Origin of the sequence: Streptomyces sp. NPDC046870, from assembly GCF_040704595.1 — a bacterium.
Classification (GTDB): domain Bacteria; phylum Actinomycetota; class Actinomycetes; order Streptomycetales; family Streptomycetaceae; genus Streptomyces; species Streptomyces argyrophylli.
This window is the reverse complement of the sequence record NZ_JBEYXM010000009.1, coordinates 225,194-282,864: the sequence shown is the minus strand read 5'-3', so window position 1 is coordinate 282,864 and position 57,671 is coordinate 225,194. Positions and strand designations below refer to the sequence as shown.

The 57,671-nt window shown below is 73.1% G+C and carries 45 protein-coding genes and 4 pseudogenes (2 of these 49 running past the window's edge); 15 read left to right on the top strand and 34 right to left on the bottom strand.

Features of this window, described 5'->3' with window-relative positions; translation table 11 throughout:
• Together AB0946_RS21955 and AB0946_RS21950 are read left to right on the top strand one after the other, a co-directional pair.
• Positions 1-441: the 3' portion of a universal stress protein gene (locus AB0946_RS21955; protein WP_366762310.1), read on the top strand. 39 nt of this gene lie to the left of the window's left edge; the window shows 441 of its 480 coding nt (coding positions 40-480); the start codon falls outside the window, past its left edge; the stop codon is at positions 439-441.
• Between the two features lie 193 nt (positions 442-634).
• Positions 635-2,056: an amino acid permease gene (locus tag AB0946_RS21950; protein ID WP_366762309.1), complete on the top strand. Its 1,422-nt coding sequence runs from the start codon at positions 635-637 to the stop codon at positions 2,054-2,056.
• Here the strand turns inward: AB0946_RS21950 and AB0946_RS21945 are convergent, their stop codons facing one another.
• A complete protein-coding gene (locus AB0946_RS21945) occupies positions 2,057-3,205 on the bottom strand; it encodes a CapA family protein (protein ID WP_366762308.1) in 1,149 nt (382 codons plus the stop codon). It abuts the gene before it with no gap.
• A gap of 239 nt (positions 3,206-3,444) precedes the next feature.
• Between AB0946_RS21945 and AB0946_RS21940 the strand changes: the two genes are divergently transcribed.
• From AB0946_RS21940 to AB0946_RS21930, 3 genes are all read left to right on the top strand, one after another.
• Complete coding sequence (locus tag AB0946_RS21940; RefSeq protein ID WP_366762307.1) at positions 3,445-3,993, top strand: sigma-70 family RNA polymerase sigma factor; 549 nt, start codon at positions 3,445-3,447, stop codon at positions 3,991-3,993.
• 150 nt (positions 3,994-4,143) lie between these two features.
• Positions 4,144-4,659, top strand: a complete 516-nt coding sequence (locus AB0946_RS21935; protein WP_366762306.1) for a hypothetical protein — start codon at positions 4,144-4,146, stop codon at positions 4,657-4,659.
• Between the two features lie 150 nt (positions 4,660-4,809).
• Complete coding sequence (locus tag AB0946_RS21930; RefSeq protein WP_366762305.1) at positions 4,810-5,463, top strand: zf-HC2 domain-containing protein; 654 nt, start codon at positions 4,810-4,812, stop codon at positions 5,461-5,463.
• 76 nt (positions 5,464-5,539) lie between these two features.
• Here AB0946_RS21930 and AB0946_RS21925 read toward each other — a convergent pair whose 3' ends face one another.
• The 3 genes from AB0946_RS21925 to AB0946_RS21915 form a co-directional block, all read right to left on the bottom strand.
• Positions 5,540-6,403 carry a DNA-formamidopyrimidine glycosylase family protein gene (locus AB0946_RS21925; RefSeq protein ID WP_366762304.1) on the bottom strand — a complete coding sequence of 288 codons (864 nt, stop codon included), beginning with the start codon at positions 6,401-6,403 and terminating at the stop codon, positions 5,540-5,542.
• A gap of 40 nt (positions 6,404-6,443) precedes the next feature.
• Positions 6,444-8,528, bottom strand: coding sequence for a SpoIIE family protein phosphatase (locus tag AB0946_RS21920; protein ID WP_366762303.1), 2,085 nt, complete (start codon positions 8,526-8,528; stop codon positions 6,444-6,446).
• Positions 8,529-8,636: 108 nt separating this feature from the next.
• Complete coding sequence (locus AB0946_RS21915) at positions 8,637-9,992, bottom strand: DUF6777 domain-containing protein (RefSeq protein WP_366762302.1); 1,356 nt, start codon at positions 9,990-9,992, stop codon at positions 8,637-8,639.
• Between the two features lie 127 nt (positions 9,993-10,119).
• Here AB0946_RS21915 and AB0946_RS21910 point away from each other — a divergent pair, with 127 nt between their 5' ends.
• On the top strand, positions 10,120-11,541 hold the full coding sequence (locus tag AB0946_RS21910; protein WP_366762301.1) for a lipase maturation factor family protein: 1,422 nt from the start codon (positions 10,120-10,122) through the stop codon (positions 11,539-11,541).
• On the opposite strand, the gene AB0946_RS21905 is transcribed toward AB0946_RS21910, so the two are convergent.
• From AB0946_RS21905 to AB0946_RS21870, 8 genes are read right to left on the bottom strand one after another with little or no spacing between them, the layout of a single operon-like run.
• Positions 11,529-12,368, bottom strand: coding sequence for an amidohydrolase family protein (locus AB0946_RS21905; protein WP_366762300.1), 840 nt, complete (start codon positions 12,366-12,368; stop codon positions 11,529-11,531). The genes AB0946_RS21910 and AB0946_RS21905 overlap by 13 nt on opposite strands.
• Positions 12,365-12,679: an L-rhamnose mutarotase gene (locus AB0946_RS21900; RefSeq protein WP_366762299.1), complete on the bottom strand. Its 315-nt coding sequence runs from the start codon at positions 12,677-12,679 to the stop codon at positions 12,365-12,367. The genes AB0946_RS21905 and AB0946_RS21900 overlap by 4 nt, the downstream gene beginning before the upstream one ends.
• Positions 12,676-13,644, bottom strand: a complete 969-nt coding sequence (locus AB0946_RS21895) for an aldo/keto reductase (protein ID WP_366762298.1) — start codon at positions 13,642-13,644, stop codon at positions 12,676-12,678. Before AB0946_RS21895 ends, AB0946_RS21900 begins: the two co-directional genes overlap by 4 nt.
• A complete protein-coding gene (locus tag AB0946_RS21890; protein WP_366762296.1) occupies positions 13,641-14,414 on the bottom strand; it encodes an SDR family oxidoreductase in 774 nt (257 codons plus the stop codon). Before AB0946_RS21890 ends, AB0946_RS21895 begins: the two co-directional genes overlap by 4 nt.
• Positions 14,411-15,751, bottom strand: a complete 1,341-nt coding sequence (locus tag AB0946_RS21885) for an L-fuconate dehydratase (RefSeq protein ID WP_366762295.1) — start codon at positions 15,749-15,751, stop codon at positions 14,411-14,413. The genes AB0946_RS21890 and AB0946_RS21885 overlap by 4 nt, the downstream gene beginning before the upstream one ends.
• 35 nt (positions 15,752-15,786) lie before the next feature.
• On the bottom strand, positions 15,787-16,812 hold the full coding sequence (locus AB0946_RS21880; protein WP_366762294.1) for an ABC transporter permease: 1,026 nt from the start codon (positions 16,810-16,812) through the stop codon (positions 15,787-15,789).
• A complete protein-coding gene (locus tag AB0946_RS21875) occupies positions 16,805-18,343 on the bottom strand; it encodes a sugar ABC transporter ATP-binding protein (RefSeq protein WP_366762293.1) in 1,539 nt (512 codons plus the stop codon). The genes AB0946_RS21880 and AB0946_RS21875 overlap by 8 nt, the downstream gene beginning before the upstream one ends.
• Positions 18,340-19,404 carry a sugar ABC transporter substrate-binding protein gene (locus AB0946_RS21870; RefSeq protein WP_366762292.1) on the bottom strand — a complete coding sequence of 355 codons (1,065 nt, stop codon included), beginning with the start codon at positions 19,402-19,404 and terminating at the stop codon, positions 18,340-18,342. The genes AB0946_RS21875 and AB0946_RS21870 overlap by 4 nt, the downstream gene beginning before the upstream one ends.
• A 163-nt stretch (positions 19,405-19,567) precedes the next feature.
• Between AB0946_RS21870 and AB0946_RS21865 the strand changes: the two genes are divergently transcribed.
• Positions 19,568-20,269, top strand: a complete 702-nt coding sequence (locus tag AB0946_RS21865) for a FadR/GntR family transcriptional regulator (protein WP_366762291.1) — start codon at positions 19,568-19,570, stop codon at positions 20,267-20,269.
• 91 nt (positions 20,270-20,360) lie between these two features.
• Here AB0946_RS21865 and AB0946_RS21860 read toward each other — a convergent pair whose 3' ends face one another.
• The gene (locus AB0946_RS21860) at positions 20,361-22,397 is read right to left on the bottom strand and encodes an endo-beta-N-acetylglucosaminidase (protein ID WP_366762290.1); all 2,037 of its coding nucleotides are present in this window, start codon (positions 22,395-22,397) and stop codon (positions 20,361-20,363) included.
• A 177-nt stretch (positions 22,398-22,574) separates the two neighbouring features.
• On the opposite strand from AB0946_RS21860, the gene AB0946_RS21855 reads away from it, so the two are divergent.
• Positions 22,575-23,948 carry an amidase gene (locus AB0946_RS21855; RefSeq protein ID WP_366762289.1) on the top strand — a complete coding sequence of 458 codons (1,374 nt, stop codon included), beginning with the start codon at positions 22,575-22,577 and terminating at the stop codon, positions 23,946-23,948.
• A 188-nt stretch (positions 23,949-24,136) separates the two neighbouring features.
• Here AB0946_RS21855 and AB0946_RS21850 read toward each other — a convergent pair whose 3' ends face one another.
• Positions 24,137-24,310, bottom strand: a complete 174-nt coding sequence (locus AB0946_RS21850) for a hypothetical protein (RefSeq protein WP_366762288.1) — start codon at positions 24,308-24,310, stop codon at positions 24,137-24,139.
• Positions 24,311-24,762: 452 nt separating this feature from the next.
• Between AB0946_RS21850 and AB0946_RS21845 the strand changes: the two genes are divergently transcribed.
• Positions 24,763-25,158 carry a hypothetical protein gene (locus AB0946_RS21845; RefSeq protein ID WP_366762287.1) on the top strand — a complete coding sequence of 132 codons (396 nt, stop codon included), beginning with the start codon at positions 24,763-24,765 and terminating at the stop codon, positions 25,156-25,158.
• Positions 25,159-25,240: 82 nt separating this feature from the next.
• Here AB0946_RS21845 and AB0946_RS21840 read toward each other — a convergent pair whose 3' ends face one another.
• The 6 genes from AB0946_RS21840 to AB0946_RS21815 form a co-directional block, all read right to left on the bottom strand.
• Entirely contained in the window at positions 25,241-26,758 is a 1,518-nt protein-coding gene (locus AB0946_RS21840; RefSeq protein ID WP_366762286.1) for an SDR family NAD(P)-dependent oxidoreductase, read from the bottom strand.
• Positions 26,759-26,981: 223 nt separating this feature from the next.
• Positions 26,982-28,313, bottom strand: coding sequence for a wax ester/triacylglycerol synthase family O-acyltransferase (locus AB0946_RS21835; RefSeq protein WP_366762285.1), 1,332 nt, complete (start codon positions 28,311-28,313; stop codon positions 26,982-26,984).
• Between the two features lie 147 nt (positions 28,314-28,460).
• Positions 28,461-30,782, bottom strand: a complete 2,322-nt coding sequence (locus AB0946_RS21830; RefSeq protein WP_366762284.1) for a GH92 family glycosyl hydrolase — start codon at positions 30,780-30,782, stop codon at positions 28,461-28,463.
• 126 nt (positions 30,783-30,908) lie between these two features.
• Positions 30,909-32,129 (bottom strand): glucose-1-phosphate adenylyltransferase, encoded by a 1,221-nt coding sequence (gene glgC, locus AB0946_RS21825; protein WP_366762283.1) that lies wholly within the window; start codon positions 32,127-32,129, stop codon positions 30,909-30,911.
• Positions 32,130-32,179: 50 nt separating this feature from the next.
• The gene (glgA, locus tag AB0946_RS21820; RefSeq protein ID WP_366762282.1) at positions 32,180-33,331 is read right to left on the bottom strand and encodes a glycogen synthase; all 1,152 of its coding nucleotides are present in this window, start codon (positions 33,329-33,331) and stop codon (positions 32,180-32,182) included.
• Between the two features lie 40 nt (positions 33,332-33,371).
• Positions 33,372-34,136: a (2Fe-2S)-binding protein gene (locus AB0946_RS21815; RefSeq protein ID WP_366762332.1), complete on the bottom strand. Its 765-nt coding sequence runs from the start codon at positions 34,134-34,136 to the stop codon at positions 33,372-33,374.
• Positions 34,137-34,364: 228 nt separating this feature from the next.
• On the opposite strand from AB0946_RS21815, the pseudogene AB0946_RS21810 reads away from it, so the two are divergent.
• Positions 34,365-35,189: pseudogene (locus tag AB0946_RS21810) on the top strand (DMT family transporter); the annotation flags it as partial.
• A 1,195-nt stretch (positions 35,190-36,384) separates the two neighbouring features.
• Here the strand turns inward: AB0946_RS21810 and AB0946_RS21805 are convergent.
• Entirely contained in the window at positions 36,385-37,539 is a 1,155-nt protein-coding gene (locus AB0946_RS21805) for a transglycosylase family protein (protein WP_366762281.1), read from the bottom strand.
• A 272-nt stretch (positions 37,540-37,811) separates the two neighbouring features.
• Here AB0946_RS21805 and gndA point away from each other — a divergent pair, with 272 nt between their 5' ends.
• Positions 37,812-39,251, top strand: a complete 1,440-nt coding sequence (gene gndA / locus AB0946_RS21800; RefSeq protein ID WP_366762280.1) for an NADP-dependent phosphogluconate dehydrogenase — start codon at positions 37,812-37,814, stop codon at positions 39,249-39,251.
• Between the two features lie 518 nt (positions 39,252-39,769).
• Here the strand turns inward: gndA and AB0946_RS21795 are convergent.
• The 6 genes and pseudogenes from AB0946_RS21795 to AB0946_RS21770 all read right to left on the bottom strand — a co-directional run bounded on the left by AB0946_RS21795 (position 39,770) and on the right by AB0946_RS21770 (position 44,988).
• Positions 39,770-40,114: a GNAT family N-acetyltransferase gene (locus AB0946_RS21795; RefSeq protein ID WP_366762278.1), complete on the bottom strand. Its 345-nt coding sequence runs from the start codon at positions 40,112-40,114 to the stop codon at positions 39,770-39,772.
• 29 nt (positions 40,115-40,143) lie between these two features.
• Complete coding sequence (panD, locus tag AB0946_RS21790) at positions 40,144-40,563, bottom strand: aspartate 1-decarboxylase (RefSeq protein ID WP_366762277.1); 420 nt, start codon at positions 40,561-40,563, stop codon at positions 40,144-40,146.
• Positions 40,564-40,877: 314 nt separating this feature from the next.
• Positions 40,878-41,675, bottom strand: a pseudogene (locus AB0946_RS21785) (IS982 family transposase); the annotation flags it as partial.
• Between the two features lie 148 nt (positions 41,676-41,823).
• The gene (locus tag AB0946_RS21780) at positions 41,824-42,693 is read right to left on the bottom strand and encodes an NAD(P)H-dependent oxidoreductase (protein ID WP_366762276.1); all 870 of its coding nucleotides are present in this window, start codon (positions 42,691-42,693) and stop codon (positions 41,824-41,826) included.
• Positions 42,694-42,706: 13 nt separating this feature from the next.
• Positions 42,707-43,552 (bottom strand): aldo/keto reductase, encoded by an 846-nt coding sequence (locus AB0946_RS21775; protein ID WP_366762275.1) that lies wholly within the window; start codon positions 43,550-43,552, stop codon positions 42,707-42,709.
• A gap of 95 nt (positions 43,553-43,647) precedes the next feature.
• A complete protein-coding gene (locus tag AB0946_RS21770) occupies positions 43,648-44,988 on the bottom strand; it encodes an MFS transporter (protein WP_366762331.1) in 1,341 nt (446 codons plus the stop codon).
• A 113-nt stretch (positions 44,989-45,101) separates the two neighbouring features.
• On the opposite strand from AB0946_RS21770, the gene AB0946_RS21765 reads away from it, so the two are divergent.
• Entirely contained in the window at positions 45,102-45,992 is an 891-nt protein-coding gene (locus AB0946_RS21765) for a LysR family transcriptional regulator (protein WP_366762274.1), read from the top strand.
• Between the two features lie 60 nt (positions 45,993-46,052).
• Here AB0946_RS21765 and AB0946_RS21760 read toward each other — a convergent pair whose 3' ends face one another.
• The 5 genes and pseudogenes from AB0946_RS21760 to uvrA all read right to left on the bottom strand — a co-directional run bounded on the left by AB0946_RS21760 (position 46,053) and on the right by uvrA (position 51,652).
• Positions 46,053-46,424, bottom strand: coding sequence for a DUF2267 domain-containing protein (locus AB0946_RS21760; RefSeq protein WP_366762273.1), 372 nt, complete (start codon positions 46,422-46,424; stop codon positions 46,053-46,055).
• Positions 46,425-46,622: 198 nt separating this feature from the next.
• Positions 46,623-48,404 (bottom strand): helix-turn-helix domain-containing protein, encoded by a 1,782-nt coding sequence (locus AB0946_RS21755; protein ID WP_366762272.1) that lies wholly within the window; start codon positions 48,402-48,404, stop codon positions 46,623-46,625.
• 218 nt (positions 48,405-48,622) lie between these two features.
• Positions 48,623-48,787, bottom strand: a complete 165-nt coding sequence (locus AB0946_RS21750) for a hypothetical protein (RefSeq protein ID WP_176986079.1) — start codon at positions 48,785-48,787, stop codon at positions 48,623-48,625.
• A 128-nt stretch (positions 48,788-48,915) separates the two neighbouring features.
• Positions 48,916-49,008: pseudogene (locus AB0946_RS21745) on the bottom strand (NAD-dependent dehydratase); the annotation flags it as partial.
• Between the two features lie 175 nt (positions 49,009-49,183).
• A complete protein-coding gene (uvrA, locus tag AB0946_RS21740; protein ID WP_366762271.1) occupies positions 49,184-51,652 on the bottom strand; it encodes an excinuclease ABC subunit UvrA in 2,469 nt (822 codons plus the stop codon).
• Between the two features lie 210 nt (positions 51,653-51,862).
• Here uvrA and AB0946_RS21735 point away from each other — a divergent pair, with 210 nt between their 5' ends.
• Positions 51,863-52,984, top strand: a complete 1,122-nt coding sequence (locus tag AB0946_RS21735) for a hypothetical protein (RefSeq protein WP_366762270.1) — start codon at positions 51,863-51,865, stop codon at positions 52,982-52,984.
• Between the two features lie 400 nt (positions 52,985-53,384).
• Positions 53,385-53,621, top strand: a pseudogene (locus tag AB0946_RS21730) (FUSC family protein); the annotation flags it as partial.
• A gap of 2 nt (positions 53,622-53,623) precedes the next feature.
• Here the strand turns inward: AB0946_RS21730 and AB0946_RS21725 are convergent.
• Together AB0946_RS21725 and AB0946_RS21720 are read right to left on the bottom strand one after the other, a co-directional pair.
• Positions 53,624-54,214, bottom strand: coding sequence for a malonic semialdehyde reductase (locus AB0946_RS21725; protein WP_366762269.1), 591 nt, complete (start codon positions 54,212-54,214; stop codon positions 53,624-53,626).
• Positions 54,215-54,554: 340 nt separating this feature from the next.
• Entirely contained in the window at positions 54,555-57,404 is a 2,850-nt protein-coding gene (locus AB0946_RS21720; RefSeq protein WP_366762268.1) for an AAA family ATPase, read from the bottom strand.
• Positions 57,405-57,561: 157 nt separating this feature from the next.
• Between AB0946_RS21720 and AB0946_RS21715 the strand changes: the two genes are divergently transcribed.
• On the top strand, positions 57,562-57,671 hold the start of the coding sequence (locus tag AB0946_RS21715) for a 4-hydroxyphenylacetate 3-hydroxylase N-terminal domain-containing protein (protein ID WP_366762267.1). The gene runs 1,426 nt beyond the window's last position; the window shows 110 of its 1,536 coding nt (coding positions 1-110); it begins with the start codon at positions 57,562-57,564; its stop codon lies beyond the right edge, outside the window.

The following is a 57,671-nucleotide window of genomic DNA, read 5'->3' as shown; positions in this document are numbered from 1 at the left end:
CGGTTCGAACGGGGCACGGACGGACCGAAGGTCATCCTGGTCGGTGTGGACGGCTCCGACTCCTCGATGCGTGCCGCCGCGTACGCGGCGGGCCTGGCCCGGCGCCAGCGCGCGCTGCTGGCGGTGGTGTACGTGCAGCCGGTGCTCGCGGCCGGGGCGGCGCTCGGGGTGCCGGTGGCGGAGACCACCGACGAGATCGCCGAGGACCTGGTCGCGCAGATCCGGGACGCGGCCGAGCGGCTCAAGGGGACGTTCGAGGTCCGCTGGGAGTTCCACACCTTCCGCGGCGACCCCTACAACGGGCTGGTGAAGGCGGCGGACGAGCTGAAGGCGGACGCGGTGGTGGTGGGCGCCTCGGAACAGGCCGGCCACCGGATCATCGGCTCGGTGGCGGTCCGCCTGGTGAAGACGGGCCGCTGGCCGGTCACCGTCGTGCCGTAGGACGGCGCGGCAGGAGGTGCGGTCCGGCCCCGGCGACCGGCCGGCACCCGTGCCGTGGCCGGCCGCCCTTTCCCGGCGCGCGGACCCGGCCGCGGGCGCCGCCCGGGCCGTGCGTGGCGTCTTCCGTGGCGCTCTTGGCTGAGCCATCATGATCCGCCGTCAGCCGTTTGCCGTCGGCGAAGAGGTGAGGCCCATGGACAGGCTCCGCGCGGGTGAGGGGATTCTGCGCCGCAAACCCATCGAGCACATCGAGGAGACGGAGGTCGGCGAGGGCACCCGGCTGGACAAGTCGCTGGGGCTCTGGCAGCTGACCGCGATCGGTGTGGGCGGCATCATCGGCGCGGGCATCTTCACGCTGGCCGGGACGGTGGCGAACGGCACGGCCGGGCCCGCGGTGCTGGTGTCCTTCCTGATCGCGGGTGTCGCGAGCGCGTGCGCGGCGCTGTCGTACGCCGAGTTCGCGGGGCTGATCCCGAAGGCGGGGTCGGCCTACACCTACGGGTACGCGGTGCTCGGCGAGTTCGCGGGCTGGTTCATCGGCTGGGACCTGCTGCTGGAGTACACCGCGATCGTGGCCGTGGTGGCCATCGGCATCTCCGGCTACTTCAGCTTCCTGGTCGAGCAGATGGGCGCCGGCCTGCCGCGATGGATGCTGGGCGCGCCCGGCACCGGGGCCGGGCACCGGGTCGACCTGTTCGCGGCCCTGCTCTGCCTGCTGATCGCCTGGCTGCTGAACCAGGGCATCCGCAGCGCGGCCCGCTTCGAGACGCTGGTGGTCGCGCTGAAGGTACTGGTGGTGCTGCTGGTGATCGGAGTGGGCTTCTTCCACATCGACACGCGCAACTACCACCCGTTCTTCCCGTTCGGCATCAGCGGGGCGTTCACCGGGGCCGCGACGGTGTTCTTCGCCGTGTTCGGCTACGACGCGATGTCGACGGCGGCGGAGGAGTCGAAGGACGCGCAGCGGCACATGCCGAAGGCGATCATCTACTCGCTGGTGATCTCCATGGTGCTGTACGTGGCGGCCTGTCTGGTGCTGACCGGCATGCAGAACTACAAGGACATCGACAAGGAGAGCGGCTTCTCCACGGCGTTCAAGTCGGTGGGTCTGGGCGCCCTGGCCGACGTGATCGCCGTCGGGGCGATCATCGGCATCCTCACGGTCATGTTCACGTTCATGCTGGGCGTGACCCGGGTGTGGTTCTCGATGTCCCGGGACGGACTGCTGCCCCGGTGGTTCGCGAAGACGCACCCGACGCGGCACGTGCCGACCCGGGTGACCTGGATCGTGGGGCTGGCCTCGGCCGCCATCGCCGGGTTCGTGCCGATCGGCGAGGCGGCCGAGCTGACCAACATCGGCATCCTGCTGGCGTTCGTGGTGGTGTGCACGGCGGTGATCGTGCTGCGTTACCGGCAGCCGGAGCTGCCGCGGACCTTCCGGACGCCGGGGATGCCCGTCGTGCCGGCGCTGGGGGTCGTCTTCTCGATCTGGCTGATCACGTTCCTGCAGTGGCAGACCTGGGTGCGGTTCGCTGTGTGGTTCGTGATCGGCTGCGGTGTCTACTTCGGCTACTCCTACCACCGCTCGGTGCTGGCGCAGCGGCCGGCCCGGTAGTCACTCGGCCATGACCAGGCCGTCCTGCCCGGCGCCCCGGCTGAGCACCACGTCCCTGATCCGGTCGCGCACCCCCTCCAGTTCCGCGCCCTCGGCGATGGCCTTGTTGAGGTCGACGACCCGGCCGGCGTCGAGGTCGTACAGCTGCGGGACGAACTCCGCCTTGGTGACCCGCCAGGCCTCTCCCGGCCGGGCGGGCGGGGCGAAGGTGAAGCGGCCGAGGGTGGACTCGTTGCCGCGCGGGTCCTGGGCGCCCTCGCCGTTGTACATCTCGCCGGCGATCTGGTCGCCCATCCCGTAGATCACCCAGGTCCCGTTGACCTTCTCGTACGCCTGCGGGACGTGGGCGTGGGTGCCGAGGATCAGGTCGATGTCCGGGCGGCCGGCCGTGGCCGAGGAGGTGAGCCGCTGGGCGAGGGTGAGCTGCTGCCGGTCTGGCTCGTCCTGCCATTCGGTGCCCCAGTGCACGGAGAGCACGACGACGTCGGCGCCGGCCCGGCGGGCCGCGCGTGCGTCGGCGATCATCCGGTCGGCGTCGATCAAGTCGACGGCCCAGGGCTGTCCTGGCGGCAGCGCGTTGCCGTTGGTGCCGAAGGTGTAGGACAGGTGGGCGACCCTGGCCGAGCCGGCCCGCAGGAGCGTGACCGAGCGGGCCTCGGCCTCGTTGCGGGCGGTCCCGGCGTGCCGGAGGCCGGCCCGGTCCATGGCGTCGAGGGTGCGCCGGATGCCGGCGGCGCCGTCGTCCAGGGCGTGGTTGGAGGCGGTGGAGCAGCCGTCGTAGCCGGTGGCGGCGAGGGCCTGGGCGATCTGCGGCGGGGACTTGAAGTCGGGGTAGCCGGTGTAGTCGCCGTCGGCGCCGTAGACGGTCTCCATGTGACACAGCGCCAGATCGGCGCGGGAGACGACCGGTGCGACGCCGGCGAGCATCGGGCGGAAGTCGTGGCCGCTGCCGCCGGCGTCGAAGGAGGCGCGCTCGATGACGGAGGTGTGCGGCAGCACGTCTCCGGAGGCGACGAGGGTGAAGCCGTCCGCGGCGGCGGGCGCGGAGTGTCCCTGTGCGCCGGACTCCCGGTTCTGGTTCTGGCAGGCGGCTCCGGCCGCGAGGACGGCGGTCAGGGCCAGGGCCACCTGCTGTCTGCGTCCGATCATCAACTCACCCCAGATTTGTCGTATATACAGACGAAGCCGTCACGGGCATATGGGTATGAATCTGACGAGTCGGATAAACAGCCCGACAGCCGTCCTTAGCCCGTCCGGGGTCCGGACGTACCGCCCACCCGGGGCCCGCCGTACCGCTCGTCCGACCGTTCGCCGACGCGTTCGACCGTCCGTCGCACGACCGGGTCCGCCCCCTGTCCGCCGGCCGCGCCCTGCGCTGCCATACGGCCATGACGGCCGGAACCTCACTCACCCCCGGGACGACGACCGCCGAGCACGAGCTGGCCGCGCTCCAGCGCGAGCACGGCGGACCCCTGTTCGCCCTGCTGTACCGGCTCTGCGACGGAGACCGGCAGCGCGCCGAGGACCTCGTCCAGGAGACGCTGGTGCGCGCCTGGCAGCATCCGGAGGCGCTGCACGCCGACGGGTACGACTCCGTGCGGCCCTGGCTGCTGACCGTGGCCCGGCGGCTGGCGATCGACGCCCGGCGGGCCCGGCGGGCGCGACCGCCCGAGAGCGGCGACGAGGTCCCCGAGAACGCACGCGTCACCGCCGACCACGCCGAACGGGCCGCCGCGATGCTCGACGTCCGGGAGGCTGTGAAGACACTCACGCCGGAACACCGTGACGTACTGCTACTCGTGTATTTCCGCGGGGCCAGTGTGGCGGAAGCGGCGCAGACCCTGGGTATTCCGCCCGGTACCGTGAAATCCCGCGCGTATTACGCGTTGCGCGCCCTGCGCCGGGGCCTTCCGGGTTATGCGACCGACCTGCGGTGAAACCGGAAGCCGGGTCAAACCTCGGTAAAGCGCCTTGCTGCGGCCCCCGTTCGGGCATGGGCTGTCCTCATCCGCGTTCCTGCGTGCACCGGGGCCGCGGTCCCGACGCGGCCCGGGCGACGCGCACGCACCGGAGGAAGGCAGGAAGGGATGCTGCACAGAGGGCACGAGAGCACGGACGGCGCCGACGGCGGTGAACTGGCCGTTCCGATGGCCTGGTTGTACGCCGAGTACATCGCCGACGAGCTGCTGCGCACCGGCGATCTGATGCCGCCGACGTCGTTCGAGTTCCGGGCCGGCCGGGACGCGCTGGCGCTGACCGTCTTCCTGTCCGACACCGACGGGGAACTGTCCGGCATCCGGGTGATCTCCCAGCTGGAGCACTGGCTGTCGCTGACCGCCTACGACCAGCCGTGGCAGGACTGGGTGCGCGAGCGCCTGGCCGAACTGACCGAGCGGGCGGCCGGCTCCGGCACGCCCAGCCCCGACCTGGCGCTGGCGGCGGAGGCCTGGCGCTGGCTGGAGGAGACCGAACTGCTCGCGCCGGACCTGGACGCGGTGCCCGGCGGCGGGGCGGTCTCCGGGGAGGACGACGGACCGAAGGTGTGGACCCCGGCCTGGCGGCTCGGACTGCCCCTCGGACACCTCGCGATCCACCTCTTCTGAACCTTCCGGAATTCACACCAATCCGCGGGCCGGACCGCTCCGAATCTCTTGCCGCGATTCTGGGCGTGGCTTGAGTGATTCGGCGGCCGGCTGCGTACGGGTGGGAGCAAGGAGTAACCCTTCCCCCACCCTTCGGCACGAGGATTCGGCATGAGGTCCCTGGAAAGGCATCGCGACGCCGGCGCGTACGCGCTCGGCGTGCTGGACGAGGCGGAGGCCTTCCGCTTCGAGGACCACCTCATGGAGTGCCCTCGGTGCGCGGCGCACGTGACCGAGTTCGGAGCCACGACCCGGCAGTTGATGCTGTACCGCCGGGCCACGCCGCGCTTCGTGCACCCCATGGCACAGCCCGGTCCCCGGCTGCTGGACCGGCTGCTCGGCGAGCTGGCTCGCGTGCGGCGCACGCGGCGCCGCCGGATGCTGTACGGCCTGGCCGCGTCCGTGGTGCTGGCCGTGGCCGGTCCCGGGATCCTGGCGTTCGCCGGGCACACCGACCCGGCCGCGCAGGTCGCCGCGGCGACCGATCCGGACACCGGGGTGTGGGCACGGGTCACCTCGGCGGAGGAGGACTTCGGCAGCGATCTGCGGCTGGAGGTCATGGACGGCTCCGGGGCACACGCCTGCCGGCTGGTCGCGGTCGGCCGCGACGGAACGGAACAGGTCGTCGCCGGCTGGACCAACGCGGGTGACGGCACCCGGCCCACCACCGCGATGGGCGCCACCGCGCTGCGCCCGGACCAGATCGCCCGGTTCGAGGTCCGCACGACGGACGGGAAACGGCTGGTCACGGTACGGGCACGGTGACCGTACCGGGACGTGGCCGTGCTCCGGGGCGCCGCCCGCACCGCGCCCGCACATCGGCCGGCGCCGGGTCCCGGGCTCATTTCAGCAGGCGCGACAGCCGGCGGTCGGCCAGGGGCTTGCCGCCCGTCTGGCAGGTGGGGCAGTACTGGAGCGAGGAGTCGCTGAAGGAGACCTCGCGGATGGTGTCGCCGCACACCGGACAGGGCTCGCCGGTGCGGCCGTGGACGCGCAGGCCGCTCTTCTTCTCCGCCTTCAGCCGCCCGGCGGCCACGCCCCGGGAACGCTCGACCGCCTCGGTGAGCGTGTCGCGCAGCGCCTCGTACAGCCGGCGGGTCTCCTCCGGCGTGAGGGAGGCGGCCAGCTTGAACGGGGACATCTTCGCGGCGTGCAGGATCTCGTCGCTGTAGGCGTTGCCGACACCCGCGATCAGCGACTGGTCGCGCAGGGCGCCCTTCAGCTGCCGTCGTTCGCCCTGGAGCAGGGTGGAGAAGCGGTCCTCGTCGAAGTCGCCGGCGAGCGGATCCGGTCCCAGGCGGGCGATGCCGGGCACCTCTTCCGGGTCGCGGACGACGTACACGGCGAGGCGCTTCTGGGTGCCGGCCTCGGTCAGGTCGAAGCCCTCGCCGGTCTCCAGCGCCACGCGCAGCGCCAGCGGACCCTTGCCGGGCTTCGGCGGGCCGTCCGGCAGCCGGTCCTTCCACTGCAACCAGCCCGCGCGGGCCAGATGGGTCACCAGGTGCAGGCCGCCGTCCGTCTCGACGTCCAGGAACTTGCCGTGCCGGCGCACGGCCGTCACCCCGGCCCCCTCGAGGGCGGTGACCGGGGGGTCGTAGGTCTTCAGGACGCTGATGGCCACGGGCAGCACCCGCACCATCCGCCGTCCGACCAGGTGCTCGGTGAGGAAGTCCGTCAGCGCTGCTACCTCGGGCAGTTCGGGCATACGTCCAGAGTGCCATCCGGCACCGACAACACCCCCGCCGTCACGCCCGGACCGGTGGCTGCGACAGCCGGAACTCGCACCACACCGCCTTGCCGCCGCCCCGCGCCTCCACCCCCCAGCTGTCGGAGAGCCGTTCCACGAGGACCAGGCCGCGCCCGGAGACACCGGTCTCGCCCGCGTCGCGGCGGCGGGGCAGGGCGCTGGAGCCGTCCTCGACCTCGATGCGCAGCCGGCGGTCGCCGCCGTCCAGGGCCCGCAGGGTGACGATGGCCGAGCCCTCGGTGTGCATCAGCGCGTTGGTGATCAGCTCGCCGGCGACCAGTTCGATCTCGTCGGCCAGCTCATGGGCGCCCCAGGCGCGGACCGCGGCCTGGATCATGTGCCGGGCCTGGGTCAGGGCCTCCGGGTCGCCGGGCGCCACGTGCTGCCGGAGCCGGCCGCCGGGCCGCGTGGTCTCCCGGCCGCGGCGGTGCAGCAGGAGCAGGGCCACGTCGTCGTCGCCGCCCCGCTCCTCGGCCAGCTGGATCAGCCGGTCGGCGAGGTCGCGCACCTCGCGGGGGCCGCCGCAGACGAGGGCCACCAGGCCGCTCATGCCGTCGTCCAGGTCGGCGCCGGGCTGTTCGACCAGCCCGTCGGTGCACAGCAGCAGGGTGTGGCCGGGATCGAGTTCGAGGGTGGCGACGGGATACTCCAGCCGCCCGAACTCGGCGGACAGGCCGAGCGGCAGGCCGCCCTCGACGCCGACCCGGACGCAAGCGCCGTCGTCGTGCCGCACCAGCGGGTCGATGTGGCCGGCGCGCACCATCTGGACGACTCCGGTGGACAGGTCGGCCTCGGCGTACAGGCAGGTGGCGAAGCGGTCGGTGTCGAGTTCGTGCAGGAAGACGGAGGCGCGGGCCATCACGGTGGCCGGGGGGTGGCCCTCGGCGGCGTAGGCGCGCAGCACGATGCGCAGCTGGCCCATGACGGCCGCCGCGTGCGTGTCGTGGCCCTGGACGTCCCCGATGACCGCGCCCACCCGGCCTCCGGGCAGCGGGATGAGGTCGTACCAGTCGCCGCCGATGTCCCGGCCCAGTGCCGCGGAGCGGTAGCGGACCGCGACGTCGGCGCCGGGGACGCTGGGGATGGTGCGGGGCAGCATGGCCTGCTGGAGGCCCTGGGCGAGGTCCTTCTCCTGTTCGTAGAGCATGGCCCGCATCAGGCTCTGGGCGATGCTGCTGCCCAGCGCGACGAGGACGGCGCGCTCCTCGGCGGAGAAGCCGCGCCGGTCGTCGTAGAGCAGGCCCATCGCGCCGATCGGGCGGGCCTGGGCGATCAGGGGCAGATAGGCGGCCGAGGTGATGTGCAGGCCGGTGAGGTGCGGCCAGAGGACCGGGTAGCCTTCGGCGAACTCCTCGGGCGATTCGATGAACCGGGGGCTGAGCGTGCGGACGACCTCGCTCATCGGGTACGGCTCGTCGATCCGGGTGATCCGGGTCCCGGGGACGGAGGCGTCCGCGGGTCCCTCGGCCACGAGCCGGATCCGGCCCGCCTCCACCAGCCCTATCACCAGGCTGGCCGCGCCGAGGTGGCGGATGCCGTGCGCGTCCTTGAGGACGTCGATGACGTCCCGGACGCTGCGGGCGTGGGCGAGCGCGGCGGAGATGACCTGGACGACACCGGTCTGCTGCCGGAACGCCTCGTCCTGGGCGGCCCGGAGGCTGCGGGCCGCACTGTCGGCGAGTTCCTCGGTGGCGTCGCGCACGATGCCGACGACCCGGCGCGGGCGGCCGGTGTCGTCGCGCCGGATGTAGCCCTGGGTGTGCGTCCAGCGCATGGTGCCGTCGCGGCAGCGGATGCGGAAGTAGGCGCCGTAGTTCTCGCTGCCGTCCTTGATCGCCCGGGCGACCGCCGCGTCGAGCCGGGCGGCCTCCGGCGGCGGCACCCGGACGGCCAGGGTCTCCGGGCGCCCGTCGTACTCCTCGGGCAGCAGGTCGAACACCTCGAAGGCCTGGGCGTCCATGTGGAACAGACCGACGTCCAGGTCCCAGTCGAAGCTGCCCATGCGGTTGAGCGCGAGGATCGGGTCCGGGTGTGCGGGCCAGTCCTCCGGGAGTGACAGGGCGCTCGCTCCCCGATCGGCCATGGGGCCACCTTGCCAGGAACCGGCCGATTCTTCGACTTGATCGGCGGCCGGGCACGTGTGCTCGGCGAGGGCCCGGTGTGGTGGGCTTCGGCGGGCACCGGCCCGCGCTCAGCCGCCGGGCTCGGCCGGGGGGCGGGCGGGGCCGGTGCCGGCCGCGCCGGGTGCGGTGCCGGACCGGGCGGCGGGCGGGGCGTCCGGGACCAGGCCGCCGCCGTCGGGCAGGCCGGGGATCGTGGGCACGTGGGACGGGCCGGTGCCGGCGGAGGTGTCCGGGGCGGTCAGGCCCAGGCCGGAGGTGCCCGGATCGAAGGAACCGGGCTGCGAGGCTTCCGGAACGGAGCCTTCCGGACGGGAGGAGCCCTGGTCGGCGGCGCCCGGATCGGACGGACCCGCGTCCGGGGGGTCCACGGTGAGGTCGAGGGAGAGATCGCGGGCCGGATCGGGAACGGGGTCGGGATCGGGGGCGTCCTCGGCGGGCGGCGGCTCCTGCGCCGTCGTCCCGGTGTCGCGGTCCGCGAGCCCGCTGGCACTGTCCGGGTGATCGCCGCGGCCGTCCGGCACGGCGGAGCCGGACGAGGACGACGGCGTGCCCGCCGGGGACCGTGCCGGGCCGCTGTCGCGCGGGCTGGGCCGCCCGGTGACGGACGGTCCGGCGTCCGCTGGGCCGGACGGGACCGGGCTGGCCGCGGCCCGCGCGGGCGGGGACACGATCCGGTCCCGGCGGACATCGGGGCCGACCCGGCGCTCGGTCCAGGTACGGGTCGCGGGGTCCACGAGGGTGATGCTGGTGACGGCCCGCGGTGCCGGGGCCACGACGATCACCTCGTCCGGCTCGTAGCCGGCCCAGGGCGTGCCCCGGGCCCCGGCACCGCCGCGCGTCGGGGCGGGCGGCTTGAGCGGGTTGCCGCAGGCGCAGCGGACCCGGGGCACGCCCCGGTCGTCGACGAGGACGGCGGTGCCGGCCTGGAGCACGGCCTGGTAGCGGGCCGCCGCACGGTCGCGGTAGGCGTGGTTGGTGACGCGGGTGTCGGCGCCCAGGACGACGGGGGTCAGTCCGCGCAGGTAGCCGGGGAGCGCCGACCGGGTGACGCCGGCCACCTGGGCGAAGGCGTCGGCCCTGGCCCCGTCCGCCGCGAGACGGCCGATGTGCCGCTCGACGTCACAGGCGGCGACGCGCGGGGTGCCCTGGTACAGGCCGGGGGTGGCGCCGGACACGGTACGGGCCGCGCGCAGGGGTGCCTCGACCTCGCCGGGCTGGATCCGCGCAGTGCCGCGGGGTGACTCCGGCCGGATGGCGGTGTCCGCGGAGTCGGTGAACGGGTCCGGTCCCCGCTCGGTGGCGGTCTCCAGGAGGACCAGTTCGCCCGCCTTGGTCTGCTTGACACCGGCGCCCGCGCAGCCCCCGGCGAGGAGCGCCACCGAGAGCGCCCAGGCCGCGACGATGGATCGGGTGGGTATCCGCACCGCACACTCCGCATCACTGTGGGTGATTACGCCCTATTGTTGGCATCGCTCAGGTTTGGCTGGCAACTCGGGGAACGCCGTGACGACAGCGGCGCCGGTGTCGCCGTACAGGAGGGCGCGCACAGCCGTGGACTGGTTCACCGCACCCGGCTACTGGCTGAGCCGGCTGGTCTTCCAGCGGGCCCTGGCCGCCGTGTACCTGGTCGCGTTCCTGACGGCGGCCCTGCAGTTCCGGGCCCTGCTGGGCGAGCGCGGGATGCTGCCGATCCCGCGGTACCTGGCCCGCGCGCGGTTCCGGCGCGCCCCGAGCCTGTTCCACCTGCACTACTCCGACCGCTTCTTCGCGGCCTGTGCCTGGACGGGCTGTGCGGTCGCGGCGGCCTTGCTGGCCGGGGCGGACTCGCTGCTGCCGCTGTGGGCCGCGATCCTGCTGTGGCTGGTGCCGTGGGCGCTGTACCTGTCGATCGTCAACGTGGGCCAGACGTGGTACGCGTTCGGCTGGGAGTCGCTGCTGCTGGAGACGGGCTTCCTGGCCGCGTTCCTCGGCAACGGCGAGGTGGCGCCGCCGGTCGTCGTGCTGTTCCTGCTGCGCTGGATCCTGTTCCGGGTGGAGTTCGGTGCCGGGCTGATCAAGATGCGGGGCGACGCCTGCTGGCGGCGGCTGACCTGCCTGGACTACCACCACGAGACCCAGCCGATGCCGGGCCCGCTGAGCTGGTTCTTCCACCACCTGCCGAAGCCGCTGCACCGGGTGGAGGTGGCCGCCAACCACGTCACCCAGCTGGTCGTACCGGTCCTGCTGTTCACTCCGCAGCCGATCGCCTCGGCCGCCGCCGCGCTGATGATCCTCACCCAGCTGTGGCTGGTGCTCTCCGGCAACTTCTCCTGGCTGAACTGGATCACCATCGTGCTGGCGCTGTCCGCGCTCCGGCTGCCGGCGGCCGCGCCGCCGGTGCCGCCGGCGCCGCTGTGGTACGAGGTGCTGGTGCTGGCGGTCGGCGCGCTGCTGCTCTTCCTGAGCCACCGCCCGGTGGTCAACATGGTCTCCCGCCGCCAGGTGATGAACCGCTCCTTCGACCCGCTGCACCTGGTGAACACCTACGGTGCGTTCGGCAGCGTCAGCCGGGTCCGCTACGAGGTGGTGGTCGAGGGCACGCTGGACGACACCCCGCGCCCGGACTCGGACTGGCGGGAGTACGTCTTCAAGGGCAAGCCCGGCGATCCCCGCCGCTGGCCGCGCCAGTTCGCCCCCTACCATCTGCGCCTGGACTGGCTGATGTGGTTCGCGGCGCTGTCCCCGGCGTACGCCGGTGAGTGGTTCGGCGGTCTGGTGGAACGCCTGCTGGAGAACGACCGGGACACCCTGCGGCTGCTGCGCCGTTCCCCCTTCCCGCCCGGCACCCCGCCCCGCCATGTCCGGGCCCGGCTGTTCCGGTACCGGTACACGACCTGGCGGGAGCTGCGCGAGACGGGGGCGTGCTGGGAGCGGACGTTCGTGCGGGAGTACCTGCCGCCGACACGGCTCGCGGGCGGGGTTCACAGGTCGTAGACACGGCTCGCGGTGGTCTCGAACAGCGCGGTGCGCTCCGCCTCGCCGAGCCCCGCCGTCACCTCCCGGGTGAGCGCGTGGACCTCGGCGTAGCTCATGGCCAGGGTGCACACCGGCCAGTCGGAGCCGGCCATCAGCCGGGCGGGGCCGAAGGCGTCCAGGGCGGTGTCGACGTACGGACGCAGACCGGCGGCGTTCCGCGTGTCCGGGCCGGCCTCGGTCACCAGGCCGGAGAGCTTGGCGACGGTGTTGGGGAGGGCGGCGAAGGCCCGCAGGGCGGCAGCCCAGGACACGCGCTCCCCGGAGGCGATGGGCGGCTTGCCGAGGTGGTCGAGGACGAAGGTGAGCCGGGGCAGGGCCCGGGCCGCCGCCGTGCAGGCCGGCAACTGGTGGGGCTGGACCACGAGGTCGTAGACCAGGCCGGCGTCGGCCACGGCGGCCAGACCGCGCAGGACGTCGGGCCGCAGCAGCCACTCGGGGTCGGGTTCGCCCTGCACCTGGTGCCGGATGCCCTTCAGGTGGGAGCCGCCGGGAAGCTCGCGCAGCCGGGCCAGTTCGTCGGCGATGCCGGGGCGGGTGAGGTCGGTCCAGCCGACGACCCCGGCGATCAGGTCGTGGGCGGCGGCGAGGGCGAGGAACTCGGGGGTCTCCTCGGGCACGGTGACGGTCTGGACGAGCACGGTACGGTCGACCCCCACGGCGCGTGCCTGGGGTTCGAGGTCGGCGACGGTGAAGTTCCGGCGCAGCGGCCGGAGTCCGGGTCCCCGGATCCAGTCCTGGTCGCGGACGCTCAGGTCCCAGACGTGGTGGTGGGCGTCGACGCTCATGGCAGCTCCCACACGACGGGCAGGGTCGCGGCCGCGCCCTCGGCGGAGTAGTCGTGCGTCACGTCCAGCAGGTCCGCCATCCGGGTCTGCCAGGCCGCGTTGACCGGGAGCCGTTCCAGCTCGGCGAGGAGACGGGCGTAGTCCGCGCACTCCAGGACGTGGAAGAGGTCGGTCCCCGATCGCCAGATGGTCCAGGACGTGGCCCCCGCGGCGCGGATGGCGTCGGTGAGGTCCTTCGGGACCGCGCGGTGGGCGGCCTCGTACTCCTCGATCCGGTCCGCGCGGACCCTGGTGTGCAGGGCGACCCTCATGACGCTTCCTCCGGGGGCAGCAGGCCGGTCGCGCGCAGTTCCCGCCAGAAGGCGTCCGGCACCGGCCTCGCGAACTGCTCGGCGCAGTCGTGGACCTCGGCGGGCGAGCGGGCGCCGGCCAGGACGCTCGCCACGGCCGGGTGGGCGGAGCAGAAGGCGAGGGCGGCGGCGCGCAGGGTGGTGCCGTGGCGCTCGGCGACCGCCTGGATCCGCAGCGCCCGGTCCAGCAACTCCCGCGGTGCCCGGGTGTAGTCGTAGGTCGGGTGCCGGGACGGGTCAGCCAGCAGGCCGGAGTTGAAGGCGCCGCCGACGACCACGCGGACGCCGCGTCGCACGGCCTCGGGCAGCAGTTCGGTGGCCGCGCTCTGGTCCAGGAGGGTGTACCGGCCCGCGCAGAGCACCACGTCGACGTCCGTGTCACGGACGAACCGGGTCAGCATCTCCGCCTGGTTCATGCCCGCCCCGATGGCGCCCACGACGCCCTCCGCGCGGAGTTTCTCCAGCGCCGGGTAGCCCTCGCGGAAGGCCTGTTCGGCGTGGTCGTCGGGGTCGTGGAGGTAGACGACGTCGACCCGGTCGAGGCCGAGGCGTTCCAGGCTCGCCTCCAGGGTGCGGCGGACGCCGTCGGCGGTGAAGTCCCAGACGCGGCGGTGGTCGGCGGGTACGGCGAAGCCGTTGGCCAGGTCGTCGCCGGTGCCGTCGGCCGGTTCCAGGCGGCGGCCGACCTTGGTGGAGACCGTGTAGGCGGCGCGGTCGTACTCCCGCAGGGCCGCACCCAGGCGGCGTTCGGACAGCCCGAGGCCGTAGTGGGGGGCGGTGTCGAAGTAGCGGATGCCGCGCTCCCAGGCCGCCCGCACGGTCGCGTGGGCCTGTTCGTCGCCGACCGGGGTGTAGAGGTTGCCGAGGGCGGCGGCGCCGAGGCCCAGGGAAGTGACGTCGGCGCCGCCGCGGCCGAGGGGGGTCACCGGTCCGCCGCCGGACGCGGCCTGAGGCCCTGCATGCCGCCGTCGACAGCGAGGGCGGTGCCGGTGGTGGCGCCGGAGAGCGGGCTCGCCAGGTAGGCGATGGCGCCCGCGACCTCGGCGGCGGAGACCAGCCGGCCGGTGGGCTGGCGGGCCTCGAGGGCGGCCCGTTCGGCGGCCGGGTCCTCGGCCGCGTCCAGCAGCCGGCCGATCCACGGGGTGTCCGCCGTACCGGGGTTGACGCAGTTGACGCGGATGCCCTCGCGGACGTGGTCGGCGGCCATGGCGAGGGTCAGGGAGTACACGGCGCCCTTGGTCGCGCTGTACAGGGCGCGCTGCGGCAGGCCGGCGGTGGCCGCGATGGAGCAGGTGTTGACGATGGCCGCGGTGCCGGGGCGGGCGGTGGCGGCGCGGCGCAGGTACGGCAGGCACGCGCGGGCGGTGCGGACCATGCCGAGGACGTTGACGTCGAAGACGTGCCGCCACTCGGCGTCGTCGTTGTCCTCGACGGTGCCCTGGGCGCCGATGCCCGCGTTGTTCACCAGGACGTCCAGCCCGCCCAGCGCCTCGGCCGCGTCCTGGACGGCGGTGCGCACCGAGGCGTCGTCGGTGACGTCGGCGCGCACCGCGAGGAGGGGCTTGTCGACGGCGGACGGGTCGAGGTCGAGGACGGCGACCTGGGCGCCGCGGGCGGCGAGCAGGTCGGCGGTGGCCCGGCCGATGCCGGACGCGCCGCCGGTCACCAGGGCCCTCAGTCCCGCGAAGTCGCTCATGCCGCCTGTCCCTTCTGCGTGTCGGGGTCGGCGGCCCAGTAGGTGCCGCCGGGGAAGGTGTACCGCGCGAGGGACTCCGGGCGCAGGGCGGCGGAGAAGCCGGGCACGGTGGGCGCCGAGTAGTGGCCGTCGCGGATGACGACCGGGGTGACGAAGTGCTCGTGGAGGTGGTCGACGTACTCGATGACCCGGTCCTCGGTGCTGCCGGAGACCGCCAGGTAGTCGAACATCGACAGGTGCTGGACGAGTTCGCACAGGCCGACCCCGCCGGCGTGCGGGCAGACGGGGACGCCGAACTTGGCGGCGAGGAGCAGGATGGCGAGGTTCTCGTTGACCCCGCCGACGCGGGCCGCGTCGATCTGCACGATGTCGAGGGCGCCGGCCTGCAGCATCTGCTTGAACACGATCCGGTTCTGCACGTGTTCGCCGGTGGCGACCTTCACGGGGCCGACCGCGCGGCGGATGGCGGCGTGGCCGAGGACGTCGTCGGGGCTGGTGGGCTCCTCGATCCAGTACGGGCCGAACTCGGCCAGGGCGTTCGTCCAGCGGATCGCCTCGTCCACGTTCCAGCGCTGGTTGGCGTCGATCGCCAGGCGGATCTCCGGTCCGACGACGGCGCGGGCCACCCGGCAGCGCCGGATGTCGTCGTCGAGGTCGGCGCCGACCTTCAGCTTGATCTGCCGGAAGCCGTCGGCGACGGCCCGGGCGGCGAGCCGGCCGAGCTTGTCGTCGTCGTAGCCGAGCCAGCCCGGGGAGGTGGTGTACGCGGGGAAGCCGCGCTCCAGGAGGCGGGCCCGGCGCTCGGCGGCACCCGCTCGGCCGCGCCTGAGCAGGTCGAGGGCCTCCTCGGGGGTGAGGGCGTCGGTGATGTACCGGAAGTCGATCTGCCGGACCAGCCACTCGGGTTCGGCGTCGGCGAGCAGTTGCCACAGGGGTTTCCCGGCCCGCCGGGCGGCGAGGTCCCAGGCGGCGTTGACGACGGCCCCGATCGCCATGTGCATCACGCCCTTCTCGGGGCCGAGCCAGCGCAGCTGGCTGTCGGCGATCAGGTCCCGGAAGAGCGAGCCGGGGTCGGCGCACAGTTCCTCGACGTCGCGGCCCAGCACATGGCCCCGCAGCGCGTCGATCGCGGCGACCTGGACGTCGTTGCCCCGCCCGATGGTGAAGGTGAATCCGTGTCCCTCCAGGCCGTCGGCGGCGTCGGTGCGCAGGACGACGTAGGCCGCCGAGTAGTCGGGGTCCGGGTTCATCGCGTCGGAGCCGTCCAGCTCGCGCGAGGTGGGGAAGCGGATGTCGTGGGTGTCGACCGCGATGACGCGGGCGGGAGCGTCGGACACGGATGCCCTTTCTGCTGGGGGAAGGTGGCGGTTCATCAGTCCTGGGCGCGGCCCGTGGTGACACGGGCGATCATCAGGGCGACGAGGATGATGCCGCCGTAGATGGCCTGGATCCAGAACGACGGCACCTGGGCGAGGGTGAGCAGGTTCTGCACGACGCCCAGGAGGAGGACGCCGGTCAGGGCGCCGAACATGGTGCCCTTGCCGCCGTCCAGGCTGATGCCGCCGATCACCGCCGCCGCGAACACGGTGAAGATCATGTTCTGGCCCTGGTTGGCGCTGATCGCGCCGACGTAGCCGGTCTGCATGATGCCGCCGACGGAGGCGAGGACCCCGGCGACGACGAACACCCCGAGCATCACGCGGTCCACGCGGATGCCCGCGGCGCGGGCGGCCTCCGCGTTGCCGCCGATGGCGTACAGGGCGCGGCCGACCCGGTGGTACTTCAGCACGCCTCCGGTGACGGCGAAGGCGACGGCGGCGAGCCACACCGACATCGGGACGTCGAGGAAGGTGGTGGTGGCCAACGAGGAGAAGCTGTCGGGCATGCCGAACAGGGTCTTGCCCTTGGTGGCGCCGACCAGCAGCCCGCGCAGCACGATGAGCATCGCGAGGGTCACGATGAACGCGTTGAGCTTGAACTTCACGACCAGGACGCCGTTGAAGGCGCCGACGGCCGCGCCGGCGACGAGGATGGCGAGCAGGGCGACCGGCGCCGGGAACCCGGTGCCCCAGCCGGCCTGCGCCGAGGGCAGGACGAGGAGCGCCCCCACGGCGGGGGCGATGCCGACGACCGACTCCAGGGACAGGTCGAACTTGCCGGTGATGAGCACCAGCGACTCGGCGAGCACCACCATGGCGAGGGCGGCCGAGGCGCCCAGGATCGAGATGAGGTTCCGCTCGGTGAGGAACGAGTCGTTGACCACCGCGCCCAGCACCATGAGCAGCAACAGGGCCGGCACGAGGGCGAGTTCCCGCGCGCGGCGCAGCAGCACGGCCCGGGCGGCGCGCTGGTCGGGGAGGCGGGGCGAGGTGAGCGGCGGGGCCTTGGTGTCAGCCATGGTCCACTCCTTCGATGGAGGCGATCAGCTCGTGGTCGCGCCAGCCGGCCGGGTGCTCGGCGACGATGCGGCCGTGGAAGAGGACGAGGACGCGGTCGCAGCGCCGCAGGTCGTCGAGTTCGTCGGAGACGACGAGCACGGCCGTGCCGTCCTCGCGGGCGCTGTCCATGCGGGCCAGCAGGGACTCCTTGGACTTCACGTCGACGCCCGCCGTCGGGTTGATCAGGACGAGCAGGCGGGGGTCGGAGGCCAGGGCGCGGGCCATGACGACCTTCTGCGCGTTGCCTCCGGAGAGGTCGGAGACGGGCTGTCCGGGGCCCTCGGTGTGGATGTCGAGGCGGTCGATCAGCTCGGTGGCGAGACCGCTCCTGCGGTCGGTGCCGACGAAACCGAAGCGGCCGAGCCGGTCCAGGACGCTCAGGGTGGTGTTGTCGCCGACGGTCATGCCGGGGACCAGGCCCTGCTCGTGCCGGTCGCGGGGCACCCAGCCGACGCCCGCGTCCAGCGCCGCCCGCACGTCGCCGAACGGCAGCGGCTCTCCTCGCAGCAGGGCCGAGCCGCCGGCCGGGGTGTGCAGTCCGGCGAGGGTCTCGGCCAGCTCGGTCTTGCCGCTGCCGCTGGTCCCGGCGAGTCCCAGCACCTCACCGCGGCGGACGGTGAGGTCGATACCGTCGTACGCGGTGGAGGTCAGGCCGCGCACGTCGAGCACGACCGGGGCGGTGCCGTGCACGGTGCCGCGCGGCCGCGCCCGCTCGGCGACCGACTCCCCCGCCATGGCCTCCACCAGGGCCGCCCTGGGCAGCTCGGCCACGGGGGCCGTCGTGATCCAGCGGGCGTCGCGCAGCACGGTGACGGTCTGGCAGACCTCGTAGACCTCTTGCAGGTGGTGCGAGATGAACAGGAAGGTCACCCCGGAGTCCTGGAGGGCCCGCATCCGGTCGAACAGCCGCTCGATCTCCCGCTTGTCGAGCTGGGCGGTGGGTTCGTCCAGCACGATGAACCGGGCGCCGAAGCTCAGCGCGCGGGCGATCTCCACCATCTGGCGGTCCTCGACCTTGAGGTCGGCGGTACGGGCCCCCGGGTCGACGCGGACGTCCCAGGTGGCGAGGAGATCGGCGGCCTCGGTGCGCAGCCGCCGCCAGCTGATCAGCCCCCGTGCCCGCGGCTGCCGGTTGAGGAAGAGGTTCTCCGCGACCGTCAGTTCCGGTACGACGGTGGGCTTCTGGTACACGCAGGCGACCTTGCGGCGCCAGGCGTCCCGGTCGGCGAGCGGGGGCGCGCTCTCGCCGTCGAAGCGGACCGTGCCCGCGTCCGGGGCCTGGAGGCCGGTGAGGATGCTCACCAGGGTGGACTTGCCGGCGCCGTTGCGGCCGACGAGGGCGTGGGACTCTCCGGGCAGCACGGTGAGCCGGCCGTCGGCGAGGGCGACCGTGGGGCCGTACCGCTTGACGATGTCCTCCGCTTCGACCAGGGGCGTGGCGTCGCCGGGCGGGGTGGTCGTCGGACTGTGGCTGAGCGGACCGTGGCTCATCGGACCGTGTTGCCCCACAGCTTGGGGTCGTCGACGTTGTCCTTGGTGACCAGCGGGGCGGGCAGCTGGTCCTCCAGGATGCCGCTGGGCAGCTTGACGATCGTGGAGTCGTGGTCGGTCGGGCCGGGCTCGAACTTCTTCCCCTCCATCGCCGCCTTGATGTAGTACAGGCCGTACTTGGCGTAGGCGTCGGCCGGCTGGGAGACGGTGGCGTCGATCTGGCCCTTGCGGATGGCCTCGTACTCCTGCGGGATGCCGTCGTTGGAGACGATCGCGATGTGCCCCTTCTGCCCGGCCGCCTTGAGCATGTTCTTCGACTTCAGGGTCTGCAGGGTGGGGGCGAGGTAGACACCGCCCGCCTGGAGGTAGATGCCCTTGATGTCGGGGTTGGCGTTGAGGAGGGTGTCGAGCTTGGCGGCGGCGGTGTCGGACTCCCACTTGGCGGGGATCTCCAGCACCTTGAGCCTGGGGTACTTCTCCTTCACGCAGGACCGGAAGGCCTCGGAGCGGTCGCGGCCGTTGACCGAGGCCAGGTCGCCCATGATCTGCACGACCTTGCCGCTGCTCACGTGCTGCCCGAGGTAGTCGCAGGCCTTCTTGCCGTAGGCGACGTTGTCCGCGCGCACCACCATGGCGACCTTGCCCTTGTCGGGCGCCACGTCCACGGCGACGACCGGCACGCCCTTGCGTTCGGCCTGGTCGAGTCCGGCCTGGATGGCGGCGCTGTCCAGCGGGGCGACGACCAGCCCCTTCACGCCCTGGGTGAGTTCGTTGTCGATGTCGGTGATCTGCTGCGAGGGGTCGCTGTTGGAGTTGACCGTCTTCAGCACCTCGACGCCCTCGGACTCGGCCATCTTCGGCACGTAGTCGTTGTACGACTGCCAGAACGGCGAGGTCAGCAGCGGCAGGATCACGCCGACCTTGCCGGTGCCGCCGCTTCCCGCACTCGCGGTGTCCTTGGTGCTGCCGCAGGCGGCGAGCACGAGCGAGGCGCCGACGGCCAGGGCCGCCGCGCCGGTGATCCGGGACCTGCTGCGTTTGCTCACTGTGCTGGCGGGCATCTCGCGGCTCCTCGTCGAGGTGGTTCGAGCGACGACCGCATACTTATCAGACCACTCAGGCGCCGGAACACCCTCGTGCAGCGAAAATTCCCGCTGTGGACGCATAGTGGTCGGACCACTCGGCTGGCTAGACTGCGACGCACCCGGTGACTGGAGGAGTGGCGTGGACGAGGCAGCCCCGCAGAAGGGCACGGTGACCCAGCGCGCCATCGAGGAGATCAAGGCGATGATCGCCGAGGGCCGGCTGGAGCCGGGCCAGCGGCTGCCCACCGAGCGGGAACTGGCCGTTCAGCTGGGCATCTCACGCAGCTCGATGCGGGAGGCGATCCGCGCCCTGACGGTCATGGGGGTCCTGGAGGCACGGCACGGCTCCGGGATCTACGTCACCGCACTGGAGGCCGGCGACCTGCTGGAGACCTTCGGGGTGGTCGCCGACCTGTCCCGGGGCCCGCGTCTGGTGGAGCTCCTCGAGGTGCGCCGGATCCTGGAGTCGACGGCGACCGCACTGGCCGCCGCGCGCATCACGGACGACCGGCTGGCCGCCGTGGAGAAGCACCTGGCGGCGATGAACGCGACCGACGACCCCGAGGAGATCCTCGCCCACGACCTCGCCTTCCACCGCGAGATCGCGTCCGCCGCCGGCAACGAGACCATGGCCGCCATCCTCGACGGCCTGTCCTCGCGCACCTTCCGCGCCCGCGTCTGGCGCGGTTACCAGGAGGAGGGCGCCTTCGCCCGCACCCGCCGCGAACACGCCGCCATCCACCGCGCCCTCGCCGCCCACGACCCCGAAGCGGCCCGGGCGGCGGCAGCGGCCCACGTGGGCGAGGTGGAGGAGTGGCTGCGCACCCAGCTCGGCGGGTAGCGACGACGACCGGGGCGGAGGCGGTGCCTGGACCGGCTCCGCCCCTGCGGAGCACCCGTTCGCCCAGCGGTCTCCCAGCGGTTCCGGGTGGCTACCAGGGGTGGGTCACCGTCACGGGTGCCGAGGCGTTGTACAGCTCCCCCACCGCGCGCAGTTCGAACCGTGCGGCCGTCTCGCCTTGTTCGGGCCGCTGACCGGCGACGAAGTAGGCGCGCTGGCCGGTGGCGCCGAGGAAGCGGCGGGTGCCGTCGGGAAGGAGGCGGTGGAGGGTGTAGTGGCGGACGGCGCCCGGGGCGGCGGTCCAGGCGAGGCGGAGGTCGCCGCCGTTCGCCGCGGTGACGCGGGCGCCGGAGGGGGCGGCGGGCGCGGTGACGCTGTCGCGTACGGCGAGGCCGCCCAGGCGCCAGCGGACCGGGCCCTCGGTCGCGGTGAGCCGTACGCCGAGCGCGTGGACGGTACCGGACAGCCCTGTGAGCGGTACGGTCACGGTCTGCCAGCCGTTGACCGACCGGACGCGGACTCCCTTGTCGGCCGCGTTCACCGGCAGACAGGTGTAGGGCGCAGTCGCCCCGGGCCCGCTCGGCTCGGCCGTCGCCACCGCCGGCTCGACGGTCACCTCCCCGGACTCGCTCCGGTACGTCAGCTCGACCACCGTGTTCTCACCGATCGGCAGCCGGGTCGCGTACAGATCCACCACCACCGGCTGATCCAGCTCCCCCGCGACCAGCAGGCTGCTGCCGCCACGCCAGGCGTCGGCGAAGTCGAAGGAGACGGCCGGCCGCTGCCCCGCCGTGCGCACCGCCCACCGCCGCGACGGCAACCGGTCCTGGAGCCCGAGGTGGTTCCAGGGCGCCTCCGAGGTGACGGCCCCCTCCTCGTACCACCGCAGTCCGTGCCCGGTGTTGAACACGCTCGCGAACGGCACCGAGGTCACCGTCGACCGGTCGGCCACCGACACCGCGGGCGCCCGCCACGGGTCGCTCGGGTCGGGCCGCGACGGATCCAGTGACCGCCCCGTCCAGAACCGGTCGTCGGCCGCGTGGAAGATCTCGGGGGCACGCTGGTCCGCGGGCAGGTGGTTGCGCGTCCACTCGGGCCGGTAGAAGCCGATCGACGTGACGTGCGCCTTGCCGGCCGGCACGATCGCGTCCCAGTTCACGGAGGTACCGGACCCGTTCGACTCGACGTCGACACCCGCCCACAAGTCGTAGCGGCTGCGCCCGAGCTGGTCCGCCTTCGTACCGGAGGCGGCGAGCGTGGCCGCGCTCCACCGGAAGTCCACGAACATGTCGTCGGCGGCCTGGAAGAACGCCTGGTTCTGGCTGTTCAGGGCACCCTGCCAGCTGACCGCGCCGTTCACGGTCATCGCGTCGTACCAGGTCACGCGCTGCCCCCTGGCCGCCGCGAGCGCCTTCAGCTCCTTGAGGAAGCCCAGCATGGCGGTGCCCAGCGCGGTGTTGCCGCCGCTGGTCTCGGCGTTGACGAACCAGCCGTCGAAGCCGTACGCCGCGGCGACCGCGACGAGTTGCGCGGCGAGCGGGTAGTGGCCGGTGGCGTCCTTCTGCACCAGGTCCCGGGTCCACTGGAGCTGTCCGCCGTAGGCCACCGGCGGCAGGAAGATGTTCCCGAGGACGGGGACGCCGTGCCGGTGGGCCGCGTCCACGACGGGCGCGTTCGGCGCGAGGATCAGGCCCTCGCCGGCCGAGCCGCCCCAGAAGACCAGTTCGTCGATGTACGCCCAGTGGGTCAGGGCGTAGTAGTCGGCGGTGGCCGAGCCCTGGGAGGGGTTGGCGGAGGTGGGGCCGAAGGAGACCAGGGCCTGCACGCGGGCCTGTCCGGAGCGGGCGGTGGTGTTCGCCGGGGCGGGGGTGAAGCGGGCGGCGAGCGGTATGGAGGCGGCGTTGAAGGCGAGGTCGGGGTCGTCGGCCGCGCGCCAGCTCTTCAGGCTGCGCCAGGTGACGCCGGGGCCGGGACTGCCGGCGGGCAGCGAGTCCGGGTACCAGTAGGAGGCGTACGGCGGGGTCGCGGCGGCGGCTCGCGGGGCCGCCTGCGCGGCCGGCACGGACAGCGCGGGGGTCAGGGCGGCGGCACCGGCGGCGATCAGGACCGTGCGTCGGGTGGGGTTCACGAGCGGAGGCCTCCATGGGGGACGGGACGTACCTGCTGTGACGACTGCGCCGTGACATCGTTGTCGGGGCCGTCGGCGGAAGTCAATGACGGTGCACGGCCTCTCGACGCGCGGCCCCCTGAACCGGCACAGTTCTCCCTGCCCGACTTCCGTACCCATGAGTAACGAGGAGCGCCCGTGAGCAGCTGGGCCGGCCGGAGTGCCACCGAGATCGCCGCCGCCGTCCGCGAGAAGCGGGTGACGCCGAGGGAGGTGGTGGCCGGGCACCTCGCGCGGATCGAGCGGCTCGACGGCCGGATCGGGGCGTTCCGGAAGGTCCGGGCCCAGGCGGCGCTCGCCGAGGCCGACGAGCTGGCGTCCCGTGCCGATCTGGCCGGACTGCCGCTCGCGGGCGTGCCGTTGGCGGTGAAGGACAATCTCGCGGTGCGCGGTGAGTCGTGCCGCAACGGCTCCGCCGCCACCCCGGACGTCCCGGCCGCCGAGGACCATGTCACGGTGGCCCGGCTGCGGGCGGCGGGCGCGGTGGTCGTCGGGCTGACGAACGTGCCCGAACTGTGCGTCTTCGGCACCACGGAGGGCCCGTACGGCATCGCCCGCAACCCCTGGGACCTCTCCCGCACCGCAGGCGGCTCCTCCGGAGGCAGCGCGGCGGCGGTGGCCGCCGGGTTCGTGCCGCTCGCGCTGGGCAACGACGGGATGGGCTCACTGCGCATCCCGGCCGCGAACTGCGGTCTGGTCACGCTGAAGCCGGGGCACGGGGTGGTGCCGGCGGGGATCGGCGACGGCGACTGGTTCGGCATGTCGGAGAACGGCCCGCTGGCCACGACGGTCGAGGACCTGCGGCTGATGCTGGCGGTCCTCGCGGACACGGAGTTCGACCGGCCGCGGGAGGGGACGCGCCGGAAGATCGCCGTCGGCCTGCGCAGTCCGCTCGCCGGGGTGAGCGTGAACCGGTCGTATACGGCCGCGGTCCGGCAGGTGGCCGGGGCGCTGGCCCGGGCGGGGCATCAGGTGCGGCGGGCCGAGCCGCCGTACCCGCTCTCCCTGGGCGTGACCGCGCTGCGGCACTGGACGGCGGGCACGGCGGTGGACGCCCAGGGCCTGGACCGGGCGCGGCTGGCCCGCCGGACCCGGGTCCACGCGGCCGTGGGCCGCCGGTTCGTCCGGCCGGTGGGCACCGGCGAGGCGCGCGAGCGGCTGCGCGCCCGGCTGACGCCGTTCCTCACCGAGTACGACGTGCTGCTCACCCCGGCCCTGGCCCGCCGCTCCCCGCAGGCCGGGCCGTGGCACGAGCGCGGCTGGCTGCGCAACGTCCTGGTCAACACCGCCTACTCGCCCTTCACCCCGGCGTGGAACCTGACGGGCTGGCCCGCGATGTCCGTGCCGGCCGGCGCTCTGCCCTCGGGCGCTCCGTGTGCCGTACAGCTGGTGGGCCGGCCGGGCACGGAGGCCGTCCTGCTGGAGCTGGCGCGGGAGTTGGAGGAGCTGGGCCCGTGGCGGCGGACGGCTCCGGTGGCGGAGCCGGGCGAGGGACCGGCACCCGGTAGGTGAGGCGCGGTGGAGCGGACCGGCGACGGGTGGCGGAGACGCGCGGGAGCCGGACCGGCGGGCGGCGGCCGAGGTGTGCGGGAGGCCGGACCGGCGGGCGGTGTCCGGGCGGCGGCCCTGGTGATCCGCATGGGCGTGCGTCTGTCACGCCCACGCGGGCGGCGATCGCGAGGGGACGGACCGACCCGGGGTCAGTCCACGCTCGGCAGGATGTGGGGCTCGGCGAGGTCGTCCTCGTAACCCGCGAGGCGGATCGGGGCGGACCGGGCCCACACGTCGAGGCTGCCGAGTTCTCCGGGCCGGCGGCCCGCGCGCTCCGCGTGTTCCTTGGGGCGCTGCTCGCGATTCGTCTTCTCCGGTGTCACCGCGCACTCCTTATGTGTCGGTCACCCTCAGGGCGTACCGGACAGTCTGCGCTCCGGTGCTCGACGCCCGTTCGGGTCTGGATGGAAGGCCAGTTCGGACGCGGTGGCGCCGGTTCCTCTGTCAGAGCAGGCCGTTGTCCGCCGGCTCGCCCCAGGACGGACGGTGGGTGTGGGTGGAACCCCGGTGCTGGTGTCCGTCGCCTCCAGACTAACCAAATGAGCGGGCATCCGCTCGATAGGGAATGCAAACAACCTGTAACCGATGCACTTCTTTCCGCTCCTCAATACCCCCCAATATGGGGCCCTTTGAAACAATCCGCTCACGCTGCCGACACGGCGAATCACCCGTGTGGCCTACAGGAACGAACACCCCTTCAAGTGCTGTTGGCCCGGCGGCAAGCTCGTCATGTTCTGCTGACGCCGCAACGGCTGTCTCGCGGAAGGGCTGACGCATGGAGCTGCGCAGTGTCGAGGAGCTGATGGATCTGCTGCACGCCGGCCGGCCCCGGCAGGCGCTGCGCACGGCCGCGCTGCTGCGCCGCAGCCGTCCCGCCGACAAGGAACTGCAGGTGGCGGGGCTGGTACGGGGTATCGGGCCGGTGCTCTGCCCGGGTGACGAGGCGGCCGGGGCGCGCAGCGCGGCCGAGGCGGTGCGCGCCCTGCTCGGGGAACGGGTGTTCCGGCTGGTCCGGGGTGACGCGGACCCGGCGGACGACGATGCGCTGCGGCTGCGTCAGGCCGGCGAGGAGAGCCGCACGGCCGGCCTCGACGCGGGCGTGCTGGAGGACTGGCGCACGGTGCTGGAACTGGTGGCGGCCCGCCACACGCGGCTCGGCGCCGTCGACTGAGGGAACGGCGGCCGCCGTGGCTCGCGCGCCGGGGCCGTGACCCGTGCCCGGGCGCGGCCCCCGCGGCGGCTCCGCCCGTCGTCTACCACTTGCCGGGGGCGTAGTCCTTCAGGAAGACGCCGTACAGGTCCTCGCCCGCCTCGCCGCGCACGACCGGGTCGTAGACGCGGGCGGCGCCGTCGACCAGGTCGAGCGGTGCGTGGAAGCCGGCCTCCGCCAGGCGCAGCTTGTCGTAGTGGGGGCGTTCGTCGGTGATCCAGCCCGTGTCGACCGAGGTCATGAGGATGCGGTCGGTCTCGAACATCTCGTGGCCGCTGGTCCGCGTCACCATGTTCATGGCGGCCTTGGCGGCGTTCGTGTTCGGATGGCCCGCGCCCTTGTACCCCCGGCTGAAGACGCCCTCCATGGCCGAGACGTTCACGATGTACGCCCGTCCGCTCGCCGCCTTCCGGGCTGCGTCGGCCATGGCCGGCCGGAGCTTGCTGATCAGGATGAACGGCGCCGTGTAGTTGCACAGCTGGGTCTCCAGCAGCTCCACCGGGGAGATCTGCTCGATCGTCTGCACCCAGGTGTTGGACTCCACGACGTCGGGGAGCAGGCCGCCCGCGTCGATGGCGGTGCCTTCGAGGTGCCGGGCGACGCTGGCGTTGCCCGCGACCAGGGCGAGGTCGGCGACCTTCTGCGCGTCGAGGCCGCTGGTGCCGACGGGCAGCGCGGCCAGGCCGTCGACCGCACCGGAGTTGAAGGCGCCGATGACGTGGTGGGCGGGGAGCTCCCCGGCGGGCAGCGGGGCGCTCTCGCCCTCGACCAGGGCGGCGTAGGCCGAGGGCAGGCGGCGCACGGTCTGGGTGGCGTTGTTGATCAGGATGTCCAGCGGGCCGGCCTCGGCGACCTGATCGGCCAGCGCGACGACCTGGCCGGGGTCGCGCAGGTCGATGCCGACGACCTCCAGACGGTGGATCCAGTCCGCCGAGTCCTCCATCGCCTTGAAGCGGCGGATGGCGTCCTTGGGGAAGCGGGTGGTGATGGTGGTGTGCGCGCCGTCACGGAGCAGGCGCAGCGCGATGTACATGCCGATCTTGGCCCGGCCGCCGGTGAGCAGGGCGCGCTTGCCGGTGAGGTCGGCGCGGGCGTCCCGCTTGGCGCGGTTCTCGGCGGCGCACTTCTGGCACAGCTGGTGGTAGAAGTAGTCGACCTCGACGTAGCGCTGCTTGCAGGTGTAGCAGGAGCGCGGGCGCTGGAGTATGCCCGCGATCCGGCCGGCCTCGACCTTGGAGGAGGGCAGGATGCCCTCGGTCTCGTCGTCGATGCGCTCGGCGGAGCCGGTGGCGGTGGCCTCGGTGACGGCACGGTCGTGCGCGGTCTTGGCGGCGCGGCGCTCCTGGCGGCGGCGCTGCTTGACCGTGCGGTAGATGTGCGAGGTGGCACGGCGGACCGCGACGGCGTCGGGGTGGTCGACGTCGAGCCGGTCGAGCTCCTCCAGCACGCTCAGGCAGACGGCCAGCCGCTCCGGGTCGATACCGGGCCCGTGGACCGCCTCCTCCATGGCGGCGTCCGTGGGCACGTCCATCGCCGCCGAGCCGTCGTCTGTCACCGTCATCGCGCTGCCGCTTCCCTGATCACCCGCGCAGCGCTCCGACTCGCGCCCGCTTTCGAACAGCGAATTTTACGGAGCCCGGCCCGCCGCACCAAACCGCTGCCGTGCCGGGTGGGTACCGATCACGACGGACGGGCCCGGAGGCCGACGCGCGGGGGCGCCTTCCGCAGCCACCCGCACCGCGCGCGGCCCCGCCCCGCACCCGGCGCCGGAAGCCACCCGGGGCTCAGCCGTCGCAGACGGTCAGCAGCGTCTCCACCTCCGCCGACACCGCGTGGGCGAACCGGTCCAGGTCCGGCACGGCCTCCGCGTCGGCGACCAGGCCGTAGTGCACGCGCCCGCGATACGTCGAGATCGCGACCGCCAGCGCCTGGCCGGGCGCGAGCGGGGCCAGCGGGTACACCTCGGTCAGCTCGTGGCCGCCGAGCCGCAGCCCGAGCCCGGGCAGCGGCACGCTGGTGACCAGGATGTCGAACCACAGCCGGGCCGCCTGGCCGACCAGCGGCCCGCCGAGCCGGTGCCCGAGCGCCGGCACGTGATCGGCGAGCAGCGCGACCGCGCCGGCGCCCCGGTTGGGACCCGCGTCCTTGTTGCGGACCATCGCGGTCCGCACCGTCTCCAGACGGCCGAGCGGGTCGGGCTCGTGCACCGGAAGCCGTATCAGGTATCCGGAGAGCCGGTTGCCCTGCGGCTGGGCGGTGTGCGGACGGCGCCGGGAGACGGGGATCAGGGCGCGCGGCGCCACACCCCCGCTGCCGTCGCCCCGCTCGTCCAGCCAGCGGCGCAGCGCGCCGGCGACGACGGCGATGAGGACGTCGTTCACGGTGCCGCCGGCGCTCTTGCGCACCCGGTGCACGTCGTCGATGTCGAGGACGACCCCGGCGGTGCGGCGGGTGCCGCTGGGCGCGGAGGTCAGCGCGGCGCACGGCCGCATGCCGAGGGTGGACAGGGCGAGCGAGGCGCCGATGTCCAGGGCCCGGCCCACGTCCGACAGCGCGTCCCGGAACAGTCCCGGCATCCGCGCGGGCAGCCGACGCACGTCGGACAGCAGGCCGCGCGGCGCCTCGATCGGGCGGGGCGCGCGCTCGGGCAGGTCGACGGGGTCCAGGACGCCGGCGGCGAGCTTCAGTGCGCGCAGCCCGTCGGCGAGGGCGTGGTGGAACTTGAACAGCACGGCGAAGGACACACCGTCCTCGCCGGGCAGCACGTGCGCCTCCCACGGCGGCCGGCCGCGTTCCAGCGGGCGCTGCATCAGCCGGCCGGCGTCCGCGTGGAAGTCGTCGGTCGGGGCGTGCAGCCGTACGTGGTTCAGGGGGTCGAAGTCCGGGTCGGTCTCGCGCGTGGCGCCGCCGAAGGCGAGCGGCTGCCACAGGTCGCGGATGCGCATGCGCAGGCCGGGTACGGCGGCGGCCCGGGCGGCGAGCAGGTCGGCGGCGTGGGCCCCGGCGGTGGGCGAGTGCGCGGAGAAGACGCCGAGCGCCCCGAGGTGCATCGGGTGCCGGTCGGACTCCATGTTCCAGAAGGCCAGGTCGAGTGGAGCGAGCAGGTCGGAAGTCAAGGGCGTGCCTCACGCGTCGATGAGGGGGGGCATCAGCAGTCAATCCCTGCCGGCGATTACGGTCAAGTACGATCGAGCTACGCTCAGTTAATGTCAGGTTAAGTCCCGCCGCCGGTGGGAGCGGCGGGACGCAGGCGACGGCTGAGGTCATTTCAGGACGGGCGGCGCCGCTTCGGGTGACGTACCCCACTCCGACGGGCGCGGGCCGACCGTGAAGGCGAGGGAGCGCAGGGAGCGCAGCGCGCCGGTCGTCAGATAGGTCCGGCCGTGCGGCCTGCCGTCCGTGTGCACGGCCTGGACGTAGCGGTCGGCGGCCGAGGTGCCGGGCGCGGTCACCGTCAGCCGGCCGGCGGGCCAGTGGCGGCGGTCCAGGGTCAGGTCGACGCGGTCGAAGACCGGGGTGGTCAGGCCCCAGGTGTCGTAGCCGGGCTGGACCGGGAAGAGGCCGATGGAGGACAGGACGTTCCAGGCGGACATCGTGCCGAGGTCGTCGTTGCCGGTCATGCCGGTGGGGCTGTCGGTGAACAGGGTCAGCGCGGCGTGCACGACGTCGGTGGTCTTCCAGGGCTGGCCGGTGGAGAGGTAGGTGTAGGGCGCGATCAGGTCGGGCTCGTTCATCGGGTTGTAGACGGCCGCGTTGTAGTAGGCGTACGGGTCGCCGTGCACCCACACCTCGCGGGCGGTGCCCTCCGGGTCCGCGAGCAGCCGGTCGTAGGCGAAGAAGGCGTCCAGGCGGGCGTTGGCCGCGCGCGTGCCGCCGATCAGGCCGACCACGCCCGGCACGTCCTGCGGGACGAGCCACTGGTACTGCCAGGCCGTGCCCTCGTGGAAGCCGGTGCCGCGGGCCGGGTCGGGCGAGCCGGTGAAGGCGCCGGAGGCGTCGCGGGCGCGGAAGAATCCGGTGCCGGCGTCGAACACGTTCCGGTAGTTGCGCGAGCGGGCGGCATAGCGGGCCGCGTCCTCCTCGTGGCCGAGCCCGCGCGCCATCTGGGCGAGCATCGCGTCCGCGAGGGCGTACTCCAGGGTGACGGAGGCACCGTGGTGGTAGTCCGAGTCGCCCATCTTGGCGTACGGCCGGCCCTTGACGTAGGGGGCGAAACCCCCGGCGACGTACTCGGCGTTGGCCTCCCGGCCGATGCCCGGGTACTCGGCGGGCGGCACGCCGTCGGCGTTCTTCTTCAGCGCCCGGTAGGCCCGCTCCTCGAATCCCTCCAGCAGCCCCATGTGGTAGGCGGTGGTCAGGAACGGGGTGACCGGGTCACCGCTCATGATGTTCGTCTCGACCGGCCCGTAGCCCCACTTGGGCAGCCACCCGCCGTCCTCGTCGACCGCGACCACCGACCGGGCCATGTCCCGGGCCTCGCGCGGGGCGAGCAGGGCGAGCAGCTGGGCCTGGGTGCGGTAGGTGTCCCACAGCGACCAGTTCTGGTAGTAGGTGAAGCCGCGGGCGCGGTGGGTACGGCGGTCCCAGCCGAAGTAGCGGCCGTCGGCGTCGCTGCCGACGTTGGGCGCGAGGTGGGAGCGGTACAGCGAGGAGTAGAAGGTCCGGCGGAGCGTGGGCGTGCCGCCGCGCACCCGGACGGCGGCGAGCCGGCGCTCCCACTCCTCGCGGGCCCGGTGGCGTACGGCGTCGAAGGTCTGTCCGCCCTCGGCGCGCAGGTTGCCGGCGGCGCCGCGCGAGTCGACGTACGACAGCGCGGTGGTCGCCTCGACCGTGCGGTCCCGGGTGGTGTCGAAGCGGACGTAGGCGCCGCCGGATCCGCTGCGGGCTCCCGGGGTGACGGTCCCGCCGTCCCAGGTGCCGTAGGCGGTGAAGGGCCGGCTGAAGCGGGTGATCGTGTAGACCGTGTAGGGGCCGGTGTCCCGGCAGAAGCCGTGGCCGGTGATCTCGGTGCGCACGGTGCGGTCGTCCAGGATCCGCACCGTGCTGCTCACCGCCTTGTGCAGCGACTGGGCCGCGTTCAGCAGGACGTTGGCCTTGTCGGTGGCCGGGAAGGTGTAGCGCTGGACGCCGGTGCGGGCGGTCGCGGTGAGTTCGGCGCGGATGCCGGAGGCGAGGCCGACGCGGTAGTAGCCGGGGCTCGCCTCCTCGTCGTCGTGCGAGAAGGCCGCCGCGTACTGGGCGTAGTCCGTCTGGGTGACGTCGCCGGTGGTGGGCAGCACGGGCAGGTCGCCACCGATCCGGCAGCCGACGCCCGAGAGGTGGACCAGTGAGAACCCGCGGATACGGTTCTGCGCGTAGTCGTACCCGGTGCTGTGCCCGGTGTCCGGGGAGAGCTGGACCATGCCGAAGGGCACGGCCGCGCCGGGGAAGGTGTTGCCCTCGTTCTGGCTCCCGATGAAGGGGTTGACCAGGTCGGTGAGGTGGCCGTCGGTCCGCTCGGCGGCGCGTGCGGCGGGGGTGGCGATCAGCGCGGACGCTGCCATCACCCCGGCCAGGCACAGCCGCGTGCGCCGGGTCCCTCTCATGTCGGATGACCTCCGCAGGTTGGACGTCGTTGCCTGCATCCTGGACGGCCGACGGTGCAAACCTGGGCATTCCGAGAGGGTGATGTCGAACGCGTCGCGCCGTGGCGGCGGCTGACGCGCTGTCCGTCAGGGCACCCGCTGCCCCTTCCCCAACGCGATGACCCCGCCCTTGGACACGGTGTACAGCTCGGCGTCCCGTTCCGGGTTGACGCCGATCGTCGCGCCGGGCGGCACCTCGACGTTCTTGTCCAGCACGGCGCCGCGGACCACCGCGCCTCGGCCGATGCGGACGTTGTCGTGCAGGACCGAGCCCTGGACGACCGCCCCGGGGTCGACGCGGACCCCCGGGGAGAGCACCGACCGGGTGACCTGGCCGCGGATCAGGCAGCCCGCGCTGATGATGGACTCGCTCGCGATGCCGCCCGCGTTGAAGCGGGCCGGGGAGAGCTGGTAGGAGTGCGTGTAGATGGGCCACTGCCGGTTGTAGAGGTTGAACGCCGGGCGCTCGGCGATCAGGTCCATGTGCGCCTCGTAGTAGGCGTCCAGGGTGCCCACGTCCCGCCAGTAGCCCTGGTCGCGGCTGGTCTCGCCGGGCACGTGGTTGTCGCTGAAGTCGTACAGCTGCGCCTCGCCGCGCGCGGTCAGCTGGGGCAGGATCGAGCCGCCCATGTCGTGCACGGACTGGCTGTCCTCGGCGTCCCGGTGCAGTGCCTCGATCAGGACCTTGGTGGTGAAGACGTAGTTGCCCATCGACGCGAAGACCCTGTCCGGGTCGTCCGGCAGGCCCGGGGGGTCGGCGGGCTTCTCCAGGAAGCGCTCGACGGTACGGCCGTCCGAGCCCGGGGTGATGACCCCGAAGGAGGAGGACTCCGCGCGCGGCACCCGGATGCCGGCCACCGTCACGCCCGCGCCGCCCTCGATGTGCTGCGCCAGCATCTGCCGCGGGTCCATGCGGTACACGTGGTCGGCGCCGAACACGGCCACGTACTCGGGCTGTTCGTCGTGGACCAGGTTCAGCGACTGCAGGATGGCGTCGGCGCTGCCCAGGTACCAGCGCGGGCCGAGCCGCTGCTGGGCGGGGACCGGGGTGACGTAGTTGCCGAGCAGGCTGGACATCCGCCAGGTGGTGGTGATGTGCCGGTCCAGCGAGTGCGACTTGTACTGGGTCAGCACACAGATGCGCAGCACGTCGGCGTTGACGAGGTTGGACAGGACGAAGTCGACGAGCCGGTAGGTGCCGCCGAAGGTGACGGCCGGCTTGGCGCGGTCCGCGGTCAGCGGCATCAGGCGTTTGCCCTCGCCGCCGGCCAGCACGACCCCGAGTACGGAAGGCCCTCCACGACGCATGGCCGCTCCCCTCACCGTGGTTGAACCATGATTGCCCCGAGCGGGCCGGACTAAGCCTGCTTGAGGATCTCCTCGTACAGCCCCGCCGTGCGGCGGGCCACCGCGTCCCAGCCGAACTCCCCCACCGCGCGGGCCCGTCCGGCCTCGCCCATCCGCCGCGCCGCGTCCGGATCGCCGAGGACGGTGTCCAGCGCGCGGACGAGCCCGGACTCGAAGTCGTCGTCCGCATCGACCAGGAGACCGGTACGGCCGTCGTCCACCACCTCGGGGATGCCGCCCACCCGTGACGCGACGACCGGCGTGCCGCAGGCCATCGCCTCCAGGTTGACGATGCCCAGCGGCTCGTACACCGACGGGCAGGCGAACACCGCCGCGTGCGTGAGGAGTTGGATCACCTCCGTGCGCGGCAGCATCTGCGGGATCCAGAACACGCCCGCCCGCACCCTGCGCAGCTCCTCGAACAGCTCCTGGAACTCCCGGTCGATCTCGGGGGTGTCGGGCGCGCCCGCGCACAGCACGACCTGGGCGTCCGGGTCGATGTCCCGCACCGCGCGCAGCAGATGGGGCACGCCCTTCTGCCGGGTGATCCGTCCGACGAACAGGACGTACGGGCGGGCGGGGTCGATGCCGTGCCGGGTGAGCGCGTCGGTGCCGTGGTCGGGCCGGTACAGCCGGGTGTCGATGCCGTTGTGGACGACGTGGACGCGGGCCGGGTCGAGGGCCGGGTAGCAGGCGAGGATGTCGTCCCGCATGGCGCCGGAGACGGCGATCACCGCGTCGGCGGCCTCGATCGCGGTGCGCTCGGCCCAGCCCGAGAGCGCGTAGCCGCCGCCGAGCTGCTCGGCCTTCCAGGGGCGCAGCGGCTCCAGCGAGTGCGCGGTGACCACGTGCGGGATGCCGTACAGCAGCTTGGCGACATGGCCGGCGAGATTGGCGTACCAGGTGTGGGAGTGGACGAGTTCGCGGCCTTCCAGGGCGGCGGCCATGGCGAGGTCCACGGAGAAGGTGCGCAGCGCGTCGTTGGAGCCGTCGAGGACGGACCAGGGCCGGTGCCGTACGACGCCGACGCCGCGGCCCTCGCCCCAGCAGTGCACCTCCAGGTCCACCAGGGCCGCCAACTCGCGGGCGAGGAACTCCACATGGACTCCGGCGCCGCCGTACACATCCGGGGGGTACTCCCGGCTCAGCAGTCCCACTCGCACCCGGCAACCCCCTGGTCTCGGTGGCAGGTTCCCCTCATGGTCACCCAGATGCGGCGCCCGGGGAAGAGCGCGGGGAGGAGCGCGGCGCCGCGGTGAGGCAGCAGTCGCCGCAGAGCCCGCCGCCGGGCACCCGGTAGTACAGACAGCAGCTGCGGCGCCGGAACACCGGGCCGGTGCGGGTACCGGTGGCGCTCAGCAGGGGGTGGACGAAGAGGTCACCGGTGAGCGTCCGGGTGCGGGCCGCGACGTCGCTCCGGCCGTGGGCGCGGGCCCAGCGGCTCAGTTCCCGGGCGGTCGCGGCGAGCGCGGAGCCCGCGTTGCCCCACAGCAGGCCCGGCGCGACGCCGTAGCGGGCCCGCAGGACCGCCGCCAGGGGCTCCAGGTGACCGTGCAGCACGGTGCCGGCGAGCGTGGCGGCGTCTCCCGGCAGCGGGCGCAGCTCGGTGAGCCACAGATCGTCGGGGACGGCGGCACGGGCGTCCCAGCGCAGCAGACGCGGGTCCAGGTCGGGCAGCCGGCCGTACAGGACGGCACAGCCGAGGGCCGCCGACCACAGCCGGGCGGCCAGTCCCTGCTGGGCGAGGGAGGCGGCGACCCGGGGCTCGCCGGTCCCGAGCCGGTCCGCGACGGTGGCGACGCGCAGCGCCAGCGGATCGCTGCCGGTCTCCGCGGGCGCCGCCGCGTAGCCCTCCGCGAGGGCCGGCAGCCGTCGGCCGCCGGTGCCGTCGGCGGTGCCCGGGAGGGTGCGCAGCGGGAAGAAGCCGCCGAGCGCGCGCAGGGCGGAGAGATCGGGGTCCAGGTCCACGGCAGACACTCGTACCAGGCGCGCCGCGGGCGTGATCGGGCGGGTGCCCGCCCGCGTTCACCCGTCCTGGGGATGATCAGGCCGCTGGTGTACTCCATCGGCAGTAGGACGCATTGCGTGCTCAGGTACGACGACGGGAAGCAGCCGGGCGGGCAGAGTGTTGACCATGTCAGCCGACCGTACCCCGCGCCGGGCCCAGGACACCCGTCGCACGCAGAGGAGACACCGATGAGCGCCCTGGCGTTGTCCGTGCTCCTGTCGGTCGTCTCCGCCCTCGCCTACGCGGGCGGAGCGATCGTGCAGGAGCAGGTCGCGGTGTCCTCCCCCGACAGCGGGTACCTGCCGCTGCGCCGGCCGGGCTGGTGGGGTGCGCTGGCGCTCAACGGTCTCGGCGGCGTGCTGCACGTGGTGGCGCTGGCCTACGGGCCGCTCAGCCTGGTCCAGCCGCTCGGCGCGCTGACCATCGTCTTCGCGCTGCCCCTGGCGGCGCTGTGCGTCGGCCGCCGGGCCGGCGCGACCGCCTGGCGCGGCGCGCTCATGGCCACGGTGGGTCTCGCCGGTCTGCTGTCCCTGGTCGGTTCCTCCTCCGCGCACTCCCTGGCCCCGGCCCAGCGGCTGGCGGTCGCGCTGGTCACCGGCGGGGCGGTGGTGGCGCTGATGTTCGCGGGCCTGGCCGCGCACCGGCACCCCGCCGTGCGCAGCGTGGTCCTGGCCACCGCGTCCGGCATCGCGTTCGGCATGTCGTCGGTGTTCACCAAGACCGTCGCCGTCGACTGGGGCGACGGCATCGCGCTGGGCGACCTGCCCTCGCTCGCGGTGATCGGCCTGTTCGCGGTCGCCGGCGTCCTGCTGTCCCAGGCCTCCTACCGGGGCGGCGGCCTGGCCGCGCCGCTGGCCACGCTGACGGTGGTCAATCCGGTGCTGGCCGCCGCGGTCGGCATCCTGATGTTCGGCGAGACGTTCCGCTACGGCACGACGGGCACCGTGCTCGCCCTGGGCTGCGGTGTGGTGGCGGCCGGCGGCCTGATCATGCTGACGACGGAGCGGCTGACCCGGGAGACGGCCGGTGTTCCGGCGCCGGCCGGGCCCGCCGCGTGGGAAGTGCCGGGGGGCGAGCAGGCAAGTCTCCCCGTACCTCGGCCGCGCGAGGGCGTGGCTGCCGGTGCGGAGCGGGGCGGGCACCCGGCAGCCGGCGCCGGAGCGGCCGAGCCGGGGGCACGCCCCGGGACGCCCGAACCGGCGCTCCCCGCCGGGCCGGGCGAGCCGGTACGCGTCCCCGGGGCGGCGGCCCCGGCCCGGACCGGGCCGAGCGAGCCGGCCGGCCGCGCGGGTCTGACCGAGGCCGTGGTCGGCGCCGAGGCGGGCGTGCGTGCGGGGGCCCCTGCGGGGGTGGCCGAGCCGGTGACGCGTGCCGGGGCTGACGAGCGGGCGGCCCTCGTCACGGCAGCCGAGCCGGTCAACCACCCGGAGCCGGCCCGCCGCGCGGGTCTGACCGAGGCCGTGGTCGGCGCCGAGGCGGGCGTGCGTGCGGGGGCGGCCGAGACCGTGGTCCGCGCCGCGGCGAGCCTCCTTGCGGGGGCCCCTGCGGGGGCGGCCGAGCCGGTGACGCGTGCCGGGGCCAACGAGCCGGCGGCCCTCGTCACGGCAGCCGAGCCGGTCAACCACCCGCAGCCGGCCCGCCGCGCGGGTCTGACCGAGGCCGTGGTCGGCGCCGAGGCGGGCGTGCGTGCGGGGGCGGCCAAGGCCGTGGTCCGCGCCGCGGCGAGCGTCCTTGCGGGGGCGGCCGAGCCGGTGACGCGTGCCCGGGCGGACGAGCCGGCGGCCCTCGGCACGGCAGCCGAGCCGGTCAACCGCCCGCAGCCGGCCCGACGAGCCGTACGCACCGGTCCGGCCGAGGCCATGGCGCACGCCGAACCGACCGAGGCGGCCCTCCCCGCGGTGGCCACCGAGCCGGTGACACTCGCCGGAGCAGCCGCACCGGTCAACCGCCCAGGGCCGGCCGGACGAGTCGCACGCACCGGTCCGGCCGAGGCCATGACGGACGCCGAACCGACCGAGGCGGCGGTCCTCGCGGAGGCCGTCGAGCTGGGCCTGACCGGGCTGCTGGTGTCCGGGCCGCCCGGGAGCGGCGCAGCGGTGGACACCGGTGCCGGGCCGGTCGCCGACGGTGTGCTCCCGGCGTCGTACCCCCCGCTGCCCGGGGGCGTCGCCGTACCGCTGCCGGTGCCGGCCCCGCACCGTACCCGCGTCAGATCCTGACGCCACCGGCCCGGAGGTAGGCGAGCGGGTCGACGTCCGAGCCGAACCCGGGCCCCGTCCGCACCTCGAAGTGCAGGTGCGGGCCCGTCACGTTCCCGGTGGAGCCGGAGCGGCCGATGCGCTGGCCGGCGGTGACGCTCTGGCCGTCGCGCACGGCGATGGCCGACAGGTGGGCGTACTGGGTGTAGCGGCCGTCGGCGTGCCGGATCACCACCTGGTAGCCGTACGAGCCGCCCCAGCCCGCGGCCACCACACGCCCGGCCGCCGCCGCCTTCACGGAGGTGCCGGTCGGCACGAGGAAGTCGACGCCGGTGTGGTAGCCCTTCGACCAGTGGGAGCCCGCCACGTGGTACCCGGTGCCGACGGACGCGGTGACCGGGGCGACGAGCGCGTGCCGGGTCGGCGGCGGCGTGCGGTGGGTGGTGGGGCGCTCCGAAGGCGCCTTCTTCCTCGGTGCCTTGGGGGGCGCGGAACGGGTCGCGGTGCCGTCCAGGCTGAGCCGCTGCCCCGGGATGATCAGGTCGGGGTCGGCGCCGATCGTGGCGCGGTTGCCCGCGTACAGGGTGCGCCAGCCCCCCGTCACGTGGTGGTCGCCGGCGATGCCGGACAGGGTGTCGCCGTGCACCACGGTGTACATCTCGGCCCGGCCGGCCCGGGACTGCGGGGTCGTCTGCGGCCGCACGTCCGTGACGGAGCCGGAGTGCGCGGAACCGCTCTTCGCGGGGCGTGCGGCGCTGGTCTCGGTGTGCACGCCCGGTGCGGGTCCGCCCCGGGTCAGCCCGGCCTGCACCGAGCACACCGGCCAGGCGCCGGGCCCCTGCCCGTCGAGGACCTTCTCGGCGACGGCGATCTGCTCGGCTCTGGTGGCCACGTCGGCGCGCGGCGCGAACCGGGTGCCGCCGTACGCCTCCCAGGTGGACTGGGTGAACTGCAGGCCGCCGTAGTAGCCGTTGCCCGTGTTGATGCTCCAGTTGCCGCTGGACTCGCAGGCGGCGACCTTGTTCCAGGTCGCCACGTCGGCGGCGTCCGCGGTGCCGGCGGCGACCAGCGGGATCGCGAGGCCGGCACCGCCCGCCGTGACGGTGAGTGAGGCGCGGTTGATCCTGTTCGGCTGGTACCGGCGGTGCCGGCCGCGTACGGCCATGTCCGAAATCCCCTCGGCATGCGTCAGGAGCGGCAAAAGTAAGCGCCCCGAACAGGCCATGACAAGACAGGAATTCGGCCTCCCGTGCGACCCAAGTGGCCGGGAACGGCCCCTGCTTGATCCAACGGGCCGGTCGGTGAGGCGGACGGCGGTCCCGCTGCGTACACATGCCTGGCGGGTCGGATGTGCGCTCGCCGTAGCGGCACGTCAGGATGGGCAGGGACCCGTACTGACGGAGCCGTAGTACACGAGGCAACCAGGGAGCAGGCGGTATGAGCACTTCAGCGCAGATCGGCGTCACGGGCCTCGCGGTCATGGGCCGCAACCTCGCGCGGAACTTCGCGCGCAACGGTTACTCGGTCGCCGTGCACAACCGTACGGTGTCGCGGACGAAGGCGCTGGTGGAGGAGTTCGGGGACGAGGGCGACTTCGTCGCGGCCGAGACCGCCGAGGAGTTCGTGGCGGCCCTGGAACGTCCGCGCCGGCTGGTCATCATGGTCAAGGCGGGGCAGCCGACGGACGCGGTGATCGAGGAGTTCGCCCCGCTGCTGGAGCCCGGCGACATGATCATCGACGGCGGCAACGCGCACTTCGCGGACACCCGGCGCCGGGAGCGTGAGCTGCGCGAGCGGGGCATCCACTTCGTCGGGACGGGCATCTCCGGCGGCGAGGAGGGCGCGCTGCACGGCCCGAGCATCATGCCGGGCGGTTCGAAGGAGTCGTACGGGTCGCTGGGCCCGATGCTGGAGAAGATCTCCGCGAAGGCGGAGGACGGGGCGCCCTGCGTCACGCACTGCGGTCCCGACGGTGCCGGGCACTTCGTGAAGATGGTCCACAACGGCATCGAGTACGCCGACATGCAGCTGATCGGCGAGGCGTACCAGCTGCTGCGCGACGTCGCCGGGTACTCCCCCGCGCAGATCGCGGACATCTTCCGCACCTGGAACACCGGCCGGCTGGACTCGTACCTGATCGAGATCACCGCCGAGGTGCTGTCCCACGTGGACGCGGCCACCGGGAAGCCGTTCGTGGACGTCGTGGTGGACCAGGCCGAGCAGAAGGGCACCGGCCGCTGGACGGTGCAGATCGCCCTGGACCTCGGCGTCCCGGTGTCCGGCATCGCCGAGGCGGTCTTCGCCCGCTCGCTGTCCGGCCACGCGTCGCTGCGGGCCGCGTCGCGGGACCTGGCCGGCCCGAAGCCGTCCCCGCTGGGCGAGTCGGAGGCGGCCGCCTTCGCCGACCGGGTGGAGCAGGCGCTGTACGCGTCCAAGATCGTGTCGTACACGCAGGGCTTCCACGAGATCGCCGCGGGCAGCGAGGAGTACGGCTGGGACATCGACCTGGGCGCGGTGGCCTCGATCTGGCGGGGCGGCTGCATCATCCGGGCCGCGTTCCTCGACCGCATCCGCGCCGCGTACGACGCCCGGCCCGACCTGCCGAGCCTGTTGTCGGACGAGACGTTCGCCCGCGAGATCGCCGAGGCGCAGGACGACTGGCGGGAGGTCCTGGTCGCGGCGACCCGGCAGGGCGTGCCGACGCCGGGCTTCGCGGCGGCGCTGGCGTACTACGACGCACTGCGCGCGGAACGGCTGCCGGCGGCGCTGACGCAGGGGCAGCGGGACTTCTTCGGTGCGCACACGTACCGGAGGGTGGACCGCGACGGCACGTTCCACACGCTGTGGGGCGGGGACCGCACCGAGGTGACCGCCTAGCGCGGCCCGGCGCGGAGGGCCGTTCGTCCCGGCGCGCCCGGGAGGAGCCCGGCGCCTCTCGTGGTGCAGGCGCCCGGCCCCTCCCGCGTCTCAGGTGAGCGGAGGCCCCGGCTCCGGGTTCGGTACGGGCTCCGGGCCCGGCGGGATGGGGGACGGGGACGGCTCCGGGGGGCCGGGGTGGGGCGGCGGCGGGCTCGGGTCGGGCCCCGGTGGGGGTGGCGTGGGCTCCGGGGCCGGTTCCGGGGTGGGGACCGGGCTCGGGTACGGATCCGGAGGGGTCGGGCCGGGACCCGGGGTCGGGCCCGGCGGTACCGGATCGGGGTGCGGGTTCGTCATGGTGTCCTCCGGGCAGTCACGGGACGTCGCCTCTGGACTACTCCCCCGCCTACCCGGCGACCGCCCGGCCACTCACCCGACGGCAGCACCGAACGGGTCCGGGCGGGTGGCGCGGCGGTACGGCCCCGGGTGCGCCGCGCGCTCGGACCGGCTGGGGCCGGCCCGGGTGGACCGCGGCTCGATCAGAAGCGGTCAGGGTGGGCGCGCAGCCAGTCCTTCGCGGCCGTCAGCAGCCGGGGGTCGGCCGGCGGGGCCGTCTCGGGGTGGCGTTCGGCCCATTTCACGACGTACGGGCAGAGCGGGGCCACCGGGACGCCCTCGCGCTCGGCGAGGGCGTACAGCTCGCGGGCGAGCGATCCGGCGATGCCCCTGCCCTCGTGGGCGGGCTCGACGATCGTGTGGACGGGGACCAGGGCGCGCTCGGGCGCCTCCAGGACGAAGTACTCGATGTGACCGACGACTTCACCGTCGCCGACGGCCTCCAGGCGGCCCGCCGCCCGGTCGTCGCGGATCCCGGTCTCGCTCATGGGCAGGCATGCTCCTGGTCCTCGTCCGGTCAGGCTCCTACGGCCTGCGGACTGCGCTGCTGGTCCGAGCCGGGCACCGGTTCGGACGGATCGGCGCCGAGGGACACGATCCGGTTGCCGGCGTCGACGTGCACGATCCGGGGCCGCAGCGTTCTGGCCTCCGCGTCGGTGACCTGGGCGTAGCTGATGATGATCACGAGGTCGCCGGGGTGCACGAGGTGGGCCGCGGCCCCGTTGATCCCGATGACCCCGGACCCGCGCTCCCCCTCGATGACGTACGTCTCCAGCCGGGCGCCGTTGGTGACGTCCACGATGTGCACCAGTTCCCCGGGCAACAGGTCGGCGGCGTCGAGGAGATCCGCGTCGATGGTCACCGATCCCACGTAGTGCAGGTCGGCCTGGGTGACGGTGGCTCTGTGGATCTTGGACTTGAATAGAGTACGCAGCACTTTGGACTCCTGTATGACGGCTCCCTGCCAGCTTTCTGCAGGTCAAGGGCGGTCTTAACTCTACACCGGCACGCGTCGAAGTCCTTGTTTGTGAGGAACATCGCTTGTCATTGGTGACAAGGCTCCTGCCTGGGCCTCGGCGCCAACCAGGCTGTTGTGGCGCCACCGACCAGACGCCCGTTCGGACAGCCTCTCAGGATGTTCGGGAACTGATGCTGACCAGATGCTGACTTACCTGACGATGTGCCAGGTATGCACTTCGTCGGGCATGGAGCCACCGCCCGCATTGACCTAGATGAATGAGTCCGATGTTCTCAGTGGTCATAGGCGATCAGGGACCGTTTGATCTCGGCGCCGATGGTCCAGGTGTGCCAGATGCCGGCGGCGAGGGCGAGGAGTCTTTGTCCGGTGCGGGCGAAGACTCCGGCCGGGGTTCTGCCGCCGTGTTGTTCCAGGCTGAGCTGGCCTTTGAGGATGTCGAACACGGCCTCGATCCACTGGCGGACACGTGCCAGGCGGCCGTGCCGGACCGGCTCGTCCTTGCGGTCCGGCCGCATCAGATGCACGCCCAGGCGCTCGGTGAGGAACGCCTCGAACTCCCGCCCGGCGAAGCCTTTGTCCGCGAGGATCACCTGCCCGCTGCGGACGAGGTGGTGGTCGCGTTCCAGCAGCGCGGTCATCACCTCCCGCTCGCCCACTTTCGGGTGAGCCAGGCACCAGGACACCGGCATGCCCTCGGCCGTGGTGAGCAGGTAGAGCCGGAATCCCCAGAAGAGGCGGGAGTAGCTGCGGCAGTAGCCGTAGCCGGCGTGCCCGGCCAGCTCGGAGCGTTTGACGGTCTCGCGAGAGGCCGCGCAGGGCAGCGGAGTGGAGTCGATCAGCCGCAGATCGTCGTGCCAGGTGGGCACCTGCCTGGCCAGGGCCTCGATCACGTGACTGATCAGCGGTCAGGCGGCGTTGAGCCGCTTGTTGTAGGCGGACTGCTGGGGCAGGTAGCGAAACAGATGCCCGAGCCGGGCGTGGGCGAAGCGGATCCAGTGCCGAACCGACGAGAAGCCGAGCAGCACCTGGGCGACGGCGAGGCACAGCAGTTCGGCGTCCGTCAGTTTGGGGGGGCGTCCGATCCGGCGACGAGGGCCACGTGGTCGTCGATGAACACGGACAGTGCCGCAAGAAGGGCGTCCAGGCTGGTAGTCACACACGAGCCAACGGGCGCCCTTCGCCATGGTCGCGGCCAGCACAAACATCGGACTCATTCATCTAGAAGTCGTTCAACGCGCCCGGCAGCCCGGTCAGCACCCGCTCCGGGCTCCCGACTGTGACCGATCGATCGTGACCACTGCCACCTGGTGGGCAGTTGCGTTCCAACTTCAAGCACAGCCGCCGTCCGGTCGCCGAAGTGATGGACGAACTGGCCGAACACGTGCTGCCGCACTTCCCACCCGGGCGCTCCGGGGCGCGCGGCGAGCACCGGCCCGTGGAGCGGACCGGGCCCTGAGCGAGCCCGGCGCCCCTGCGTGACCGGCGGGACTCAGTCCCGGACGGCCGCTCCTGCGCGTAGTCGCACGTGCCCTCCGCCCGGAACTGCAGGGCCGCCCGGGTCACCTCCGCGCCGAGGCCGCGCAACTGGTCCGCGACCGCCTGGTCGGTGAGGCGTCCGTCGCCGTCGAAGACCCGGGAGGACCGCGGGACCGCGAACACGAGCGGTACGGCCCAGCCGCGCAGCGACCGCACGATGAACTCCATCGCGTTGATCGCCTGCAGGCCCTGCACCCCACCGGCGGTCGTCAGCATCCCCACGGGCTTGTTGCTGAGGTAGGGCGGGTCGTGGTCGGCCAGGAGGGCGAGCCAGTCCACCGCGTTCTTGAACGCGCCGCTGACCGAGCCGTGGTACGTCGGGCTGCTCCACAGCAGGGCGTCGGCGGCCTGAGCGGTGTCCGCGAGCCGTCGGGCGGACGCCGGGATCCCGTGCTCGGACGTGTAGAACGGAAGAGCCAGCCGCTTGAGATCGATCACCAGGGTGCCGGCGCCCGCGTCGGCCGCCCCCTCGACCGCCACACACAATGCGGCCAGGCTGGTCGACGGGGAGCGCAGCGAACCTCCCATTCCGACGACGAGCGGGCGCGTCATCCTGTCAGCTCCTTCAGAGCATCTGCAGGGGCGTGGGCCCGCTGGGTGCCGGGAACGCCTCGTCGAGGGCGTCGAGCGCCTCGGTGGGAAGGCGGAGGTCCACCGCGCCGCGGTTCTCCCGGACGTGGTCGGGTGATCCGGAACGCGGGATCGCGCTCACCCCCTGTTGCAGCACCCAGGCGAGTGCCACCTGGGTCGGCGTGGCTCCGAGGGCCCGGGCCACGGCACCCAGAGCGTCACCCTTCAGGAGCCGCCCCTGCTCGATCGGGGAGTAGGCCATGACCGTCACCCCGGCCTCGCGGCACCAGGGGAGCAGATCCCACTCGATGCCGCGCCGGGAGAGGTTGTACAGCACCTGGTCGACGGCCGCGGCGTCGCCACCGGGGAGGGTGGTCAGTTCGGACATGTCGGCCACGTCCAGATTGCTCACGCCCCAGTAACGGATCTTCTCCGCCTCCATCAGGTCGGTGAATCCCGCAAGGGTCTCCTCCAGTGGCCACCGGCCCCGCCAGTGCAGCAGGTAGAGGTCCAGCCGCTCCGTACGGAGCCGCCGCAGGCTGTCCTCGCAGGCGGCGACGGTGCCCTTCCGGTCGGCGTGGCCGGGCAGCACCTTGCTGACGAGGAAGACCTCCTCCCGGCGTCCGCGGAGGGCCTCCCCGACGAGTTCCTCGGCCGCGCCGTCGCCGTACATCTCCGCCGTGTCGACGACGGTCATCCCCAGGTCCACGCCCAGCCGCAGTGCGGCGATCTCCTGCTCACGCCGGGCCGGGTCCTCGCCCAGGTACCAGGTGCCCTGCCCGAGCGCCGCGATCTCCTCACCAGAGGGGAGCGCGATCGTTCCGGCCGATTCCGCAGACATCTCGGGCCTCCCGTCTGCCGCGTGTCGCGCGCACCCGCACCGGGTGCCCAGGTCCGCGCCTCCCAGACAGCCGTGTCGCATGCGCCGCAGGGAGGTCAGGAGGAGTGAGCGGACCGCGCCGTAAGCTCGCCGGGACCGGGTGCGCGATCCCGCAACGCGACGACCACCGACACGACGGCGCCGCAGGAGAGGACCGTCGCGAAACCGATCATCGCGGTCTGCACGGCGAAGTGCCGCAGGGCGATGCTGAACAGGACGGAGGGCAGGCCCATTCCGAGGTACGCGACGACGAAGAACACGGCGAGGACTCCCGCGCGTGAGGCGGGCTCGGCCACCGAACCGGCGCGTTCGACGCCTCCCTTGAACAGCAGCCCGGAGCCGGCTCCCGACAGGGACACGGCGACCAGGTAGAGCCAGAGCGCCGGGTGGTGGAGGGCGACGGCGCACAGGACCAGCCCGACCGGGAAGACCACTGCCCCCACGGTCAGGAGCCGGGGCAGCGGCAGGCGGCCCAGCACCAGCTGGGCGGCCGCCGCGGAACCGAACATGAGGAAGGCCGCCAGGCCGACCACGAGGTGCGAGTCGGTGTGCAGGGTGCCGTGGAGCACGCTCGCCCCGAGGGAGGAGATCAGGCCGAGGATCGCGAAGGCGAAGGCGCCCAGCGCGCCGGCCGCGCCGAACGCCCGCCGGCCGCCGGGGCGCAGGACGAACCTGCTGGACGGTCGGGCCGCGGGCAACTCCAGGTCCACGGTCTCCGGGGTGCACAGCACCAGCGCAAGGCACACTGCCATGGCGAGCGTGAAGATCGCCTGGGTGGTGATCAGGGGCGCGGGAAGCCACTCGGCGACCGCTCCGGCGACCAGGGGCCCCGAGGCCAGGCCGCCGAGGTTGGCGGCGGTGGCCACGATGCCGGGCAGCACCGAACCCGTCCGTTCCGGACGGACCTCGTGGTGGAGGTCGTGCAGGTACGTCGTCGCGGTCGAGGCCATCAGCCCCAGTCCGACACCGTTCAGGATCCGGCCCGCGATCAGCCCCGGCAGGTCCCGCCACACGATCAGTACGACCGACGCGACGATGCCGACCAGCAGCGCCGGGACGATGATGCGCCGCCGGCCGAGCCGGTCCGACAGGTGCCCCAGCCCGAGGAAGGCGGCCGCCGCGCCCACGACCATCGAGGCGTACGCCACCGTGACCGTGGTCGCGCCGAAGTGGTCCCGGGCCTCGTACAGCGGCCACAGCGGGGTCGGCGCGGTACCGAACGCCATCAGCACGGTGAAGGCCACCGCCACGAACCAGAAGCCGGTCGTGTGCGAGGCACGGCGCCGGGCGGGGGCGCGGGGTGGCAGGTCGGCGGGAGCGGGTGCTGGAATCCGGTGGGCCGGGTCGTCGGGAACGTCGGCTGTGGGACGGCTCGGCGGCCTCGTAACGGCAGGCAGGGGTACCCCTCCTCGGGCGGAAGCGGATGGCGCTTTCCATCCTGCTCACCAGCCTGAATCAGTGCCAACGAATGTTTTTGCTGGGCTCCAGCAATGCGAGTGATACTTCTGCTGTGGAGCTACGTCAGCTGGAGCACTTCGTCGCGGTCGCCGAGGAGCTGAGTTTCACGCGTGCCGCCCGTCGGCTGCACGTGGTGCAGTCTGGGGTGTCCGCCGCGATCCGCTCCCTGGAGCGCGAGCTCGGCTGCGCGCTGTTCGAGCGCACGTCGCAGCAGGTCCGGCTCACCGGAGCGGGCGCCGCGCTGCTGCCGGAGGCCCGGGCCACCCTGAACGCCGCCCAGGTCGCCCAGGACGCCGTACGCGCCGCACAGGACACGCTGCGCGGCACGGTGAACGTGGGGGCCATGGCCTCGGTCGAGGTGGTGGACCTGCCTGCGCTCCTCGGGCAGCTGCACGCGCGGCATCCGGCGATCGACGTACGGCTGCGGCTGGCGACGGCCGGCTCGGCGGGACTGGCGCAGGCGCTGCTCAGCGGGGACCTTGACGTGGCCTTCCTGTCGCTGCCCGAACGCAAGCCCGCCGGGATCGACGCACGGGAGCTGGCCACCGTGCCGCTCGTCCTGGCGGTGAGCGCCGCCCATCCGCTCGCGCAGCGGGGAGAGGTGGTGCTTGCGGACCTCGCGGAGGAGCCCTTCGTGGACTTCCCGCCGGGCTACGGCAACCGCGAGGTGGTCGACCGGGCGTTCGCGGCGGCGGGCGTCGCACGCCGGGTGGCACTGGAAGTGCCCGACATCGACATGGGGGCGGCACTGGTCCGGCACGGTCTGGGCATCGCCTTCCTGCCCGCGTTCGCCGTTGCCCGCACCCCCGGCCTGCACGTCCTGGACGTCCACGGCACCGTGCTCCGCTGGAGCATGCACCTCGGCACGTCGTCGACCCGGCGGCCCAGCTCGGCCCTGCGGGCGCTGCTCGACCTGGTCGGCCTCCACGTCATCGCCCTGTGACGCCCGGGCCGCGGCACGGACGTCACCCGTCGGGGGTGTCCGGCCCCCGCGTTCGCCTCGTTATTCGAGGGCCTGGGCGAAGTCCGTTCCGAGCTGCGACATCAGGTCGCCGAACTCCTTCTCGCTGATCGCCTCGCGGAGCACGGCCAGTACGGTGCGCACACCCCGGTCGGCTTCCTCCTCCTTGAGCATGGTGCGTTCGGCGACGCGCCGCACGCTGTCGTAGTGGCCGAAGCGCTCGATGCGGTCCGTGGTTCCCCGGCGCACCGCGTCCGCGAGGCCCTCGGGGAGCTCGGTGACCAGGTCGCCGGCCTCCCCCGGGCTCAGCCCGTGGGCCAGCGTCTCGAGCGTGGCCCAGGTCAGATCCGCCGCCTCCTGGCGGCCAAGTCCGGTGCGCTCGGCGACGGTACGGACGAATTCCTGCTCATCCATGCGTCGTGCTCCTTCGCTGCTGTGGTGCGACGAACGGCGCGGACCCTGCAAGCCTGCCACGCCGGTCCGGCCCGCGCCCGCCCACGGACGGCGGTGACCGTGACCGCCCACGGCTTGACGCCTCCGTGCACCGTGGTGTGCAGGGCCTCGCCGGCCAGGTGAGGCCACGACACGAGCCCGGCCACGCCGGCCCGGATGTCAGCCGGGCCCGCCCAGCACGATCTTCCACACTCGGGTCGCCACCTGGAGGTTCAGCCGGTCCTCGACGTTCGCGAGGTCGTTGCCGCTGATGTCGCGGATGCGCTGGAGCCGATAGCGCAGCGTGCTGCGGTGGATCGCGAGGGATTCCGCGGTCTCGTCGTAGTTGCCGCCACAGTCGAAGTACCGGGACAGGGTCTCCACCAAGGTCGCGTGGTGGCGGGCGTCGTAGTCGATGAGCTGCCCGAGCCAGTCCTGCACGAACGTCTCCAGTTCCCGGAAATCGTTGCCGGGTCCCAGGATGCGGTAGAGGCCGAGCTCGTCGAAGAACGTCGTGCCGTAGCGCTCGCGGGAGTGGCGGCGCACGTCCAGGGCGCGCTGGGCCTCCCGGTAGTGGTGGGGGATGTCGTTCAGGGAGTCGGAAGGGGCGCTCACCCCGATCGTCCCGGACCGTGTTCCGGTCTCCCGGGCAAGCGCTTCGTACAGCGCGCGGGGGTGCGGCCTGTCGTCGGTGACCAGGACGACGTGGTCGGAGCGTCGGGTCAGCAGCGAGCGCATGCCCACGGCCGAGGCCGCCCGCGCCACGGTCCGTGCGAAGGAGTCGTCGGCGGTCCGGTTCGACCACCGCACCACGACGACGTAGTGGCTGCGGTGCAGGTCGTGTCCGGCTGCCTCGGACCGGGCATAGGCGCTCGCCTCGTCCGTCCCTGCCAGGAGGTCGTCCACCAGCTCGCGGTGCAGCCTCAGCTCCACTTCGGCCAGTTCGCGCAGGTGCGTCAGTTCCGGGGCGAGTGACGCGGCAGCGTGTTCCAGCGCGAGCACGGTGTGCTCGTCGGCCTCGTCCCGGGCATCGACGAGGGCCAGCACGCCCAGGATCTCGCCGTGCGGGCGGATCAGCGTGATCAGCCGGTCCCTTATCCGCACCGGCCCGGCCTGACGGGCGACGGCGTGCAGCATTTCGTCCTGGCGCACCGGGTCGGGTTCGGGATAGGGGACGGGGCGGCTGGGGCCGGTCCAGGACCTCAGCCGACCGAAGCGGTCCTCGACCAGCGCAGGAAGTCCCGTGAGCCCGTGCAGTGCGCGGGTGACGGCTTCCTCGCCGCCACCCGAGGCAGCGACGCCGGCCATGAGCGCGTGAACGGCTCGCTCGTAGCCCAGCTCGGCCACCACGGAGATCAGCTGCCGCTGGAGGGCTGTACGTTCGACCCTCAGCCGGCGCAGCTCCAGCGCGTCCTCGCGTCGGCGGCGATGCGCGAAAGCGACTGACAGTGCGGCAGCGGTGTGCCGGACGAGCGTGGCGAGCACGGCTCGCTCGGCCTCGCTGGGCCGGGAGCGGGACGTCACCACGAGATAGCCGTGGAGTCCCTCGAGTCCGCGTAGCCCCAGGGCCCGGCCCCAGGGCCTGCCGGGTACGGTCACGTTGCCGTCCTGCCCGGCCAGCTCCCGCACCCTCCGGCTCACGGCCACGGCGGGCATCTGCCCGTCCCTCGGAGTGGGGAGCAGGTCGCCGGCCACATTGAGGTATCCGGCCTCGGCACTGTAGGGCCCCGCGGCGGCTATGTGGTCCATGGCCAGGCGCAGGATCTCGACTTCGTCCGGAGTGCCGAACAGGGCGCGGGAGAGCGCGACCAGTTCACGGAGGGCGTGGCCGGCCGGGGCGCGAGCGGGCGGGCGGGGCCCTCCACCCGCGGCCATCGGGTGCCGCCCGGCGCCGCCCCGCGGAAGGGCGCCCTTCCGGCGGGAGTAGCGGTGGTACAGGCTGTGCGCCCCACTGCCGGCCATGGGACCACTCCGTCCCTCGAAACCTTCAGAGAACCGAGCGGCATGTCGCGTACCCGCTCACGGGCCGGCTACCCGAGATGTGTGGCCTCTTCGAGGGACAGAACGCCGCCGCGCAGCACCTGTACGGACTGCTCGACGGCAGGCGGGGCCGGGAGCCGGTGACAGCGCGCGAAAAGTGCGCCCTGCCCCGGCCCCCGGCGAAAGGTCGCCCGGTGGCGCTAGGCGTCGTCGCCCCGCTCGCCCTCGGCCTGGGATGGCTCGCTCCGGGGGACGTCCGGGTGCTGTTCCGTTGCGGTACGCTCGCCCGTCTCGTCACGCTCGCCCTCGGCCTGCGAGGGTGTGCGCGAGTACCAGGCGTCGTAATCAGGAGCTCCGGATTTCATGACGGGCCTCCTTCGTCGCTCACGTCCATCCTCTCAGCTTCTCCCGGGCGTCCGCCCCGCCCTTGGCCTTCAGGCAGGCGGCGAACACCGGGCCGGTGCCGGGCGGCGGGCTGTCCACGCCCGTCGCTGATCAGCCCTGTGACGTTGCCGCCGCGCGCCGGGAGCAGCCGGGTCGGTCGGCGCGCGATGTGTCCGTGTCCACCCGCGATCACCACGTGCATGGAGTCGTTCTCGCCACACGCGACCGCTCACGCCGGGCTGCGGGACCTCCGCGGCAGGTCGGGTCCCGCGGTTGCCGCGAAGCCAGCGTACGCGCGCACCGCGCTGGTGCGCGAGACCACCCGGCCACCGGGTCGCGCCGCGGGTGCGCCGGGATGCGCGCTCGCGAATCTGTCGTCAGGAGCGCGCGAGCCGGGCCGCGAGATAGCGTGCGGTGGCGCTGCGGCGGGCCCTGGCCACCTTGGCCGGCGGGCCCGCCGCGACCACCCGCCCGCCCGCGTCGCCGCCGCCCGGACCGAGGTCGATGACCCAGTCGGCGGTGGCGATCGTGTCCAGGTCGTGCTCGACGAGGACGACCGTGTTGCCGGCGTCGACGAGCCGGTGCAGCTGTCGCAGCAGCAGCGCGATGTCGGACGGGTGCAGCCCCGCCGTCGGCTCGTCGAGCAGGTACAGCGCGTGCCCGCGCCGGGCTCGCTGCAGTTCGGTCGCCAGTTTGATGCGTTGCGCCTCACCGCCGCTGAGTTCCGTCGCGGGCTGGCCCAGCCGCAGGTATCCCAGTCCCACCTCGCGCAACGTCTCCAGACTGCGGGAGGCGGCCGGGACGGCGGACAGGAACTCGGCGGCGGCGTCGACGGACAGCGCCAGTACTTCCGCGATGTTCTTGCCCCGATAGGTCACTTCCAGCGTTTCGGCGTTGTACCGGGCGCCTCCGCAGGTCGGGCACGGCGCGTAGGTGCCGGGCAGGAACAGCAGTTCCACCGCGACGAACCCTTCGCCCTGGCAGGTCTCGCACCGCCCCTCGGGCACGTTGAAGGAGAACCGCCCGGCCGGGTAGCCGCGCGCCCTGGCCTCGTCCGTCGCCGCGTACAGCTTGCGCACCGCGTCGAACATCCCGGTGTACGTGGCCAGGTTGGACCGGGGGGTCCGGCCGATGGGCCGTTGGTCGACCCGGACCAGCCGGTCGAACGACTCGACCCCCGACGCGTCCTGGACGTCGACCTCCAGCCGCGCCTCGTCGGGCTCCTCGGGTACGAGTCCGAGGTGGCCGCGGACGACCTCGGCGAGCACCTGCGTCACCAGCGTCGACTTCCCGGAACCGGAGACACCTGTCACCGCCGTCAGGACGCAGAGCGGTACGTCCACGGACACGTCGTGCAGATTGTGGCGGGAGACGCCGCGCAGGTGCAGCCAGCCGTGCGGGGTGCGCGGGTGGTGATCGAGCGGCTGGGCGCGCCCGAACAGGTACGGGCTCGTGGCCGACTCCCCGACCCGCTCAAGGCCGGCGACCGGGCCGCTGTACAGCACGCGTCCACCGCCCTCGCCCGCACCGGGGCCGATGTCGACCACCCAGTCCGCCCGCCGTACGACGTCCATGTCGTGCTCCACCACGAACAGCGAGTTGCCCGCGGCCCTGAGGCGGTCCAGCACGTCCAGCAGCGGTTCCGCGTCGGCCGGGTGCAGGCCCGCGGAGGGCTCGTCGAGGACGTAGACGACGCCGAACAGCCCCGAGCGCAGCTGGGTGGCGATCCGCAGGCGCTGCGCCTCGCCCGGCGACAGGGTCGTCGAGCGGCGCCCCAGGCCGAGATATCCCAGGCCCAGGTCGAGCAGCACCTCGATCCGCGCGACCAGATCGCCGCAGATGCGGACCGCGACCTCGGTCGTCTCCCCGGATCGGGCGGTCGACGTGGTGGCGTCGGCCTCGGACCGCCCCGCCACGGGCCGCAACAGCGCCACGACCTCGGTGAGCGGCATCGCGTTGATCTCGGCGATGGAGCGTCCGGCGAAGGTCACGGCGAGCGCCTCGGGCCGCAGTCCGCTGCCGTGACAGGCGGGGCAGGGCACACTCCTGACGAACCGGAGCGCCCGTTCGCGCATCTTCTCGCTCTTGGAGTCGGCGAGGACGTGCATGACGTGCTTGCGGGCGCTCCAGAACGTGCCCTGGTAGCCGTAGTCGACGCGGCCCTCCTCCGGCTCGACGTACACGGAGGGCTGCTCGTCCGTGTACAGCAGCCAGTCCCGGTCCTTCTTCCTGAGCCTGCGCCACGGGCGGTCGATGTCGATCCCCAGGCCGCTCACGACACTGCGCAGGTTGGCGCCCTGCCAGGCGCCCGGCCAGGCGGCGATCGCCCCTTCGCGGATGCTCAGCGAAGGGTCCGGGACGAGCAGGTCCTCGGCCACGTCGTGCACGACGCCCAGTCCGTGGCAGTGCGGGCAGGCGCCGGCCGCGGTGTTGGGGGAGAACGACTCGGCTTCCAGCCGTGCGGCACCGGGCGGATAGGTGCCGGCGCGGGAGTACAGCATGCGCAGCAGATTGGACAGCGTGGTGAGGGTGCCGACCGTCGAGCGCGAGCCGGGCGACCCGCGTCGCTGCTGCAGGGCCACGGCCGGTGGCAGTCCGGTGATCTCCTGCACGTGCGGTGCGCCCACCTGTTGCAGCAGTCTTCGGGCGTACGGCGCCACGGACTCGAAGTAGCGCCGCTGGGCCTCCGCGTAGAGCGTGCCGAACGCGAGCGAGGACTTGCCCGAACCGGAGACGCCGGTGAAGGCGACCATCGCGTCCCGCGGAATGTCGACGTCGATGTTCCGCAGGTTGTTCTCACCGGCGCCCCGCACGCGCACGAAGGAGTCGGTCGCGTCCTTGTTCACCGTTCCTGATTACCTGATCGCGCCGGGAACCGCGCGACAGGCGCCGTCACCGGGCCCCGCTCCCGGGGAACATTCCAGAGTGCTTCACCGTGGACGTGCCGGCCGGCCCGCACCTGCCGGCAGGGGCCAGCGTGTCACACGGCGTCGGGGGTACCTCCGGGGCATCCTGTGGCCACGTGCGATCACGGGGGCAGCCGACGATAGGGAGTCATGCGGGTGTCGTCTCAGGACGTTACGGTCGTGGCTCTTCTGGCGGATCCGGATGCGCCGACGGAGATCGCGCAGCGTATGGCCCGGATGCTTCCTGATCGGCTCGCCGGCAGATCAGGCCAGGGACGACGCTTCGACGTCGAGGTGGTCAGTGAGCCCTTCACGGCGGGGACCGAGGACCTGTCCACACTGACGCGCCGGATCATGGACCGCGGAAGTGAGGGGAACTGGGACGTCGTCGTGGCCCTCACCGACCTTCCGCTGCACTCACACGGGCGCAAGCTCGTGATGGATCTGAGTCACGACCACGGCTTGGCGCTGCTGTCCCTTCCCGCGCTGGGGGTCTTCCGGCTGCAGACCAGGGCCCGGCAGGCCGTGGAAGAAGCCGTGCTCGGTCTGGCGGGCCCGCAGGCCACCGGGCCTGAAGGGCCTCCGGGAAGTCGGCCGCTGCGGGGGCCCTTCGTCCGTCGTCTCGCGTCCATCCGTCCGGGCCAGGTCGGTGAGGAGGAGATCGCCGATCTCCGGTACGTCGTCAGCGGGCCACGCGGTTACCTGAGGGTGCTCGGCGGTATGGTCCGCGCCAACCATCCGTGGCGGTTGGTGCCGGGTCTGTCGAAGGCCCTGGCAGCCGCGCTCGCCACGGGAGCAGTCGCCACCGTGGACTCCACCCTCTGGAACCTGGCCACCTCCCTGACCACGCCGCACCTGCTGATCGCCATGGTCGGGTCCGTCGCGCTCATGATCGGCTGGCTGATCGTGGACGCGAACCTGTGGCATCGAACGGATGAGGTCTCGCCGGAGGCGAGGAAGAGGGCGGCTCTTTACAACGCCTCGACGGTCGTGACCGTGGGTATCGGGGTGATCGTCTGCTACGTGGGGCTGATGGTCGTCAACCTGGTGTGGGCGCTGTTCATCCTCGACGACCGGCTGTTCGCCACCACGACACGAACGCCGCTGCACGCCTCGGAGTACTGGACGCTGTCCTGGTTCGTCGCTTCGGTCGCCACGGTGGGCGGCGCCCTGGGATCGGGCCTGGAGAGCGACGAGGCGATCCGGGCAGCCGCCTACTCCAAGCGCGAACAGGAGCGTCGCAGCGCGCTGGAGGACGCCCGCGGTGGCTAGCGGGGGACCTCAGCCGGAGATGTGCCGTCGGTGGGTGGTCGTCCGGGTCCGGGGTTTCCGCTGATCGGTCTGTGCGTGCTTGTTTCGTCTCGGGGGCCGACGGGGACCCGCACGGCACGCCGCCGGAGCGCCGAGGCTCCGCCGGGCGGGGCCGGCGGCAAAGAGACCGTTCCACCTGTTCCGGGTGAACGGCACGGAGACGTGCCGGAGCCACGGCCCCGAACCGACGACGATTGCCCGCGCGCCGGCCTGGAGGACGGACGGCGGACGCTCACGCCCTCCAGCGGCTGCGGCCGCCGGCCGGCCGGCGGACCCTGTGGGAGGCTTCCTTGCACGAGGGCTGCCGCACCTCGACCAGGCCGACGCGACCCGGCAGGGCGTTCCGGTCGGGCGGACACCCGTGACGTGGCTGCGAGCCTTCGGGGAAGTCGTGCGATCCGGGCTCACGATCGAGGAGACGCGGCTGGAGCCCCTGCTCGCGCTGCGTGCGGCCGCTGGGGTGGCGATCGTGATGGGGCCGGCGCTGTGGCTGGTCTCCCCTGCCTGTGCGGCGTCCGCCGCCCTCGGCGCCTACTCCGCGGGTGGGGCCACCTTCCAGCGCAGCTGGCGTCCGCGCAAGGTGGTCGCGCTCGGCGCGGATCAGACGGTCGTGACCACCTGGGCGTACGTCAGGCGCGGGGAGCGCGGGAACCAGGCGTTCTCGCCCGGCCTGCCGATGTTGACGACGGCGAGAACCGAATGCTCGCCGTCGCTGAAGAACTCCTTGTCGATGCCCTCGGCGTCGAAGCCGGTCATCGGTCCCGCGGCGAGGCCGGCCGCGCGGACGCCGATGATGAAGTAGCCGACCTGGAGAGCCGCGTTGAGCCTTGCGGACCGCTCACGCACCGCACGGTCGGCGAAGAGGTCCCTTGCCTGCGGGAAGTGGGGGAACTGGCTGGGCAGTTCCTCGTGGAACTCGTTGTCCGCGGCGAGGACGGCGACGAGTGGGGCGGCCGCGGTCTTCTTGCGGTTCCCCTCGGACAGGTGTCCGATCAGGCGTTCGCGCGCCTCGGGGGAACGAACCAGCACGATCCGCAGCGGCTGCTGGTTCATGCTGGTGGGGCCGTACTTGACCAGTTCGTAGACGGCCTTCATCTGGTCGTCCGTCACCGGGTCGTCGGTGAAGGTGTTGGCGGTCCGTGCCTCCCGGAACAGAAGGGCCTGGGCTGCGGGGTCGAGAGCGAGTGACATGGTGAACCCCTTACGGGTGTGCGGCTTTGGCATCTAGGTGGTGCGGCGAACCGAGAAGCGGAGGAACCGGGCGCTGACAGCGAGCAGGCAGACAGCCGTCGTGGTCGGGAGCCGCGGTACGCGACGGCACCCGGCCAGGTGCCGGCCACCCCGGGCCCCGGTCGAGCATCCGTCCACGACCCGGCACGGAGTTCCGCCGCATCGGTACTCCTTGTCGGCCGGATCGCTGACGGCGCCGTGCCTGTGGCGCCGTCAGCGATCAGCATCACCGGTGCGTCGGGCGCCGGCATCGCCCATTCACGGGATCCTCGCCGCCGCGCCCCGCCGCCGCAGGCGTCGCTCAGTCTCCCCCGTCGGAGACGCCGCCCCGTTCGATCGCCAACCGGGTCAGTTCGACGCGTGTGTTGATGCCGAGCTTGGTGAAGATGTGCTTCATGTGCGTGTTGACGGTGTGCACGGACACGTAGAGCCGGTCGGCGATGGCCCGGTTGGTGAGGCCCTCCACGACGAGCGGGATGAGCTTCCGCTCGGATTCGGTCAGGCTCTCCCATCCCGGTGCGCCGCTCGTGTGGTGCCGTGGGACGGCTGTGCGCACGCCGAAGCGTCTCAGGCGCCGCATGATCCGTTCGTGATCGCGCAGGGCTCCGGAAGCCGACGCCAGCTCACCCGCCTCTTCGAAGTACGGGATCGCCGACGTGGTGTCGCCCGACGCGGCCACGAGGTCCCCGAGGTCCTCGCAGACCGCGGCCAGGGCCAGCCGCCTGCCGGTGCTCCGGTAACCGGTGGCGGCGGACTCCAGTGCAGCCGGGTCGTCGTGGAGCAGGCCGTCCACGTGGGCACGGACGGTCCCGATGATCTGCTGGCTGTCGTCCAGTTCGGCGAGGGTGCGCAACGCGCCGGACACGGCCTGCGCGAGCGACGGGTCCTCACCGCGGAGCGCCATGCGCACGATCCCGGGCCAGTGGGACGGCGGCACCGCGAGCAGCCGTACCGGCTCGGCGTCCGTGAAGCCGCCCAGCGCCGCTGCCGCTGCGGCATCCCGGCCCTCCGCGCCGGCCAGGCAGGCGCGCGCGAGCGACACCCACGGGCCGAACCGCTGGGTGCTCGTGCCGGAACCGGCTTCGGCGGCACGGAGCTGGTCCCTGGCTTTGCCGAGGTCACCGCGTCTGATCTCCACCATCGCCAGTACGGAGCGGGCCTGCCGGTTCGGCTGGGTGATCTCGAGTTCGTCGGCCACCACCAGACTGGACTCGGCCTCCACGGCCGCGTCGTCCAGCGCCCCCTGTTCGAACAGCGCACAGGCACGGCTCGCATGCCAGTGGGGAAGCGACCAGCCCAGGCCCAGCGCCTCCGCTTCGTGCTGTCCCTCCCGCAGCACCCGCTCGGTGTCCGCGAGCCGGTCGGTGGCGGTCAGCACCGTGGCCAGCCACAGCGCGGGGATCCGCGGAGGCCGCAGGTGGAGGACGCCGGACTCCGTGCCGGCGCGTGCCGTGGCCTCCTCGGCGAGTTCGAGGGCGCGGGCGAGACGCCCACGGTAGAAGAACGTCTGCGACTGGAACACCATGGCGCTGACGACGACGGCCGGATCCTCGCTGCGGTAGGAGGCCTCGACCAGCCCGACGTCGGTTTGCTCGGCAGCGGTGATGTCCCCGAGGTACACGTGGCCCGTCGCCTTGGTCTTCAGCAGCCGGACGCGCAGGTCGGCCGGCAGCCCGGGAAGTGCCAGAGCCTGTCGGAGATGTGTCATCGCGGCGGCGTCGTCGCCCGCGGCCTGGTGGATCTCGGCGGCCACCAGGCGCAGACGGGCCTCCTGCAGCGGCTCCGGCAGGTCCGACAGGGTGGCGTCGACCAGGTCGAGTGCCTGGTGCACCCGGCGGGTCCGGCCGAGGTACTCGGCGGCATCGGTCAGCAGGGCGACGCGCCGCCGGTCGTGCGGGGGCAGCCGTCCGGCGATCTGCTGAGCGAGGTCCGCAGCCGCGTCAGGGGCCGACGAGGACAGTTCCCGTACCGCGGTGGTCAGCGTGGTCACGGCGTCGTCGTCGACCGGGCCGCCCGACAGGACGACGTGCCAGGCCACCTCGGCCGATCGCGCCCCGATGCCACGCAGGACGTCGGCGGCCTCCCGGTGCAGAGCGGTCCGTACGGCCGGCGCCAGATTCTCGTGGACGGCCTGCCGGATGAGGTCGTGGCGGAACGCCAGTCGCGGGCCTTCGCCCGAGAGCAGACCGGCGTTCAGGGCGGCCTCGACGCCGGAGAGCAGGCTGCCGGCCTGCCTGCCGAGCATGCGCGCGGCCGTGCCGAGGTCGAACTCCCGGCCGAGGACGGACCCGATCTGGAGCAGGCGCAGGCCGTCCTCCGGAAGCCGGTCCAGACGCGCGGCGACGCTCCGCCGGAAACCGACGGGGATGCCGTCGTGCAGCAGGCTCGCCACGCCCGCCTCCACTTTGACGGCGTCCGTGTCGGCGAAGGCGCGTACCAGTTCGATCGCCAGGAAGGGGTTTCCCGCGACGCCCCGCAGGAGCCGGGCCAGCCCGGGTGACGGTTTCGCCCCGAGGACGTCGGCCGCGATGTGCTGCAGCTCCTGCTGCGGCAGCGGGCCGAGGGTCAGCCACCGGGCTCCGAGGTGTTCGAGATCCTCCCGCACCCTGGCGACGGTCGGCCGCTCCGTCTCCGACCGTACCGCCAGCACCCACAGGATCCGCGAGGCCGCCAGTCGTCGAGGCAGGGTGCGCAGCACCAGGAGCGTGGCCGGATCGGCCCACTGCGCATCGTCCACCAGCACGGCGACCGGGGCGCGCTGGGCACGCTCCTCGAGGGCGTCCGTGATGCTGTCGAGCAGCCAGAGCCGCTGGTCGTCGGCGGCCGTGGCCGTCGGTTCGGAACCGTCGCAGGACTGCAGGGCGGACTGCAGGGCGGCTCCCGCGGCGTACTGGTCGAGCTCGTCGGCCCGTACGGACACCACGTCGAAACCGGACCGCCGTGCCATGCCGTCCAGCTCCGCCAGCAGCCGGCTCTTGCCGACGCCGGGTGCGCCTTCGACGACGACGCAGGCACCCCGTCCGCCACGCACCGCGTTCAGGGCCTCACCGACAGCCGTGATCTCCCGGTCGCGTCCCCTGAGGCGCAGCGCGCTCATGGCCTGGTTCCCACGCCCGCCGGGCCGGTCGCCCGCTGGGTCTGTGCTGCGCATGGGGCCCAGCATGCCCCACGGCCATATCGCCCTCAACGCCGGTTCCCGTGTGCCCGGCGCTTTCACCCGGGTGATTGCCGGTTCCGCGCCGGCCGCTCACCCCGTCACGACGCATCCTTCGGGTCGTCCAGATCTCTTGCCCCGAGAGGAGCACGACGTGCGTACAGGCAAGGAATACCTGGCGGCGCTGAACGACGGCCGCACGGTGTGGGTGGGTGACGAACTCGTCGACGACGTCTCCACGCACCCCAGGACCAGGGCGTACGC

Coding starts and splice junctions, on each gene's coding strand:
- glgC (WP_366762283.1), bottom strand. CDS start 32,129: ATGCGTCGTGGAGGGCCTTCCGTACTCGGGGTCGTGCTGGCCGGCGGC.
- AB0946_RS21935 (WP_366762306.1), top strand. CDS start 4,144: ATGCTGCACAGAGGGCACGAGAGCACGGACGGCGCCGACGGCGGTGAA.
- AB0946_RS21750 (WP_176986079.1), bottom strand. CDS start 48,787: ATGAAATCCGGAGCTCCTGATTACGACGCCTGGTACTCGCGCACACCC.
- AB0946_RS21950 (WP_366762309.1), top strand. CDS start 635: ATGGACAGGCTCCGCGCGGGTGAGGGGATTCTGCGCCGCAAACCCATC.
- AB0946_RS21940 (WP_366762307.1), top strand. CDS start 3,445: ATGACGGCCGGAACCTCACTCACCCCCGGGACGACGACCGCCGAGCAC.
- AB0946_RS21945 (WP_366762308.1), bottom strand. CDS start 3,205: ATGATCGGACGCAGACAGCAGGTGGCCCTGGCCCTGACCGCCGTCCTC.
- AB0946_RS21780 (WP_366762276.1), bottom strand. CDS start 42,693: ATGACGCGCCCGCTCGTCGTCGGAATGGGAGGTTCGCTGCGCTCCCCG.
- AB0946_RS21905 (WP_366762300.1), bottom strand. CDS start 12,368: ATGAGCGTCGACGCCCACCACCACGTCTGGGACCTGAGCGTCCGCGAC.
- AB0946_RS21720 (WP_366762268.1), bottom strand. CDS start 57,404: ATGCGCAGCACAGACCCAGCGGGCGACCGGCCCGGCGGGCGTGGGAAC.
- AB0946_RS21775 (WP_366762275.1), bottom strand. CDS start 43,552: ATGTCTGCGGAATCGGCCGGAACGATCGCGCTCCCCTCTGGTGAGGAG.
- AB0946_RS21880 (WP_366762294.1), bottom strand. CDS start 16,812: ATGGCTGACACCAAGGCCCCGCCGCTCACCTCGCCCCGCCTCCCCGAC.
- AB0946_RS21725 (WP_366762269.1), bottom strand. CDS start 54,214: ATGTCACTCGCTCTCGACCCCGCAGCCCAGGCCCTTCTGTTCCGGGAG.
- AB0946_RS21875 (WP_366762293.1), bottom strand. CDS start 18,343: ATGAGCCACGGTCCGCTCAGCCACAGTCCGACGACCACCCCGCCCGGC.
- AB0946_RS21795 (WP_366762278.1), bottom strand. CDS start 40,114: ATGAGCGAGACCGGGATCCGCGACGACCGGGCGGCGGGCCGCCTGGAG.
- AB0946_RS21760 (WP_366762273.1), bottom strand. CDS start 46,424: ATGGATGAGCAGGAATTCGTCCGTACCGTCGCCGAGCGCACCGGACTT.
- AB0946_RS21805 (WP_366762281.1), bottom strand. CDS start 37,539: ATGGCCGTACGCGGCCGGCACCGCCGGTACCAGCCGAACAGGATCAAC.
- AB0946_RS21830 (WP_366762284.1), bottom strand. CDS start 30,782: ATGAGAGGGACCCGGCGCACGCGGCTGTGCCTGGCCGGGGTGATGGCA.
- AB0946_RS21840 (WP_366762286.1), bottom strand. CDS start 26,758: ATGACGGTGACAGACGACGGCTCGGCGGCGATGGACGTGCCCACGGAC.
- AB0946_RS21845 (WP_366762287.1), top strand. CDS start 24,763: ATGGAGCTGCGCAGTGTCGAGGAGCTGATGGATCTGCTGCACGCCGGC.
- AB0946_RS21900 (WP_366762299.1), bottom strand. CDS start 12,679: ATGAGGGTCGCCCTGCACACCAGGGTCCGCGCGGACCGGATCGAGGAG.
- AB0946_RS21930 (WP_366762305.1), top strand. CDS start 4,810: ATGAGGTCCCTGGAAAGGCATCGCGACGCCGGCGCGTACGCGCTCGGC.
- AB0946_RS21870 (WP_366762292.1), bottom strand. CDS start 19,404: ATGCCCGCCAGCACAGTGAGCAAACGCAGCAGGTCCCGGATCACCGGC.
- AB0946_RS21735 (WP_366762270.1), top strand. CDS start 51,863: ATGCGGGTGTCGTCTCAGGACGTTACGGTCGTGGCTCTTCTGGCGGAT.
- AB0946_RS21755 (WP_366762272.1), bottom strand. CDS start 48,404: ATGGCCGGCAGTGGGGCGCACAGCCTGTACCACCGCTACTCCCGCCGG.
- gndA (WP_366762280.1), top strand. CDS start 37,812: ATGAGCACTTCAGCGCAGATCGGCGTCACGGGCCTCGCGGTCATGGGC.
- AB0946_RS21920 (WP_366762303.1), bottom strand. CDS start 8,528: ATGGCCGATCGGGGAGCGAGCGCCCTGTCACTCCCGGAGGACTGGCCC.
- AB0946_RS21890 (WP_366762296.1), bottom strand. CDS start 14,414: ATGAGCGACTTCGCGGGACTGAGGGCCCTGGTGACCGGCGGCGCGTCC.
- AB0946_RS21925 (WP_366762304.1), bottom strand. CDS start 6,403: ATGCCCGAACTGCCCGAGGTAGCAGCGCTGACGGACTTCCTCACCGAG.